This window comes from Thiomicrorhabdus cannonii, assembly GCF_013391695.1.
Lineage (GTDB): Bacteria > Pseudomonadota > Gammaproteobacteria > Thiomicrospirales > Thiomicrospiraceae > Thiomicrorhabdus > Thiomicrorhabdus cannonii.
In genome coordinates this window covers 1-57,671 of the sequence record NZ_JACBGH010000005.1, presented here as the reverse complement: position 1 = coordinate 57,671, position 57,671 = coordinate 1, and the positions used below count along the sequence as shown (strand labels likewise).

The 57,671-nt window shown below is 53.0% G+C and carries 49 protein-coding genes and 3 tRNA genes (1 of these 52 running past the window's edge); 17 read left to right on the top strand and 35 right to left on the bottom strand.

Going from position 1 to position 57,671, the window contains the following annotated elements; genetic code table 11:
* Positions 1-50, top strand: partial view of a peptidylprolyl isomerase gene (slyD, locus tag HZ297_RS07140; protein WP_218644571.1) — the end only. It extends 430 nt beyond the left edge of the window; 50 of the gene's 480 nt are visible here — the last part of the coding sequence; its start codon lies beyond the left edge, outside the window; its stop codon occupies positions 48-50.
* Positions 51-129: 79 nt separating this feature from the next.
* Here slyD and HZ297_RS07135 read toward each other — a convergent pair whose 3' ends face one another.
* From HZ297_RS07135 to HZ297_RS07120, 4 genes are all read right to left on the bottom strand, one after another.
* Positions 130-894 (bottom strand): Aq_1264-related membrane protein, encoded by a 765-nt coding sequence (locus HZ297_RS07135; RefSeq protein WP_178862315.1) that lies wholly within the window; start codon positions 892-894, stop codon positions 130-132.
* An 85-nt stretch (positions 895-979) separates the two neighbouring features.
* Complete coding sequence (locus tag HZ297_RS07130) at positions 980-1,429, bottom strand: YcgN family cysteine cluster protein (protein WP_178862314.1); 450 nt, start codon at positions 1,427-1,429, stop codon at positions 980-982.
* A 48-nt stretch (positions 1,430-1,477) separates the two neighbouring features.
* Positions 1,478-2,152, bottom strand: a complete 675-nt coding sequence (locus HZ297_RS07125) for a TIGR01621 family pseudouridine synthase (protein WP_178862313.1) — start codon at positions 2,150-2,152, stop codon at positions 1,478-1,480.
* A 47-nt stretch (positions 2,153-2,199) separates the two neighbouring features.
* A complete protein-coding gene (locus tag HZ297_RS07120) occupies positions 2,200-3,306 on the bottom strand; it encodes a DNA alkylation repair protein (protein WP_178862312.1) in 1,107 nt (368 codons plus the stop codon).
* Positions 3,307-3,466: 160 nt separating this feature from the next.
* Here HZ297_RS07120 and HZ297_RS07115 point away from each other — a divergent pair, with 160 nt between their 5' ends.
* Both HZ297_RS07115 and HZ297_RS07110 read left to right on the top strand, forming a co-directional pair.
* Positions 3,467-3,907, top strand: a complete 441-nt coding sequence (locus HZ297_RS07115; protein ID WP_178862311.1) for a hypothetical protein — start codon at positions 3,467-3,469, stop codon at positions 3,905-3,907.
* Positions 3,908-4,027: 120 nt separating this feature from the next.
* Complete coding sequence (locus HZ297_RS07110) at positions 4,028-5,206, top strand: GNAT family N-acetyltransferase (protein WP_178862310.1); 1,179 nt, start codon at positions 4,028-4,030, stop codon at positions 5,204-5,206.
* Between the two features lie 49 nt (positions 5,207-5,255).
* Here HZ297_RS07110 and minE read toward each other — a convergent pair whose 3' ends face one another.
* The 3 genes from minE to minC all read right to left on the bottom strand — a co-directional run bounded on the left by minE (position 5,256) and on the right by minC (position 7,129).
* Positions 5,256-5,516 carry a cell division topological specificity factor MinE gene (gene minE, locus HZ297_RS07105; RefSeq protein WP_178862309.1) on the bottom strand — a complete coding sequence of 87 codons (261 nt, stop codon included), beginning with the start codon at positions 5,514-5,516 and terminating at the stop codon, positions 5,256-5,258.
* Positions 5,517-5,536: 20 nt separating this feature from the next.
* The gene (minD, locus tag HZ297_RS07100) at positions 5,537-6,349 is read right to left on the bottom strand and encodes a septum site-determining protein MinD (protein ID WP_178862308.1); all 813 of its coding nucleotides are present in this window, start codon (positions 6,347-6,349) and stop codon (positions 5,537-5,539) included.
* Positions 6,350-6,430: 81 nt separating this feature from the next.
* Positions 6,431-7,129 carry a septum site-determining protein MinC gene (minC, locus tag HZ297_RS07095; RefSeq protein ID WP_178862307.1) on the bottom strand — a complete coding sequence of 233 codons (699 nt, stop codon included), beginning with the start codon at positions 7,127-7,129 and terminating at the stop codon, positions 6,431-6,433.
* Positions 7,130-7,374: 245 nt separating this feature from the next.
* Here minC and HZ297_RS07090 point away from each other — a divergent pair, with 245 nt between their 5' ends.
* Positions 7,375-8,403 (top strand): sensor domain-containing diguanylate cyclase, encoded by a 1,029-nt coding sequence (locus tag HZ297_RS07090; RefSeq protein ID WP_178862306.1) that lies wholly within the window; start codon positions 7,375-7,377, stop codon positions 8,401-8,403.
* A gap of 118 nt (positions 8,404-8,521) precedes the next feature.
* Here the strand turns inward: HZ297_RS07090 and HZ297_RS07085 are convergent.
* From HZ297_RS07085 to uvrC, 5 genes are all read right to left on the bottom strand, one after another.
* A tRNA-Leu gene (locus HZ297_RS07085) sits at positions 8,522-8,608 on the bottom strand.
* 46 nt (positions 8,609-8,654) lie between these two features.
* Positions 8,655-8,728: transfer RNA gene (locus tag HZ297_RS07080), tRNA-Cys, on the bottom strand.
* Positions 8,729-8,734: 6 nt separating this feature from the next.
* A tRNA-Gly gene (locus HZ297_RS07075) sits at positions 8,735-8,810 on the bottom strand.
* A 127-nt stretch (positions 8,811-8,937) separates the two neighbouring features.
* On the bottom strand, positions 8,938-9,516 hold the full coding sequence (gene pgsA / locus HZ297_RS07070) for a CDP-diacylglycerol--glycerol-3-phosphate 3-phosphatidyltransferase (protein WP_246261727.1): 579 nt from the start codon (positions 9,514-9,516) through the stop codon (positions 8,938-8,940).
* 118 nt (positions 9,517-9,634) lie between these two features.
* Positions 9,635-11,587 carry an excinuclease ABC subunit UvrC gene (uvrC, locus tag HZ297_RS07065; RefSeq protein WP_246261725.1) on the bottom strand — a complete coding sequence of 651 codons (1,953 nt, stop codon included), beginning with the start codon at positions 11,585-11,587 and terminating at the stop codon, positions 9,635-9,637.
* A gap of 66 nt (positions 11,588-11,653) precedes the next feature.
* Here uvrC and sppA point away from each other — a divergent pair, with 66 nt between their 5' ends.
* Positions 11,654-12,622: a signal peptide peptidase SppA gene (gene sppA / locus HZ297_RS07060; protein WP_178862305.1), complete on the top strand. Its 969-nt coding sequence runs from the start codon at positions 11,654-11,656 to the stop codon at positions 12,620-12,622.
* A 319-nt stretch (positions 12,623-12,941) separates the two neighbouring features.
* Positions 12,942-14,516 carry a sensor domain-containing diguanylate cyclase gene (locus HZ297_RS07055; protein WP_178862304.1) on the top strand — a complete coding sequence of 525 codons (1,575 nt, stop codon included), beginning with the start codon at positions 12,942-12,944 and terminating at the stop codon, positions 14,514-14,516.
* A 173-nt stretch (positions 14,517-14,689) separates the two neighbouring features.
* On the opposite strand, the gene acnB is transcribed toward HZ297_RS07055, so the two are convergent.
* Positions 14,690-17,263: a bifunctional aconitate hydratase 2/2-methylisocitrate dehydratase gene (acnB, locus tag HZ297_RS07050; protein WP_178862303.1), complete on the bottom strand. Its 2,574-nt coding sequence runs from the start codon at positions 17,261-17,263 to the stop codon at positions 14,690-14,692.
* Positions 17,264-17,525: 262 nt separating this feature from the next.
* Between acnB and purB the strand changes: the two genes are divergently transcribed.
* Entirely contained in the window at positions 17,526-18,926 is a 1,401-nt protein-coding gene (purB, locus tag HZ297_RS07045) for an adenylosuccinate lyase (RefSeq protein WP_178862302.1), read from the top strand.
* Between the two features lie 101 nt (positions 18,927-19,027).
* Positions 19,028-20,206: a cupin domain-containing protein gene (locus HZ297_RS07040; protein ID WP_178862301.1), complete on the top strand. Its 1,179-nt coding sequence runs from the start codon at positions 19,028-19,030 to the stop codon at positions 20,204-20,206.
* Positions 20,207-20,295: 89 nt separating this feature from the next.
* Here HZ297_RS07040 and HZ297_RS07035 read toward each other — a convergent pair whose 3' ends face one another.
* The 18 genes from HZ297_RS07035 to acs form a co-directional block, all read right to left on the bottom strand.
* The gene (locus HZ297_RS07035) at positions 20,296-20,952 is read right to left on the bottom strand and encodes a DUF2238 domain-containing protein (RefSeq protein WP_178862300.1); all 657 of its coding nucleotides are present in this window, start codon (positions 20,950-20,952) and stop codon (positions 20,296-20,298) included.
* A 230-nt stretch (positions 20,953-21,182) separates the two neighbouring features.
* Positions 21,183-21,743, bottom strand: a complete 561-nt coding sequence (gene efp, locus HZ297_RS07030) for an elongation factor P (protein ID WP_178862299.1) — start codon at positions 21,741-21,743, stop codon at positions 21,183-21,185.
* Between the two features lie 35 nt (positions 21,744-21,778).
* On the bottom strand, positions 21,779-22,969 hold the full coding sequence (earP, locus tag HZ297_RS07025) for an elongation factor P maturation arginine rhamnosyltransferase EarP (RefSeq protein ID WP_178862298.1): 1,191 nt from the start codon (positions 22,967-22,969) through the stop codon (positions 21,779-21,781).
* A 66-nt stretch (positions 22,970-23,035) separates the two neighbouring features.
* Positions 23,036-25,966 carry an insulinase family protein gene (locus HZ297_RS07020; protein ID WP_218644570.1) on the bottom strand — a complete coding sequence of 977 codons (2,931 nt, stop codon included), beginning with the start codon at positions 25,964-25,966 and terminating at the stop codon, positions 23,036-23,038.
* Positions 25,967-26,077: 111 nt separating this feature from the next.
* A complete protein-coding gene (gene pnp / locus HZ297_RS07015; RefSeq protein WP_178862297.1) occupies positions 26,078-28,168 on the bottom strand; it encodes a polyribonucleotide nucleotidyltransferase in 2,091 nt (696 codons plus the stop codon).
* A gap of 291 nt (positions 28,169-28,459) precedes the next feature.
* Entirely contained in the window at positions 28,460-28,726 is a 267-nt protein-coding gene (rpsO, locus tag HZ297_RS07010; protein ID WP_178862296.1) for a 30S ribosomal protein S15, read from the bottom strand.
* A gap of 130 nt (positions 28,727-28,856) precedes the next feature.
* A complete protein-coding gene (locus tag HZ297_RS07005) occupies positions 28,857-29,348 on the bottom strand; it encodes a Crp/Fnr family transcriptional regulator (protein WP_178862295.1) in 492 nt (163 codons plus the stop codon).
* A 42-nt stretch (positions 29,349-29,390) separates the two neighbouring features.
* A complete protein-coding gene (locus tag HZ297_RS07000; protein WP_178862294.1) occupies positions 29,391-30,227 on the bottom strand; it encodes a methyltransferase domain-containing protein in 837 nt (278 codons plus the stop codon).
* Positions 30,227-31,177 (bottom strand): tRNA pseudouridine(55) synthase TruB, encoded by a 951-nt coding sequence (gene truB / locus HZ297_RS06995; RefSeq protein WP_178862293.1) that lies wholly within the window; start codon positions 31,175-31,177, stop codon positions 30,227-30,229. Before truB ends, HZ297_RS07000 begins: the two co-directional genes overlap by 1 nt.
* A 13-nt stretch (positions 31,178-31,190) precedes the next feature.
* Positions 31,191-31,556, bottom strand: coding sequence for a 30S ribosome-binding factor RbfA (gene rbfA, locus HZ297_RS06990; protein WP_178862292.1), 366 nt, complete (start codon positions 31,554-31,556; stop codon positions 31,191-31,193).
* 160 nt (positions 31,557-31,716) lie between these two features.
* Entirely contained in the window at positions 31,717-34,182 is a 2,466-nt protein-coding gene (infB, locus tag HZ297_RS06985) for a translation initiation factor IF-2 (RefSeq protein WP_178862291.1), read from the bottom strand.
* A 21-nt stretch (positions 34,183-34,203) separates the two neighbouring features.
* The gene (gene nusA / locus HZ297_RS06980) at positions 34,204-35,691 is read right to left on the bottom strand and encodes a transcription termination factor NusA (protein ID WP_178862290.1); all 1,488 of its coding nucleotides are present in this window, start codon (positions 35,689-35,691) and stop codon (positions 34,204-34,206) included.
* A 308-nt stretch (positions 35,692-35,999) separates the two neighbouring features.
* Positions 36,000-36,452 carry a ribosome maturation factor RimP gene (gene rimP / locus HZ297_RS06975; protein WP_178862289.1) on the bottom strand — a complete coding sequence of 151 codons (453 nt, stop codon included), beginning with the start codon at positions 36,450-36,452 and terminating at the stop codon, positions 36,000-36,002.
* A 246-nt stretch (positions 36,453-36,698) separates the two neighbouring features.
* Entirely contained in the window at positions 36,699-37,391 is a 693-nt protein-coding gene (locus HZ297_RS06970; RefSeq protein WP_343034776.1) for a 3'-5' exonuclease, read from the bottom strand.
* Positions 37,391-39,280: a DUF294 nucleotidyltransferase-like domain-containing protein gene (locus HZ297_RS06965; protein ID WP_178862288.1), complete on the bottom strand. Its 1,890-nt coding sequence runs from the start codon at positions 39,278-39,280 to the stop codon at positions 37,391-37,393. Before HZ297_RS06965 ends, HZ297_RS06970 begins: the two co-directional genes overlap by 1 nt.
* 151 nt (positions 39,281-39,431) lie before the next feature.
* Entirely contained in the window at positions 39,432-41,087 is a 1,656-nt protein-coding gene (locus HZ297_RS06960; RefSeq protein ID WP_218644569.1) for a cation acetate symporter, read from the bottom strand.
* On the bottom strand, positions 41,087-41,392 hold the full coding sequence (locus tag HZ297_RS06955; RefSeq protein WP_178862287.1) for a DUF485 domain-containing protein: 306 nt from the start codon (positions 41,390-41,392) through the stop codon (positions 41,087-41,089). The genes HZ297_RS06960 and HZ297_RS06955 overlap by 1 nt, the downstream gene beginning before the upstream one ends.
* Before the next feature lie 252 nt (positions 41,393-41,644).
* Entirely contained in the window at positions 41,645-43,603 is a 1,959-nt protein-coding gene (gene acs / locus HZ297_RS06950) for an acetate--CoA ligase (RefSeq protein WP_178862286.1), read from the bottom strand.
* A 243-nt stretch (positions 43,604-43,846) separates the two neighbouring features.
* Here acs and thpR point away from each other — a divergent pair, with 243 nt between their 5' ends.
* Positions 43,847-44,413, top strand: a complete 567-nt coding sequence (thpR, locus tag HZ297_RS06945; protein WP_178862285.1) for an RNA 2',3'-cyclic phosphodiesterase — start codon at positions 43,847-43,849, stop codon at positions 44,411-44,413.
* A gap of 88 nt (positions 44,414-44,501) precedes the next feature.
* On the opposite strand, the gene dnaE is transcribed toward thpR, so the two are convergent.
* Entirely contained in the window at positions 44,502-47,978 is a 3,477-nt protein-coding gene (gene dnaE, locus HZ297_RS06940) for a DNA polymerase III subunit alpha (RefSeq protein ID WP_178862284.1), read from the bottom strand.
* Between the two features lie 169 nt (positions 47,979-48,147).
* Between dnaE and aat the strand changes: the two genes are divergently transcribed.
* The 7 genes from aat (at position 48,148) to infA (ending at position 52,874) form a co-directional block, all read left to right on the top strand.
* Entirely contained in the window at positions 48,148-48,942 is a 795-nt protein-coding gene (gene aat, locus HZ297_RS06935) for a leucyl/phenylalanyl-tRNA--protein transferase (protein ID WP_178862283.1), read from the top strand.
* Between the two features lie 113 nt (positions 48,943-49,055).
* Positions 49,056-49,451, top strand: coding sequence for a succinate dehydrogenase, cytochrome b556 subunit (gene sdhC / locus HZ297_RS06930; RefSeq protein ID WP_178862282.1), 396 nt, complete (start codon positions 49,056-49,058; stop codon positions 49,449-49,451).
* On the top strand, positions 49,451-49,792 hold the full coding sequence (sdhD, locus tag HZ297_RS06925) for a succinate dehydrogenase, hydrophobic membrane anchor protein (protein ID WP_178862281.1): 342 nt from the start codon (positions 49,451-49,453) through the stop codon (positions 49,790-49,792). The genes sdhC and sdhD overlap by 1 nt, the downstream gene beginning before the upstream one ends.
* A gap of 38 nt (positions 49,793-49,830) precedes the next feature.
* On the top strand, positions 49,831-51,615 hold the full coding sequence (sdhA, locus tag HZ297_RS06920; protein ID WP_439333573.1) for a succinate dehydrogenase flavoprotein subunit: 1,785 nt from the start codon (positions 49,831-49,833) through the stop codon (positions 51,613-51,615).
* A gap of 8 nt (positions 51,616-51,623) precedes the next feature.
* Entirely contained in the window at positions 51,624-52,328 is a 705-nt protein-coding gene (locus HZ297_RS06915) for a succinate dehydrogenase iron-sulfur subunit (protein WP_178862279.1), read from the top strand.
* Positions 52,329-52,339: 11 nt separating this feature from the next.
* Positions 52,340-52,612, top strand: a complete 273-nt coding sequence (locus HZ297_RS06910) for a succinate dehydrogenase assembly factor 2 (RefSeq protein ID WP_178862278.1) — start codon at positions 52,340-52,342, stop codon at positions 52,610-52,612.
* 43 nt (positions 52,613-52,655) lie between these two features.
* Entirely contained in the window at positions 52,656-52,874 is a 219-nt protein-coding gene (infA, locus tag HZ297_RS06905; protein WP_178862277.1) for a translation initiation factor IF-1, read from the top strand.
* Positions 52,875-53,019: 145 nt separating this feature from the next.
* Here infA and clpA read toward each other — a convergent pair whose 3' ends face one another.
* The 3 genes from clpA to HZ297_RS06890 form a co-directional block, all read right to left on the bottom strand.
* Positions 53,020-55,260: an ATP-dependent Clp protease ATP-binding subunit ClpA gene (gene clpA, locus HZ297_RS06900; protein WP_178862276.1), complete on the bottom strand. Its 2,241-nt coding sequence runs from the start codon at positions 55,258-55,260 to the stop codon at positions 53,020-53,022.
* Position 55,261: 1 nt separating this feature from the next.
* On the bottom strand, positions 55,262-55,579 hold the full coding sequence (gene clpS, locus HZ297_RS06895) for an ATP-dependent Clp protease adapter ClpS (RefSeq protein ID WP_178862275.1): 318 nt from the start codon (positions 55,577-55,579) through the stop codon (positions 55,262-55,264).
* A 135-nt stretch (positions 55,580-55,714) separates the two neighbouring features.
* Complete coding sequence (locus tag HZ297_RS06890; protein WP_178862274.1) at positions 55,715-56,530, bottom strand: DnaJ domain-containing protein; 816 nt, start codon at positions 56,528-56,530, stop codon at positions 55,715-55,717.
* Positions 56,531-56,872: 342 nt separating this feature from the next.
* Between HZ297_RS06890 and HZ297_RS06885 the strand changes: the two genes are divergently transcribed.
* On the top strand, positions 56,873-57,445 hold the full coding sequence (locus HZ297_RS06885; RefSeq protein WP_178862273.1) for a PhnA domain-containing protein: 573 nt from the start codon (positions 56,873-56,875) through the stop codon (positions 57,443-57,445).
* Positions 57,446-57,671 lie beyond the last annotated feature (226 nt).

The window sequence follows — 57,671 nt, the reverse complement described above, 5'->3', positions numbered from 1 at the left end:
AAGAATTGGACCACGGCCATGCGCACGGTGACGGCGGGCATCACCACTGATTCACACGCAAAGCTGCACAATAAAAAAGGGCATCATGGATGCCTTTTTTTTCATCTAATTCTTCCGACAAATAAGGCGCTAGTCCGCCTTATCCGTCCAGGTGTTTTCATCCGAACCCTGTCCGCGCCAAGGCATGACCCACATCTGATAGAGTGAGGTGAACATCATCACAGCCGAGGCCATGCTGTACCCGAAACCGCCGACAATCACCAGATAGGCGAAGTTGGGATTGAGTTTGGTAAGCCACCAGGAGGCGATATCAACAATCAGAAACGCAAACGGCGTGAAGATCAGCAGGGCCTTCACCCATTTAGGGAAGCCCACCGCCATCGAGAAAATCAGGCCGATGAAAAAGAAAATGAAGGCAATGCCGAAAAGATGGATATGCGAGACGCGCGTCAGCGAACCCACCTCCGCACCGTGATCCACCTCGGCAATCGGCTGCATGACTTCGAGCTTTGCCACATTCGGCAGACCGGGCATATGGGCGTGGCACATCGCGCACTTGGCTTCCACAATCGGCTTGATGGTTGGCTCCCACTCGGCTGCCGGGGCACCGTCACGCGCCCATTTGATCAAAATCAGCTTCTCCTGGGGGGTCGCCTTATCGCTCATGGAGCCGTTGAGTTTGCTTTCCAGCTTGGAACCGGTACGGTTACCGTAGTAGCTGTAGACAATATCATTCACCGACAAGCCGAATTTGCCGTCGGCCATGCCGTGCGTCAGCATAATCTGCCCGCCGGCCATCAGCAACCCCAAGCCGGCCACCAGCAAATAGCCGGTGAATAACGCTCTCACCGACAAAGACAAACTTGGCAAATTCAGCCATGTAACCGTTTTCATCTCTATTCCTTACTATCCGTAATTTGACGCAAGCACTATGGTAATCAAAAGCAAAGCGGTTACCAATTTAATTCCATAAAATTATTTAAGGATTATCGATAAGGAAATCTTCATAATCCAAACGACCGTTGTCCACCACCACCCGTATGGCATGTATCCCCTGCTTGGCCTGTTTGACCGAATCGACCTGGCCGCTGACCAGCGGATGCCAGTCGGGCAGCGGTTGACGGCGATAAATCAAACGGTAGGCGCAACTATCCGGCAGCCAATCGAATTCGGCGACACGCTCTTTGGTCAACTGCACACAGCTCGGAACATTGGTGGAGCGGTTGGCGTAGTCGCTGCAGCGCCCCGTGGCAATATCCGAATAAGCGCAGATGACCCGCGTGTAGACGATTTCGTCGGTCTCCTCGTCCTGCAGCTTATTCAGACAGCATAGTCCGCAGCCGTCGCATAAAGATTCCCACTCCTGCTGCGTCATTTCCTCAAGGGTTTTCGCTTCCCAAAACGGCAACTGTGCAGATACATCACTCATAACATTCTCATTCAAATCAGCTTACAACCCGTTAAAAAAATTAAAAAATTAAAAACATTCCCACGGCCTGCTCCAGGCCTGTAATTGCGTCTGGCATAAGGGCGACAAAAACCGCGCACCGCTTAACGGCAACTGCACAAAAACCTGCTCCTCACCCTGCCAGACAAAACGCAGCGCATAGGCGTGCAGATATCCCCTGTCTTCGTGGCGCGCTTCTTCCAGCGGGGCGTAACGCTTATCCCCGCAAATGGGCGATCCCAGACTTTTCAGCGCCACACGCAACTGATGCGTCCGTCCCGTCAAAGGCTTCAGCAAAAACAACCGCCAGCCCGGCTCCACGGCAGCGCTGATAAAACGTGTAATCGCCGGATTATCCATGCTCTGACTCAGTTTCCAACTGCCGCGCCGCGCCGGCTGCATATCCCCTTTGATCCAGCCCTGCTTTTTCTTAGGCTTGTGGTTGGCGAGCGCCACATAGTATTTTTCAATCTGCTGCGACTCAAACAAGCGCTGAAACTCCCGTGCGGCTTCCTTATGGGTGGCCAACAGCAGCAGTCCCGAGGTCATCTTGTCGAGGCGATGCACCGGAAATAGCGTTTTATCGGGCCACTGCGCCTGCAATTGCACCACCAGACCGGCTTCCTCTTCGGAATGCATGCCGATGCCCGGCGGCTTATGCACCACGATAAAATCCGGATGTTCAAAGATAACGGGAATCTGCATAGCACAACAAACGCAAAATTGACTAAACGGTTATTATCGCACGCCTGTCAAGTCGGTGGCGAGTTGTCGGCAAGCAGCTCGAACTCGGCCGCCGCCAGCACCTTGCCGTTGACAATCAATTCGATGCTATGCGCCCCCGGATAGTGCCGCCGGGTGATCAGGTTCTTAAAGACATGCCGGCAGTCAAAACGCTTTTGCGTATCGGCATAGCGGCCTTCGGCGATCTTAAATACCTTGCGCCTTGAGCGCGGCCGGCTCGCGGGAGAGGACGCGAAATCGATCGCATATTCCAGGCGCAGCAGCCCGAGCGGTCGGTCTTTACTCTGTAATACAAACGAGAAGTTAAGCTGACCTGTCGGCGTGACCGTCGAATCGCACCGCCAGTCATGCACCCAATCAAACGGCACGGCGGGATAGCCTATCAAAGACAGGGCGCGTGGCTCGCCCTGTTTGAGCAATGTGCGCAAAGCGTGCTTGGCAATCCATTGCGTCGCCGCCGGCACGCGCTCATCCGTCTGCAGCCAGCGACTCAAGGTATCGAGCACCCATTCGGCCTGGCCTTTGGAAAAATCATTCAGTAAATTGGCAACGCTTTTGCGCACATAACCACTGCTGTCGGCTTTTAAATGTTCGATGATCGGTTCAACCAATTTCGGCTGCGCCTCGACCCACGGCAAATTCGCCGCCCAGGGCAAACGCGGTCGCACGCCCTCACTGGCCAAGCGCCGCTGGTGTTCGTCGTCGCTGAGCGCCCAGCGCTGCATCTGCTCAAGGGTTTGTTGCGGATAATACTGCAAGAAAGCTCTAATCGCATATTCGGAGGTTGATCCCCGGGTAAAAAAACCGAGTGCCGCAAATGAGCGCGCCGGATCGTGCAGCCCATAGCGCGCCACATAGTCGGGAAAGATCAGATGAAACAACCCGCCGAACTCCTGCGAAACCGGCTTTAGTTGCTGCAGCCCGTCGCCATAAGGCATAGCAAGATGGCGCTGCATCATCTCGCTTATATGCGCGACGCGTTGCAGCAGACTTCTTTCGTGCCATTGGCTATCGAACACACTTTGCGTGAAGTCCGTTACCGGAAAATCCACCACCTGGCGTTGCAGGGCCTGTGCCAGCATTCCGACGCTCTGCGGGTTAAATTGTTCTTTCAATATTTTTATCATTTACTTTATAAACAATAGGTTAAATGCGTTTTTACAATATTCTTACAACTTGGCACGCAGCTTGATAACACCCAGTATAAACCGTGAACTTTTGTCTTGTAACGTCAAAAAGTTGACACTCAAAAACCCCGCAGCCAAGGAGCACCGCATGGCTTACACCAACACTCAGCAGAACCTGCAAACCTGTTTGGAGTTTATCGACCAGCGCCTTGAAAAAGGCCCGGAACAGACCTTTCGTATCGCAGAGATGATTATCGAAGACATCAAACAGCTTACCAAAGCGTATCCGGATGCGCTGCGTCACGGCGATCTGGCGCAGCATCTGGAACGGGTACGCAAGACCCAGATGAACTGGGTCAATCAGCTGCATGACTTGATCCAGCAGCAGGAAAATCTGGACCTCAATCGCGAAGTGATGAGCTCGATGTACCACTTTGTTAATACGCTCAACCAAAACACCTTGAAAAGCGTCCATTTTGAGTTGCCGAGCGCGCTGCAATCCCAAGCGGCACATGAACCTCTGGAACCGCAGGAACGCGACCTGCTGCTGGGCCAGGGTTCGCTTTTTGAAGCCGATAACCTGCATTGATTTGCCCGACACCCGGCCTGTTCACTTTTAAAAGCACTTGAATCGGACTTGGATTTACCCTATAAATTCAAGTCCACGCAAGGATTTCAGCGCTTAAAGCGCTTAACTTAGGGTTTTACCGTGTCGGATGCCTCTTTTGAATACCGTTTTCACCAACGATTGGCCGAACTGCCTGCCGATGCATGGAATCGCCTGATCGCTGACGGCAATCCGTTTGTAAACCACCACTTTCTCAACGCGATGGAGCAGCACGGTTGCGTGGGCGAACGCTACGGCTGGCTGCCCTGTCATCTCAGCGTGCATCAACACCAACGTCTGGTCGCCGCCGTTCCCTTATACATCAAAACCAACTCCTACGGCGAATTCGTCTTCGACCACAGCTGGGCGCAAGCCTGGCAACAGGTTGGTTTGCCCTATTTTCCCAAATTGGTCACGGCGGTGCCTTACAGTCCTGTGACCGGGCCGCGTTTTTTATTGGCCCCCGAGTTATCCGAGCCACAAAAATCAACCTTAACCGCTTTCTGCATCGAAAAAATCCAGCAGTTCGTGCAGCAACATAACCTGAGCGGCTGGCACATTTTGTTTGCCGAAAAAACTCAACAGGCCGGGTTGGCGACGCGTAGCGACATGCTATTGCGCCACGACTGCCATTTTCACTGGTTTAACCGGCATTACAGCGACTTTAACGATTTTCTACAGGCGCTCACCCCCAAAAAACGCAAGAACATCCGCCAGGAACGTGCGCATCTTGCCAAAATCGGCATAAGATTAAGACAACTGGACGGCCACAGCGCCAGCGACGAGGACTGGGAAAATTTCGCCTATTTTTACCATAAAACCTTCAGCGAAAAGATGAGTCTGGCCACTTTTAATGCCGCCTTTTTCAAGGCGGTGGCGCAAGCCCTGCCCGACCAGGTTTTGCTGGTATTGGCCGACACTGCCGCCGGAGAATGCGTGGGCGGCGCTTTAATGTACCGCAGCGACCAGGTTCTCTACGGCCGCCATTGGGGCTGCAAGGAGGAGATCAAATTCCTGCACTTTGAGGCCTGTTACTACCAGGGCATCGAGTATGCCATTCAACATGGACTGGAACAGTTTGAGCCGGGCGCCGGCGGCGAACACAAGATTGCCCGCGGCTTTGTACCGGTGATCACCCAATCGGCACATTGGCTGCGATTCAACCCTTTCCCGGAAGGCATCGAACACTTCTTAAGCGAAGAAGAACACATGATTAGGCGCTATTACGCGGAATGCCTGACGCACTCCCCTTATGCAAATGGAGCGGCCGACAGCCAATAAAAAACCCGGATAAACCGGGTCTTAAATGCACATACAACGCATCGCGGTGTTAACGGTTGTGTTCCGGCAACACCAGATTCAGTTCCAGCACTTCAAAGCCGTTGGCTTCGTCCACTGAAATCTGCAGTTTTTCGTCGTCGATGTCGACATACTTGGCAATCACCGCCAAAATCTCTTCGCGCATTTTCGGCAGATAATCCGGCGCATTGCGCTCGGAACGCTCATGCGCCAATAGAATCTGTAAACGGTCTTTGGCCAGATTTGCGGATTTTTTCTTACGCTGTCCCAGCAGGTAATCGAGTAGCGCCATGGTTTCCTCCTATTACTTGCTTATTTTCCAAAGAGCTTTTTGAACAGCCCTTTCTTTTCAGCGGTCAAGAAACGATGTTCAATCTCTTCACCCAAGAAACGCTCGACAATATCCTTATAAGCCTGCGAAGCGGCCGATTTGTCTTCCATAATCACCGGCATCCCCGAGTTGGAGGCATTCAGGACGTCTTCCGACTCCGGTACCGCGCCGAGCAGCTTCACACTCAACAGATCAATCACGTCATCCACCGACAGCATTTCGCCCGCCTCAACCCGGCTTGGGTTGTAACGCGTCAATACCAGGTGTTCTACAATCGGCGCTTCGCCTTTTTCGGCACGGCGCGATTTGGCCTGCAAGATGCCCAGGATACGGTCGGAGTCACGCACCGAAGAAACTTCGGGGTTGGTCACAATCAAGGCTTCATCGGCAAAATACAGAGCAAGCTGCGCGCCCTTTTCGATCCCGGCCGGCGAGTCGCAGATAATGTAGTCAAACCCGGCTTCTTTAAGCTGCTCGATAACACGCTCAACGCCTTCCTGGGTCAACGCATCCTTATCACGCGTTTGCGACGCCGCCAGGATATAAAGGTTGGGAATGCGCTTGTCTTTGATCAACGCCTGCTGCAAAGAGGCTTCGCCCTGCACCACGTTGACGAAATCGTAGACCACGCGGCGCTCACACCCCATAATCAAATCCAGATTACGCAGACCCACGTCAAAATCGATGACCGCCACCTTGTAGCCTTTAAGGGCCAAACCGGTAGAAAAACTGGCACTGGTTGTGGTTTTACCCACCCCTCCTTTACCGGAGGTAACAACAACAACGCGAGACACTCTGACTCCTTTCTATTTTCTGCTTTGAAACGGCGGGCATCTTTCAGCGTGCCCGCCTTTCCATCTTATAAATTCGACGTATTAGCTTAACATTTTGAATTGCAGTTGGTCATTCAATAATGCGATTTCGACAAAACCATTTTTGTGTGCGGGGGCGATGTCTTCCGCCAACTGATACAGCCCGGCAATACACACCAGTTCGGGGTCGATTTTCTGGGCGAAAATCCGCGCACCGGTTTCACCCTGCGAACCGGCAAATACCTTGCCGCGGATGGTGCCGTAGACATGCACATTACCGTCCGCGATAATTTCCGCACCCGGATTGACCGAGCCCAGCACAATCAAATCGCGGTCTTTGGCATAAATCTGCTGGCCGGAACGCACTGCATGATTCACCACCAACGCCGTCTTCAACCCGGCCTGTTCAGTTTGCGCGGCGGCGGGTTTGGATTCCTCCTGCGGGCGCTTCTTGGCCTTTACTTCTTCGTTGAAAATCGCCAGGCCGGCATATTTGGCCTGTTCCTTGATGGCCTCGTCCTGCGTGCGGATGCCGATCGGTACCATTCCCTTCTGATGCAAAAACTCCACCAGCAACGCCAGCAGCATCGGTTCTAGCTTTTCAACCTGAGGTTCCAGAACGACGGGGATTCCCACAAAAAAATCCGGTGCTTGCGAGACTTTTTTATTGAGCGCCTCTTTGAGCGCGTCCATATCATTGCTGTAAATTTTAAGAACGGTGAGCGAGAGGATAGACCCTTTCAGGTCAATAACTTTATTCATGATGTGATGACTATGTTGTTATATGGACAAAACAGAGCGGAAGACACGCCGCAGGCGCAGTGCACCCCCAACTGAAGGGTGGAGTTTACTGGAGCCTTCAAGGCCTGTCAATGCACGTGATTGCGTGCTTTGCAGTATCAGGATACAAGGAGGCGTTCTGCAAAAAATTTAGACTAAAGCGTAAACAATCATTAGTATAGGAAGATAAGTGCATAGTTTTGCAACTCACCGGTAAAGGGATCGTCATGTCGAATCATTATTCACACACAACCCTTGAACAGGCTGAAAAGACCCTCTACTTCATACTCGATATCATCAATGAAGGCATCTGGGACTGGAATGCCAAAAACGGCAAAGTCATCCGCAGCGCCGGGTGGTTCCGTATGCTCGGCTATCCCATCGGCGAACTGCCCGAAGACGTCATCACCTGGGAAAACATCATCCATCCCGAAGACTATCAACGGGTCATGGCGCACTTTGAAGACTACCTTGAAGGACGCTGCGACGTCTACCGCATCCAGTACCGCTGTAAAAAATCCGACGGCGATTATCTATGGGTTGAAGACAGCGGCAAAATCGTCGAACGCTCAACCACCGGCAAGGTGATGCGCATGATCGGTGCCCACAGCAATATTCATGACCTCAAAACCGCGCTCATCGAACTGGAAGAGAAAAACCAGCTGCTCAGCAGTGACAATGCCAAACTCAAGGCTCTAACCAAAAACCATACCAGCAAACTGCAGCATCTCAATCAGCAGCTTGAACAAAAAGTCCAAACAGCCGAATACAACGCTAACCACGATATGCTGACCGGCCTGTTCAACCGCCGCCGCTTTGAAGAACAACTCGAAATTGAAATCCAGCGAACCCAACGCTATCAGCAGCCCCTCAGCCTGATGCTGCTTGACATTGATTACTTCAAGCTGATCAACGACCGTCTTGGCCACAAAACCGGCGATTTGGCCCTGCAAAAGCTCGCGCAACTGCTGAACGCACATACCCGCAGCAATGATTTTCCCGCACGCTGGGGAGGCGAAGAATTCATTATCATTCTGCCCAATACCGACCTGTCTGCAGCGCTACGCGATGCCGAAAGACTGCGCCGGGAAATCGCCGATGCGGAATTACTTCCAAACCTCAAACTGACCTGTAGTTTCGGTGTGACCACTTACCAAGCCGGAGACTCACTGGACAACCTCTTCAACCGCGTTGACCGCGCACTCTACCTGGCTAAGGAAAACAGCCGCAATAACGTACAAACCGTCAATGATTAGCAGCGGATTGAAAAATTCGGCCACCAAAAAAGCGATAACGCCAAACGCAACGGTTTGAAGTCTATAGAGATTTAATTAAGAGAAGTCTATCGGGGAAATCAAGTGTAAAGACGAGAAATGGTGCCCAGGGCCGGGGTCGAACCGGCACGGTGTTTCCACCGAGGGATTTTAAGTCCCTTGCGTCTACCTATTTCGCCACCTGGGCATGACATAAGCACCAAGGTGCCAGATACAGAGCAATCGAAGGAAAATGGAGGCGGAACCCGGAATCGAACCGAGGTAGATGGATTTGCAATCCACTGCATAGCCACTTTGCTATTCCGCCATATTTTGGAGCGGGAAACGAGACTCGAACTCGCGACCCCAACCTTGGCAAGGTTGTGCTCTACCAACTGAGCTATTCCCGCTTGATGTTGGCGTATTATAGGGGTTTATTGCTTAACGTCAAGGGATTTGTGTCAAGAAACTGTAATTTTCTGGAGGCGTTTTTGCGTCCGATCCGGCCTGCCGAAAAGCCAACAGGCCGGGTTGTTTCTAACTCTTTGATTCTGTTGAACGCAGGATTTCAGGCAAGGCGGCACGCATATATTGCACCCAGGTAATCAGCGTCAGGACGGCCGCAAAATAGAGCATCGGAAAACCCAGCTCGCCCCAGTTGACGCCCCATAACTCGCCGCCGTAAAGCAGCCAGGTCAAAGCCGCCAACTGCGAGGCGGTTTTGATTTTACCCAATTTTGAAACAGCCACGACTTCACGGGCGTTGTTTTCCGCCATCCATTCGCGCAGCGCGGAAATGCCGATTTCACGCATCAGAATGATGATGGCCGAGAGAATCACCAATAAGTTGTCATGGTACTCTGCCGCTACCACCACCAGCGCCGCGCCCACAATCAACTTGTCGGCCACCGGATCCAGAAACGCGCCCAGCTTGCTGTCAGAGCCGAGTTTTCTGGCCAGAAACCCGTCAAACCAGTCGGTAATCGCCGCGATCATAAACGCCAGACCGGCCCAAAAACGCGCGTCTTCAATCGGTGCGTAATAACAGATCAGAAAAACCGGAATCAAAACGACGCGCGACCACGTCATCATCATGGGAAGGGATTGCAGATTCATGGAAAGAAAAACGTCCTTAAACACTAGTAGTGGGCATTGTACGTTAAAGGCGGGTTAACGCATACCGTTGTCAATAAAAATTAAATCGTTTGTTGCGCGCGGACAAATTCAGCGCGATTCACAGTGCGCCATGAAAAAAGTCATAGATGCGCTGCGCCTTATCCAGACTGATCCCCTTGACCTTGCGCAACTCCTGCACCGAGGCGTTTTTGACCTCCGCCAGACCGCCGAAATGCAGCAGCAGGGCCTTGCGCGTTTTAGGACCGATCCCCTCGATGTCCTCCAGCGCGGAGTGGGTCTGTAATTTGGTGCGTTTGGCGCGGTGCGAGGTGATGGCGAAACGGTGCGCTTCGTCGCGGATGTGGTTAATCAGATGCAGCGCCACATCATCCGCCTCCAAATCGATACCCTCCTCATTATAAGGAGTGTAGAGTATTTCCAGCCCCGCTTTGCGCCCTTCGCCCTTGGCCACCGAAACCAGCGGAATCATCTCGAGCTCCAGCCCTTTCAACACATCAATCGCCTGATTGAGCTGGCCTTTACCGCCGTCCACCACAATCAGGTCGGGCAGCACCGCGCCCTCTTTGGCCAAACGGCTATAGCGCCGCTGCAACGCCTGGTGCATGGCTGCATAATCATCGCCGCCCTGAATGCCTTCGATATTGAATTTGCGGTAATCGCGGCTACTCGGCACGCCGTCTTTAAACACCACACAACTGGCCACCGTCTGCGCGCCTTGGGTGTGGCTGATGTCAAAACACTCCATGTAATTCGGCGCTTTAGGCAACGCCAGCGCTTCCTGCAAGGCCCGCACCCGTTCAAACTGCGACGCTTTCTGGCTCAAATGCTGTTTCAAACCGCTGGTTGCATTGGTTTGAGCCAACTGCATCAGGCCTTTGGCGGTCTGCTGCGCGGGCAACTGTAACTTGACTTTTTGACCGCGTTTCTCGCTCAGCCACGCCTCTAGCACTTTCTGCTCCGTCAATTTCTCCGGCACCAATAGCTGTGCCGGCACCGGATGCGCCTCGTAATGCTGACTGATAAAGGCGCTCAAAACCGCATCACGGTCAACTCCGGTTTCCGCAAATTCCAGCTGTTTGGGGTAAAAATGTTCGCTGCCCCACAGATTGCCGCCGCGATACATCATTAAACAGACGCAAACCTGCCCCGCCGCTTCACTCAACGCAATCACATCCATATCGCGGTTGCCCGGCTGATTAATCAGATGCTGGCTCTGGACGGCACGCAGCGCGGAAATCTTGTCGCGCAAGCGGGCGGCCTGCTCAAACGCCAAGGCCTCGGCGGCCTGCTCCATCTGCTTGCCCAATTCCTCAATCACATCAAAGCTTTTTCCCTGCAAAAACATCAGGGTATGACGCACATCCTGCGCATATTCCTGTTGCGTGACCAGCCCTTCCACACAAGGGCCGGAACAGCGTTTGATCTGGTATTGCAGACACGGCCGCGAACGATGGTTGAAGACACTTTCGGCGCACTGGCGCACCGGAAAAATCTTTTGCAGTGCCTGCAAGGTTTGATGCACCGCGGCCGCATTCGGGAACGGGCCAAAGTATTCCCCTACCCGGCGTTTGGCGCCACGATGATAGCTTAATGAAGGAAAAGCCTTGCCAGTCGAAACATAGATATACGGATACGACTTGTCATCGCGAAACAGAATGTTGTATTTGGGTTTATGACGTTTGATCAGCGTGTTCTCAAGAATCAAGGCCTCGCTTTCGGTATCGGTCACCGTTACCTCGATGGCGGCCACCTGCTTGACCATACGTGCGGTTTTGATTTCGTCGTGCGACTTCTTGAAATAACTGGATACGCGGCGCTTGAGATTTTTAGCCTTGCCCACATAGATAATCTTGCCCGCCGCATTGAGCATACGATAGACGCCGGGCCGCTCTGTCAACTGCTTGAGAAAAGCCTCGATATTAAAATCTTCATAGACTTTGTCATCTGCATCACAGTTGGCTTCTTCCGTGTTTTCGTCGTCGGAAAAACTCAACAGGCCGGGTTCGGCCGCATCGTCTACCAGCATTTTTTTGTCGGATGGTTGGGTCATAAGATTTATCAGGGTAAAATGGCGCAAAGCTATACAATCAACGACCTGTATTATAAAGGATAAAACATGGAAACTGGCCCTCAAAACGACACCTCTCAGCAAGATCCGCAAGGTTTCAAACGTCTTGCCTCTGCCGTGGAATCACTGGTCAAACAGGAACGCTGGACGCGCCGGGTCGCCAACTTCCTCAAACTGGCGGTGGCCGCCTACATCCTGTTTTTCATTTTTATCGCCATTGAAAACATGAACAATCTCGAAGACCTGGAGTCTTTGGCCGACGGCAAGGAACATGCCGCCATTATCAAACTCGACGGCCCGATTATGCCCGGAACACTGACCAGTGCCGAAATGATCAACCCGCTGCTGGAAAAAGCGTTCTCCAATCCCTCCAGCAAAGCGGTCATTATTCAGGCCAATTCACCCGGCGGCAGCCCGGTACAGTCGGCCCTCATCAATGACGAAATCACCCGCCTGAAAACCCTTTACCAAAAACCGGTTTATGTCGTGGTTGAAGACCTGTGCGCGTCGGGCTGCTACTACATCGCCGTGGCGGCTGACGCCATCTACGCCAATAAGGGTTCCATTGTCGGCTCTATCGGCGTGCGCATGGACAGCTTCGGCTTTACCGGCCTGATGGAAAAAATGGGTATCGAAAACCGTTCGATGCACGCCGGCGAACACAAAACCTTTATCAATCCGTTTGCCGAAAAAGACGAAGAGGGCCGCAAATTCTTCCAAGAACGCATTTTGGAACGCACCCATCAGCAGTTCATCCAGGCGGTACGTGACGGCCGCGGCGAGCGTCTTAAAGAAAACAAACAGACCTTTACCGGCTTGGTTTGGCTCGGCGATGAAGCCGTGCAAAACGGCCTGATCGACGGTTTGGGGGACATGGGTTCGGTACAACGCGATATTGTCGGCGTTGACCATAGCCGTCTTTATGAATCGGAAAAAACCCTGTTTGAGCAGCTGATGGGCGATCTGGGCGCGGAAACCGCCACCCGCCTGGGCAGCTATCTGTACACGCTAAAATAACCAACCACACCAAAACGGCCGGAGCTTACCCCCTCTTAAGCCCTATGCTTAGCCGTCGCAAGCGCGCCACACCGTTCTTTGGAGCTGGCGCACTTGCAACATCGCAGGCCGAGCGCCGTTATTCCTTTCCATACCTTGATTAAAACGCGCATAAACCGACCTTTACGCAACTTATCGGCTATAATACCCAGTATTTTAACCATGATTTTCAGCGGCTTACGCCATTTTACGGCGCCTTACTCACGCTTTAATGACTGAACATCACGGCAACACCCGGCTTAACAACGACATTCAGGTAACAAGGTTCGCTAACACGCCAATGCCTATTGCACACTTTCAGAACACATCGCCGCTCAAGCAGTTTCTAGCACGGCATTTTGCCAAGCTGGTCGCCATCGGGGCGTTTGTGGTTCTCAGCCTAATCAGCCTGACCATCATTTACCAAAACTATCAGGCGCAAAAACAACGCCTCATCAACTACTCCGCCTCCCTGAGTCAAAACAGCTTCAACTCCAGCAAAGAGGCGCTGTCACTGACGGCACGCAGCATCTTCATCAGCGCCATTTTCAAGGACGAGATTTTTAAACTCATGGCCGAGGCCTATCATGGCGACCAAGCCACACGTGACGCTGTACGCCGCGAACTCTACCTCAAGCTCTATCCAACCTACCAGATGCTGCGCAATGAAAATCTGCGCCAACTGCACTTTCACCTGCCCAATGCGGTGAGTTTTCTACGTTTTCACCGCCCGGATAAATTCGGCGACGATCTCTCCGGCGTACGTCCGACCATTATGGCGGTCAATCAAACCCGCGAACCGGTCACCGGCTTTGAAGAAGGCCGCATCTACAACGGCTTTAGACACGTCTATCCCATTCGCTACAAAAACGAATTCGTCGGCACCGTTGAAATCTCCTTCTCGGTCGACTCCATCTTCGAACTCGTGCTCCACAACCATGTCGAATACAGCGCCATATTGCTCAAGCGCAAGGCTATCGAACAAAAAGTCTTTGCCGATGAACTCTCCAATTACGAGGCTTCAACCATCGATGACGACCTGCTGCGCGACAAAAAAATCAAGGGATTTCACGCCGGCACCGCCACGCTGGACGAAAACACGCTACAGCAGATTAATGCCGCCATTCGCCCGCAATTTCAGCGCAACTGCGAACGCTGCAGCTTTGTCACCCAGATAGGCGCCAAACACTACCTCACCCACCTATACAGCCTGCAGGACTTTACCGGTCAAAAAATCGGCTATATCGTCAACTACCATGAAGAGCCGGCCTTGGGTACGCTCAATAAAAGTTATCTCGAAGTGCTGGCCGTCAACGAAGTGCTGTTACTGCTTATCAGCGGGCTGATTTTCTTCTATGCCCGCAGCCTCATGTCGCAGCAGCAAACCCTAAAACGTCTGGCCAATATCGACTCGCTCACCGGCGTACTCAACCGCCACGCTTTTAAAAAGGCCCTGCATGAAAACATGGCCAAAAATCGTGCGCACAACAACCCCTTGAGCGTCATCTTCTTCGACATCGACCACTTCAAATCAATCAATGACAACCACGGTCATTTAATGGGTGATGAAGTGCTCAAATACCTCACCCTGCTGATCCGTGACGGCATCACCCATAACGACATCTTTGCGCGTTGGGGCGGTGAAGAGTTTGTGATTCTGCTACCCAACACCTCTTTCACCGTGGCGCAAACCATTGCCGAACGCCTGCGCAAACGCATCGAACTGCAACAGCATTTTAGCTTCACCATCACCTCCAGCTTCGGCGTCACCAGCCTACGCGATGATGACTCCACTGAAAGCCTGCTGCAACGTGCCGACCAGCTGCTATACGATTCAAAACGCCTTGGCCGCAACTGTATCACCGCGCATACCTAAAAAAGCCATCGCCGCAAAGCGATAAAAGTCATGATAAAAAATCATAAAGGTGTCGTAACGGCTACAAAAAAGCCCGCTTGAGTCCATAAACTCAAGCGGGCTTTGTGCTTTTTAGTGTCTGTAAAAACTGAACAGGCCGGGTACCCGGCCTGTTCAGTTTAATTGGCCGCTAATCAGGCAACGGCCACACCGATATCCGACAACTTCTTGGGCGACACCACTTCGTAATCCGCCATCTCGTCGAATTGCAGGTAACGGTAAACATCACCGGTCATCGTATCCAGCTTGGCCACCGCTTGCATGTATTCAGCCACGGTCGGAATCTTGCCGACCGCAGCACACACCGCCGCCAGTTCGGCAGAACCCAGATACACGTTAGCGCCGTTACCCAAACGGTTCGGGAAGTTACGCGTTGAGGTCGAGAACACCGTGGCGCCGTCCGCCACACGCGCCTGGTTACCCATGCACAATGAACAGCCTGGCATCTCGGTACGCGCACCGACCTTACCGAAGATACTGTAATAGCCCTCTTCGATCAACTGACGCTCGTCCATTTTAGTTGGCGGCGCAATCCACAGACGGGTCGGCACATTGCTCATGCCTTCCATGACCTTGCCGGCGGCGCGGTAGTGACCGATGTTGGTCATACATGAGCCGATAAAGACCTCATCGATCTTGTCGCCGGCGACCTCCGACAACAGTTTGACGTCATCCGGATCGTTCGGGCAGGCCACAATCGGCTCTTTGATGTCCGCCAGATCGATTTCAATCACTTCAGCATACTGGGCGTCCGCATCCGCTTCGAGCAGTTGTGGATTATCGATCCACTTCTGCATCTCGTCTCGGCGGCGCAACAGTGTACGTGCATCCTGATAACCGTTCTCCACCATCCAGTCGATCAACGCCATGTTCGACTTCAGGTATTCGATAATCGGCTCTTTGCCCAATTTGACCACACAACCGTTGGCGGAACGTTCCGCAGACGCATCCGACAATTCAAACGCTTGCTCAACTTTCAAATGCTCCAGACCTTCGATTTCCAACACGCGGCCGTTAAAAACGTTTTTCTTGCCTTTCTTCTCGACCGTCAACAGCCCTTTCTGAATCGCCGCGTAAGGAATCGCATTCACCAGATCACGCAGTGTGATGCCCGGTTGCATTTTGCCTTTAAAGCGCACCAATACCGACTCCGGCATATTCAACGGCATCACGCCCAAGGTCGCCGCAAACGCCACCAGACCCGAACCCGCAGGGAAGGAAATACCAATCGGGAAACGCGTGTGCGAGTCACCGCCGGTCCCCACCGTGTCCGGCAACAACAGGCGGTTCAACCAGGAGTGGATAACCCCGTCACCCGGACGCAACGCCACACCGCCACGGCTCGTCATAAACTCCGGCAGCGAGTGTTGCAGTTTAATATCAACTGGTTTTGGATAAGCCGCCGTATGGCAGAAAGACTGCATCACCAGATCGGCAGAGAAGCCCAGACAGGCCAGTTCCTTCATCTCATCGCGCGTCATCGCGCCGGTGGTGTCCTGAGAACCGACCGTCGTCATGTGCGGTTCGCAATACATGCCAGGGCGCACGCCTTCAATGCCACACGCCTTGCCGACCATCTTCTGCGCCAAGGTATAACCGTGATCCGCCTGCGACTTGTCCTGCGGACGGATAAAGACATCGGACGGTTCCATCCCCAGGGATTTACGCGCCTTGTCGGTCAAACCGCGGCCGATAATCAACGGCACACGCCCGCCGGCGCGCACTTCGTCCGGCATGGTGTCCGGCGCCAATTCAAACGTAGAAATGGTTTCGCCCGCGGCATTGGTAATCTTACCGGCGTAGGGGTGAATGGTAATCACGTCCCCCATATTCATCGCAGACACATCACATTCGATCGGCAAAGAACCGGAGTCTTCTGCCGTGTTAAAGAAGATTGGCGCGATCTTGCCGCCCAGTACCACACCGCCCTGGCGCTTGTTCGGCACAAACGGAATGTCATCCCCGAAGAACCACATGACCGAGTTCATCGCCGATTTACGCGAAGAACCGGTACCGACCACGTCGCCCACATAAGCAACCGGATGGCCCTTGGCTTTCAACTGTTCAATCGTGCCTTGCACATCATCCATACGTGCTGCCAGCATCTCCTTGGCGTGCAATGGAATATCCGGACGCGACCAGGCCGCTGTGGCTGGAGACAGATCGTCGGTGTTGGTTTCGCCATCTACTTTAAAAACTGTAACGGTAATGCTTTCAGGCATAGCCGGCTTGTTCAGGAACCACTCGGCGTTTGCCCACGATTGCATGACCTTTTGCGCATAAGCATTGGTTTTGGCTTTGTCTGCCACATCATGGTAGTTATCGTAAACCAGCAGGGTTTTTGACAGCGCTTCAACCGCCGCTTCGGCGACGGCCGCATTGCTGCTGTCGAGCAGGTCGATCAACGGCTGGACGTTGTAACCACCCAGCATGGTGCCCAACAGGAAAGTCGCCTGTTCCGGTGCAATCAACGCCACCTCGATGCTCTCTTTGGCCACATCCGCCAAAAAACTCGCTTTAACGTAAGAAGCCTCGTCGACCCCAGGCGGTACGCGGTTGCTCAACAAATCCAAAACAAACGCCTCTTCGCCCGCCGGTGGGTTTTTGATCAGTTCAACCAATTGCGCGGTCTGTTCTGCATTGAGTGGTAAAGGTGGAATCCCTTCAGCAGCACGCTCGGCAACGTGGTTACGATAGGCTTCTAACATAGATGAAGTCTCCTAAAAGCTAAGAATAAGAAATGAATTGCGCTATAATACCACACCATTATTTACAGACAAATTTACAACAGCGAGTTTTGCACGAGTGGGGCGCGCAGCAAAAATGAGGGAAAATTTGACTGATTAAGGCTGGAAACGCGGCCAATAGCCAGCTATTGGCAAGTTTTTGAACGAAAATCAGGTGAATTTTAACCATTTTTACTCGTGCAGCCACCTCGTGCGAAGCTCTCAAAACATAGGGTTAGCGAAAATGTTACTGTCAGAATTGACCGCAATTTCTCCGGTAGATGGGCGTTACGGCGCGCGTTTAGGCAACTTGAAAGCGATCTTCAGCGAGTTCGGTTTGATCAAAAACCGTGTTAAGGTCGAAGTCTTCTGGTTACGCATGTTGGCCAACCATCCCGGTATCGAAGAAGTTCCGGCGCTAAGCAGTGACGCGCAAGCCCATATGATGAAACTGGTGGACGAGTTCACACTGGAAATGGCACAACGCGTCAAGGAAATCGAAAGAACCACCAACCACGACGTTAAAGCGGTTGAATACCTGATTAAAGAACACTTCGCCTCTAACGCCGAATTGAGCGCAGTTTCCGAGTTTGTGCACTTTGCCTGTACCTCGGAAGACATCAACAACTTGGCTTACGCGCTCATGTTGAAAGACGCCCGCGCCGATATCATCGTGCCGGAAATGCAAGCTGTCACTGACCGCATCGCGCAAATGGCAACCGATATGGCCGACATCCCGATGATGTCACGCACTCACGGTCAGCCAGCCTCTCCGACCACGGCCGGTAAAGAGTTCGCCAACGTCGCCTACCGTTTGCAACGTCAGATCAAACAGCTGATGAACGTACAACTTCTAGGCAAAATCAACGGTGCCACCGGTAACTTCAACGCCCACTTGGCAGCGTACCCTCAAGTTAACTGGTATGAACTGTCTGAACAGTTCGTACAAAGCTTGGGTCTGGCATGGAACCCATACACTATCCAGATCGAACCGCATGACTATATCGCCGAATACTTCCATGCAATGCAGCGTTTCAACACTATCCTGATCGACTTCGACCGTGACGTATGGGGCTACATCGCACTAGGCTTCTTCAAACAGAAAACCGTGGCCGGCGAAATCGGCTCTTCGGCCATGCCGCACAAGGTTAACCCGATCGACTTCGAAAACTCCGAAGGCAACTTGGGCATTGCCAACGCCATTTTCGATCATTTGGGTCAAAAACTGCCTATCTCTCGCTGGCAGCGTGACCTGACGGATTCGACCGTACTGCGTAACTTGGGTGTTGGTGTGGCGCACACTATGATCTCCCTGCAAGCGACCATGAAAGGTTTGAGTAAACTGGAAGTGAATGCGCAAGCGATGGCCGACGACCTGAACAACAACTGGGAAGTCTTGGCGGAAGCCATTCAAACCGTCATGCGCCGCTATGCGTTTGAAAAACCTTATGAGCGCCTGAAAGACCTGACCCGTGGTCAGCGCGTCAATAAAGAGATCATGCAAAACTTTATCGACGGCCTGGAAGGACTTCCTGCTGACGCCAAAGAATATCTGCGCAACCTGACACCTGCCAGCTATATTGGTAACGCGGCACAACAGGCCGCCAATATCGAATTGGCATTGACTATGCTCAAAGGCAGATAATCAAACCGCCAATTAAACCCTTTTAAAAACCCACCAGGCCTGGTGGGTTTTTTATTGAAACAAACAAAACAGATCGACCGACACTTTTGTGAGTACACATTATGATCCAGCTACAACACATTGATTTACAGACTTTTCTAAAAGATTACTGGCAGAAAAAACCGCTGATTATCCGCAACGCCCTACCCGGTTTTCAATCGCCTGTTGCACCGGATGAACTAGCCGGTCTGTCACTGGAAGACGAAGTCGAAAGCCGTATCGTTATCCAACACGGCGAGCAGGATTACGAACTCAAAAAAGGACCTTTCGACGAAGATACTTATGCCAGTCTTCCAGAACAGAACTGGACGCTATTGGTTCAAGGCATGGATCGTCTGATTCCCGAAGTCACCGCCGTATTGGACCAATTCGACTTTCTGCCGCGCTGGCGCATAGACGACATTATGGTCAGCTACGCTACCACCGGCGGCAATGTCGGTCCGCACTTCGATCACTATGACGTTTTCCTGCTACAAGCTGCCGGCAAACGCCGTTGGATGCTAACATCGCAAGATTGTGTTGAATCCAACTATATCGAAGGCGTTGATCTACGCTTGATGAAAACCTTCAAAGTCGAGCAGGACGAAGTGTTTGAAGCAGGCGATATTCTGTACCTACCGCCAAAATGGGGACATCACGGCGTGGCCCTCGACGACGAGTGCATGACCTACTCCATCGGCTACCGCACCTATCGCGGTCAAGAACTGTGGGACAGCTTTGGCGATCACCTCTCCGAAATGGCCGCCTTCCGCCAACTCTACCAAGACCCGACCTGGCCTGTTGAATTAAATCCGGGCGAAGTCACCGACGCCGCGATCGAACAAGCGCAAGCCTTGCTAAGCAGCATTATGCAGGACAAAGCACTGCTAAAAACTTGGTTTGGACGTTTTGCCACCCAGTTGGATCAAGGTGCTGCGCAGCAACTGCCGGAACCTTTAAGCGAAGAAGAAACTGCCGAATTCAGCGAATTTGTGGACGCCCTGTCCGCTTGCGAAGGCATGGAAAAAGACCCCGTCTGCCGCTTCGCCTATGCGGATAACGTCGCTTCCTCCTGCACTCCAGAAGGTGAAACCGCACTCTATATCAACGGCGCCATCTGGGACAAACAAGGCGCTTCCGACAACTTCGTCCATGCTCTGTGCAACCAACCCTGGCTGGCAGCCGAGCAACTGCAAGAAGAAGCCAACCACGCCCTGCTGTATGATTTGTGGAAACTGCAGTATCTGGTGTTTATTGAATAAAGCATGCTTTATTAAGCAAAACCTTCACAAATAAAAAACTGACCAGGCCGGGTCAGTTTTTTATCTCTTGGGCTTATGCATTGCGCACGCTACACTTTATCGCTTTGATTGCCGTGCTTACGCCAGCCATGCCGAATACTCAGCTCTTTCATCCAACGCATCAGCACCACGACCAACATGGCTAGAACGGCACCTAACCCCGCCAAAAACATATCTTTTTGACCATCCCACACATCGCCCTGCGCGCCCAGAAAAGCCAGCCCGGCGGACGGATCCACATTCGTCGCAGTCAGCCATTCCAGAATTTCATACGAGGCCGAACACGCCATCACCATCACCGCAGGAAACGCATCCCCCCAATAACTGCGAGCATCCGCCACACGATAAAATGCTTCGCGGATAGGATAGGCAAGCAAAAGCCCGAAGCCAAAGTGCACCAAGCGGTCATACATATTGCGATCTGATCCGAACCACGCCTGCAAGGTAAAACCGAACGGCACCTCCGAATAGGTGTAATGCGAACCGATCACGTGCATACACAGGAACAGCGTAATCAAGGTATAGGAAAGATCCGACAGGCGGAAGGCGCGGCTGATGAGCAAAATAATCGGTACAAAGAGAAAGATCAGGTAATTCTCCAGCAGCCAGTCATCCGGGTAGACAGGATCAATAGCAGCCCAAATCCATACGAGGACAAAGGTGAGCATCAAAAACAGGCGGTATCGCGGCACCTTCAATAACGGCATATGCTTAATTCCTCTTTTTATTTTGGATTGCTCTGGAATACTTTATATCAACCACACAATTTAAGACAAACAGGCCGTAAACATGAACGCCGAGCATTGCCGGCACCGGATAGGTTTGTTTACACCCAAATTAGCCCATAAAAAAACCCCGCTATGAGAACTCATAACGGGGTTTGAGCAGCAATCACAATTATCGTTGGCGCTCGCGTATCAACGCCAGCATTCAACGATTAAGCACGCTTACGGAATTCACCGGTACGCGTATCGATTTCGATTTTTTCGCCGATTTCGATGTAGCTGGCAACGCTCAACTCAGCGCCGTTGGTCAAACGTGCTGTTTTCATCACTTTACCAGACGTATCGCCGCGCACAGCCGGTTCGGTATAAGCCACTTCACGCACGATGATAGTCGGCATCTCAACAGAGATTGGACGACCGTTGTAGAAAGTCACTTCACACACGTCCTGCATGCCGTCTTCGATATAGTTGGCTGAATCACCCAAATCGTCTTTTTCGATTTCGTATTGGTTGTACTCTTCATCCATAAAGACAAACAATGGATCGGCGAAATAGCTGTAAGTACACTCTTTCTTTTCAAGAATGATGTCATCTAGCTTGTCGTCGGCTTTGTAAACGGTTTCTGTACCTTGACCGGTCAGCACGTTTTTCAGCTTCATTTTAACCACGGCGGCGTTACGGCCTGATTTGTTAAATTCCGCTTTGAGGATGACCATAGGCGCGTCACCCATCATAAATACGTTACCTGGTTTAAGTTCTTGTGCTGTTTTCATTGAATAAATCCTGAGAAATTAAATTGTCTGGCGAATTATAGTGTTTTTTTAACAAAACGAACTAAATTTGTGCTTAATTCGCCTAAATTTTTTAAATGCTGGCGCCAGGCGTCTGCATGCCACTCCAATGCAACGCGATCGGACATGACCTTGTGCCACACATCCGTCTGCAACTTTCCGCTATTCCATTGAATCATCAGCGCTTTTAAGGATTCCGGCGGCTGGTAAACTTCCAGAAAGGCTTCGAGTTTATCCCAATGCGCCGCATCCTCGGTCGGATAAATATGCCACACAAACGGCTTGCCCGCCCATTGGGCGCGAACGAAAGACTCCTCGCCGCGTACAAAATTCACATCGCATAACCACAACAGCTCGTCATAGGCGCTTTGCGGCAGAAACGGCATGACCACTAGGGTCACATTCTCTTGCTGCCAGGATTCGCCAGCTTGTAAATTCAGACTGCTTTGCCGATTGAATTCCGCCAGCAATTTGCCTTCCGGCAGATAGGCCAATACCGGCCTGTTGAGTTGTTGCCATTGTTCAATCAAACTCGGTAAAGCGGGGTTTTCATAGGCAAACAGCGACACCTTCAGCGTGTTGCTGTCCGCCCACGGTAGCCGCCATTGGCGACACCAGGCCTGCTGAATTTCAATATTTTGAAAAGCCTGACGACGGTCTTCATAATCGGACTCCAACATCAAACCGCCGGTGCCTTCGACCAATCCCGGAAAAAAGAAATGACGCGTCAAGCCATTGGATTGCAACGAGCCCAAACCGTGACATCCCACCACCCAGGACTCGGCCGAAAGATATTCCAGATTAATCCAGAAGGTCGGTTTGACGGCATCGGCAGCCTGCTTGACTTGCAGCTTGGCGCGCTGCAGTTGTGTCTGCATCATCTGCAGATAGGCTTGTGGCAAATCGCAGCCAAAGGCTTCAATCACCACCTGCGGCAACGGTTCAAAATCCACGGAGGTCAAATCGTCGCACCACACAAGTACCTCTAAACGTCCGGCTTCCAAAGACTGTTTGGCAGAGGCCAAATCCAATTCGGGCACCAGTGTTTGCAGGGCGGCCAGATCATCAATCCATAAACGCACATGCAGGCCTTGTTTTTGCACCAGCAGCCTGGCCAAACGCCAGGTCACCCCGGCATCGCCGAAATTATCGACCACGCGGCAGAAGATATCCCAAGACCCGGCCTGTTCAGTTTTTTTTGAAGTCATTTTTATCCATTCTCTCACCTACAAAAACGCCCCTTGCGGGGCGTTAAGAATGCCTCAAACTTGGAATTAAAGCGTTTTGACCTCAAAACCATGCTCTTTGACAATGTCACTCATACCGCTGTGCGTCAATACCGCAACCGAGGCTTTGGCCGGATCCAGATAGCGCTCTGCCACCTCTCGCAGCTCCTGCAAACTGGTTGAAACCACGCCTTGACGATACGCCATGCGAACATCATGCGTACGCCCGTAAAGCTGCTGATAGAACGCCTTTTTGGCCTCGCCGGCGGGTGAGCCTGGTTTATCCATGGCGCTGATGACATTCAAAATCGCCTCGTCCACCTTGGCCTGCGTAGCGTCATTGCTCATCAGCCACTCCTTGGCCTTGGCAAAATCGGCATAGGTTTCCAGCAAACGCGGGTCGCGGTAGGAGTAGAACATAAACGCCGCCGATTCGGCATTGAAACTCGCGCCGCCGCCGTAAGCACCGCCTTTCTCGCGGATGGCCGAATGCAAAAAGCCGTTACGCAGGCATGCGCCCAATACCGCGAGCTTCGGCGCATCGGCATGATCGGCACTTACCGCCGGGAAAGCCTGCGCGCAGAAGTTGACCTGCGTGCTGGTGACCCAGGCCTGCTTGACCGTCGATTGCGACGCCTCCAGATGGAAACGGCCAGCCGCCTCCCCGGCTTGCTGCATTTTGCCCCAACGGGATGCCATGCCGCCCAGTGCGGCATCGAAACCGGCTTCATCAACCACCAACAGCGCCTGCTTGGCGCCGTTTTGCAGTTTCTGGCGAATGCCCGTCAACTGGTCGGCAAACTCTTCCAAGGCGGTGGGTTCTTTGAGCTTGTCATAAAACTGCTTGATGAACTGAATGCCGGCAAAGCCGCTGCGCTCGAATTTCCATTTGGCAATCGGCGTAAACTGCTGTGCCGCCGCCATCATCGCCAGACCGTGACCGTTGCCGGTAATGCCATGATCGACACTCGCACGGATTTGCCCGACCAGATCTTTCAGACGCGCCATCTCGTCAAAACGCGCGCTGTAAAGCGTATCTTCAATCAACTGCGCCATCTCACCCTGATGACGGTTCAACGCCTTGGATGACACTATGAAATGGCTATGGAAATCCTGCGTGTCGCCGATTTTGCTATGCAGCGACGAACGCGCCGACAAGCTGCCGCACACCGCCGCCTGATGCGCCTGGGTGGCGACATAATCGCGCCCGCCGGAACCCACTTCGGTCAAACAGCTGTTAAACAGCGGCAGAATGGCTTTTTCGTGGTCAGTCAAATCCGGCAGGTCAATCAACACTTGTTCATACACCAGGCCGTTGGTGCCGCACTGGTAAGTGCTCACGCTCAAATCGCCGACTGTCGCACGGCTGCCGGCCACGGTTTTAATGTCTGCCGGGATATCCGCCTTGGTCACCTCCGGCAGAATCGTCGGATCGTCGATCTGTTCCTGACGGACTTCCAACGCCAACGCCTGGTCGACAATCGCCTGTTTTTGCGCCTCGCTCAAACTCGCCTGAATCGCTTCCAGTTTGGCTTTTTCGGCCTCCGCTTCACGCGCCGCCAATTCCGTATCCGGCTTCAAAGTCAAACGCACACGATGCGGATTATCCAGCAACCAGGTTTTCACCAGGCCGGGTATGAATTGCGGGTCTTTAATCGCTTCGGCCAATTCCAGCAAGGCCGCATCAATATCCAGCAAGGCGATCGGATCACCGTCATGCAAGGCGCCCGGCAAAGCATGCAATATCAGCTGCAAACCGTAAGGGTAGCTGTCGCCGCCGACTTCACGCTGCGACAGTTCCAACTGATGCAGCATCGCCTCCACCTGCGCCTGATCGACGCCCTCTTTGGCAATGCGCTGCAATTCATCCAGAATCAGCGCTTCAATCGCTTCGCTGTGTTCGGCTTCCGAACCCTGCACGCCGACCGCGAAGACCATCTCTTTGTTGGACTCTTCTAGCCCGCATAACGGCGAAGGCGCTTCGGCCAACTCGGTCTCTTCCAATACTTTGCGAAGCGGCGAGGCGCTGTTGTCCAACAACACCGCTGCCAGTAGCTGGCCTTTCAACACCTCCATCGGGTCCTGATTCAGCCCCAGCAACCAACCCAACACAATATGGGTTTTCTTGCTGGTATCTTCTTCGTCCAACGCATAGACGTCTTCCGCAATCTGTGGTGCATCAAAACGCTGTTCCAAGCCCACATGCACTTGCGGCACCGGCGAGGTGAAACGCTTCAAACCGAGTTCTTCGAACTGGGTTTGATGCTCCAGCGCGGAAATATCGCCATAGGTCATAAACACCGCATTCGACGGATGGTAATGCGCTTTGTGAAACGCCACCAGCTCTTCATAGCTCAATTCGGGAATCGCGGTCGGCTCGCCGCCACTGTTGTAGTGGTAGGTATTAGTCGGGTAGATGGCCGACGTCAGGCTTTGCCACAAACGCGATACCGGCGAGCTCATCGCCCCTTTCATCTCGTTGAACACCACACCTTTATAGGTCAAAGGCGACTGCGGATTATCCATCTCTTCGAACTCGAAGCGATGCCCTTCCTGGGCAAAATCCAACGGATCTAAAATCGGAAAAAACACTGCGTCCATATAGACTTGCAACAGGTTTTGAAAGTCCTTTCTATTTTCTGTTGCAAACGGATAGGCCGTCCAATCGCTGGAGGTGAAGGCGTTCATAAAGGTGTTCAAGGAACGGCGGATCATCATGAAGAACGGATCGCGCACCGGATAGCGCTCGCTGCCGCACAGCACGGTATGCTCCAGAATATGCGCCACACCGGTCGAATCCATCGGCACGGTGCGCAACGCCACCAGAAACACGTTCTGGGCATCGTCCGCCGCCATATGGTAGTGCACCGCCCCGGTCAGTTTGTGCTGGTAGTGCTCAACCGTCAGATTCAGACTTTCAATAAAATGGGTGCCAAGATAGTCAAATGCAGGATGGGCCTTTGCAATCGGTTGTGTCATATGATTTCCAAACCCTTTAATTTTTGTAATGTCGATAATTTTATATGCAAAAAAGCCGCCCAGGATCACTCCGTAGCGGCTTCATCAAGCGGAAGTTAATGCCTAACAGACTTAAGCATCCGCATCCTTGATGGACAGTTTAACGCGACCTTGCTTGTCGATTTCGGTCAGTTTCACGCGAACTTGCTGACCTTCTTTCAGATAGTCAGCCACGTTCTCGACACGCTCCTGCGCGATTTGCGATACGTGTACCAGCCCTTCACGGCCCGGCATATACGCCACAAACGCGCCGAAATCGACGATCTTCTTGACCACGGCATCGTAAGTTTTGCCGATTTCCGGCTCGGCGACGATGTCATTGATCATCGCTTTGGCCACATTGGCTGCGTCTTCATCCACAGCCGCAATCTTCACATTGCCGTCGTCGTCGATTTCAATTGTACAACCGCTCTGCTCGGTGATGCTACGGATGGTCGCGCCGCCTTTACCGATGATTTCACGCACCTTCTCAGGCTTCACTTTTACCATAAAGAAACGTGGTGCCGTGCTCGCGATATCCGCATTGGAGTGATCGATCGCCTTGGCCATTTCACCCAGAATATGCACGCGCCCTTCTTTTGCCTGTTGCAACGCAATGCGCATGATCTCTTCGGTGATGCCGTTGATCTTGATGTCCATCTGCAGTGCCGTCACACCTTGTTCGGTACCGGCCACTTTAAAGTCCATGTCGCCCAGGTGGTCTTCGTCACCCAGAATGTCGGACAATACCGCAAAGCCGCTGTCTTCCTTGATCAAGCCCATGGCGATACCGGCAATGGGTGCTGCAATCGGCACACCGGCGTGCATCAACGACATCGAGGTGCCGCACACCGACGCCATCGAGCTGGAACCGTTCGACTCGGTGATTTCAGACACCACGCGAATGGTGTACGGGAATTCGTCCGCTGTTGGCAACAAGGCCGCTACACCGCGACGCGCCAGCATGCCGTGACCGATTTCACGACGTCCTGGTGAACCGATACGCCCGCACTCACCTACCGAAAACGGCGGGAAGTTGTAGTGCAGCATAAAACGGTCATTGTAAGAGCCGGTCAATTCGTCAACGATTTTGGCGTCTTTTTCAGTTCCCAGAGTCGTGACCACCAAGGCCTGCGTTTCACCGCGCGTAAACAAGGCCGAACCGTGCACTTTCGGCAACACGCCGACTTTACAGGTGATCGGACGCACCGTTTTGGTATCGCGGCCGTCGATACGCGGCTCACCGGCAATGATTCGGCCACGTACGATATCTTTTTGCAGTTTGCCGAACATGCCGTCGATGTCGCCTGCGTCAAAACCGTTCGGATTGATTTCGCTGACTACCAGATGCTCCATTGCTTTGGCTTTGGCGGCGTCCAGCGCGGCATAACGCGCCATCTTGTCGGCGATAGAGTAAGCGGCTTCGACATCGCTGCGAATCAGACCGAATACCGCTTCTTTCAAGGCGGTATTTTCAGGCGCCGGCTGCCATTCCATCACCGGCTTGCTGACCTGCTGGGCAAACTCTTCAATCGCTTTAATCGCCACCTGCATCTGTTCGTGACCGAACATCACCGCACCCAGCATGATCTCTTCCGTCAGCTCGGAGGCTTCGGATTCCACCATCAATACCGCTTCGGCCGTACCGGCGACACTCAACTCCAGATCAGACTCTTCAAGCTGTTCTTTGCTGGGGTTCAACACAAACGCATCATTGATGTAACCGACAATCGCGGCACCGATCGGGCCATTGAACGGCACGCCGGAAATCGCCAAAGCAGCCGAGGTACCCAGCATGGAAGGCACTTCGGTGCCGACTTCCGGATCCAATGCAACCACAGTCGCAATCACTTGCACTTCGTTCAGGAACCCTTTCGGGAACAACGGGCGAATCGGACGGTCAATCAGACGCGAGGTCAGGGTTTCGCCTTCTGAAGGACGGCCTTCGCGCTTCAGGAAACCGCCGGGAATACGGCCTGCAGCATAGGCTTTTTCCTGATAGTTGACGGTCAACGGGAAGAAATCCTGACCTTCTTTAACCGTTTTGGAAGCCACTACCGTGACCAACACGCGGGTATCGCCCATACCGATCATGACGGCACCGTCCGCCTGACGGGCGATTTCACCCGTTTCTAGCGTAACCTGGTGCTTACCATACTGAAATGACTTGGTGATCTTAGCCATGTAATAACCTTTTTACCTTTTACAGGAGGCACCAACCGGAAACCTGAATCACTAAGCATTCGTGCCAGAGAACACAATCTATAACACAAACGTTTAGGGATTCAGGCTGTGGGTTTACAGTTGACTGCCAATAACTACTCAAAATGCCGTTTTAACAAGTTCTGACGGCGCTAAACCTTGCCATTCTAACCCGTTTGCATTGCGAGACAGAACAATTTTTATCGCCACAGCACCAAAAAACGCCAAAAAAAAACCCCGCCGGAGCAGGGTTTTTCTGACGAACGTCTTGGATTACTTACGCAGACCCAGACGTTGGATCAAATCTAGGTATCTTTGACCATCTTTGTGGTGCAAATAGTCTAGCAACTTACGACGACGGCTTACCAAACGCAGTAGACCAACGCGAGAGTGGTTGTCTTGTTTGTGCTCTTTGAAGTGCTCAGTCAGGTGCTTGATACGGTGAGTCAACAAAGCCACTTGAACTTCAGGTGAACCCGTGTCGCCCTCTTTAGTAGCGTATTCAGCAACGATTTGCGCTTTTACTTCAGCGTTAAACATAACATTTCTCCATTAGATCGGTTTTAACAAAAAATTCGACCTCCGCAACCGATGACAGAAGTTGAACCGCGTATTTTACGGATTTATGCAGACACTGCAAGCCTTATCAATCACTTAACGTGGATTCGGCTCAGCGTTTACCGAAACCGTGCACGTAGTTTTCGAGCGCGTTAATATCCTCACCCATATGGCGCACCAGATGATCCAGGCTGACAATCGCGTTTTCCAAAATATTTACCGCAATATAAGGTTCTTCGACTTTAATGCGGTCGTACATGGCACGAGTCAGAATCAACAACTTAACACCCTTTTTGCAGGCGGCCATGCGCAATGCGCGTGGCTTACGGTCGAAGAACGACATTTCGCCGATCAGGTTGCCGGGACCTTGCTTGCCCACTTCAGCCTCTTCCGAACCGGAGCCGCTGGTGAACTTGACCTTGCCTTCGATAATAAAGGCCAGAAATTCGCCGACTTCACCCATATCGGAAATAATGGTATTGCTGTCGAAATTTTTAAGTTGCAGATAGGCGCTTAACTTTTCAACATCCGCCAACGTGAGCGACTCACAGATCAGGTTGTCTTGAAAGTAGTTAAACAGTTCTTTAGTGGTCATGCCAATCATAATCGCTCCATCAATTTCCTTAACGCTGCGGGCAACTTTGGTTTATTCGGCGGGCTTCTGTGCAATAAAAGAAGCCACGGGACGCCCGTCAGCCAGTGTGTCTATTTTATCAACAATCACGCTGAAATCCGCAAAAACTTCCGCCAACTCTGCGGCTTTCAGCAGGTGTTCGGGATTTTTGGGCGATCCGAACGCGTCCGCCCCTTCGGCAAAGGTATGCACCATGACGAAGCCGCCCGGCGCCACCAACTCTCGAAGCGCAGCGAACAATTCGCGGTTCAAAAATCGCACCATCATCACCAGATCAAACGTCCCTTGCGGCAGACAGCCGGCTTTTTTGAGGTCGCAACACTTGAACTTGACCGATGCACCATTGCGTTGCGCCAGCTGCTTGGCGCGTTTCAGCACACGCGCCTGATCGTCAATGCCAATAACCTGCCAGCCCGCCTTGGCCAGAAACACCGCATCGCGGCCGCCGCCGCAGCCCAAATCCAGCGCCTGCGGGCGTTGCGCAAACGCATCAACGGGATGCTTAGCCACAAACTCCTGCAATAGAGGATTGGGCGACCAAAGGCGTTTCGAGTCGTTTCCGGAAGTCAACAGGCCGGGTAGCTTGGCGCCCCAGGCTTGCAGATCTTCTTGCTGGTTCACAATCAAAGAACCGCTGACTTTATAGCCCTTGGCATCCAGCAAGACCGAACTCAGCTCAATCGCCTCAAACGCGCCCACCAGAAAGAATGTAGCTGGCGCAGCGGGCAATTCATTCAAGGCTTCGCCCAACTCATCCCACGGCATCCAGGTGGAATCGACGATATGCGCCGCTTTGTAATCCTCCCAGGTGCGCAAATCCAAAATACCGTCGGCTTTTGACAACAACATCAAGCTTGCTCCGCCACTGCGCTATCCACCTCTGGTTCATCCAGATTAAAAACACGCTTGGGTTTTAGAATCCGAACATCATCTAACCATTCACCCACCGCAAAAAAGGTGCCGTGTTCATCGTAAAAACGCACCAAATCGGTGTGCGGTTGCGGACGATCCACCTTTTGCCCCATTTTCACCGCGGCGGTTTCATCGGCAGTCAGATCAATGCGCTGCAAGTGCTGCAAGGCAATATCCAACGGCAACAGGCACGCCTTGCCTTGCGCCTCGATCTCTTCGATGGACAGCATGGCATCGCCCTTCAGGCTGCCGGTCTGCGTGCGATGCAGCGCCGTCAGATGGCCGACCGTTCCCAATGCCTTGGCGATATCCTCCCCCAAGGTGCGTACATAAGTACCCTTGGAGCAAAGCACATCAAACACGATCTGCTGCGGTTCAAACGAAATCAAATTGAGCGCACTAATGGTGATTTTTCTTGCCGGACGTTCAATCTCGATGCCTTGGCGTGCGTAATGGTAAAGCGGTTTACCCTGATGTTTAAGGGCCGAATACATCGGCGGCACCTGCTCGCTTTCGCCCATAAATTGCGTTAAGACCTGCTCGATTTTTTCGGTCGTCAGCGCCGGCACCGCTTGCGTTTCCACCACCTCACCCTCGGTATCGCCGGTATCGGTGGCTTCGCCGAGTTTCAAGGTCGCGGTATAGCGTTTGTCGGCCTCCAGCAGCAAGCCGGAGACTTTGGTCGCTTCACCCAGGCAGATCGGCAAAAGCCCGCTCGCAAACGGATCCAGCGCGCCGGTATGCCCGCCCTTTTTGGCGTTGAAGAGGCGCACCACCTGCTGCAAAATGCCGTTGGAGGAGACGCCCACCGGCTTGTTCAGCAAAATGATGCCGTGAACGTTTTCGCGCGGCGGACGGCGGAATTGAGGTTTGGTTTGCTTGGCCATTACGTCTTGACCATTACTTTTTGTTCAGCGCGCGGTTGATCAGGTCTTCGATATAGGCGACGTGCTCCGGCACCGAATCGTAATGGAAGCGCAAATCCGGCACAATGCGCAAGCGCAAACGGCTGCCCAGTTCGGTACGCAGAAAGCCTTTGGCCTTATCTAGCGCTTGCAGCACGTTCTGCACTTCCGGATCGTCCTGATTGTGTCCCATCAACGCAAAGTGGATGGTGGCGATACTCAAATCCTTGCTGATCTTGCACTCGGTCAAGCTCATTTTCTGGAAACGCGGGTCTTTGGCCTCACGCAATAACAGATCGGCCAAGGTCTTTTTAATCTCTTGTGCCACCCTGGTCGGGCGACTGACACCTTGTTGACTCATAATCTTTTGAATTCCTTCATTTATTTTGCGCAAAATGACTCGCGCAAAAAGTGAAAATGCCCCAAACGGAGCATTTTGACATTCTTGATCTCAACAGCCCGGGCTTAACACCCGGCCTGTTGAGTTTTTTGAACGATTTTTTGGCGAAGCAAACCGCATCTTAATCCAGACTGCGTTTGACTTCGACGCGCTCGTAACACTCGATCTGGTCGCCCACACGCACGTCATTGTAGTCTTTAACGCCGATACCGCATTCGATACCGCTCTTAACTTCATTAACGTCGTCCTTGAAGCGGCGCAACGATTCCAATACACCTTCGTAAATCACCACGTTGTTGCGCAGTACACGAATCGGATTGTTACGTTTCACCACACCTTCAGAGATGATACAGCCCGCAATCAAGCCGATCTTAGGCGCTTTGAAGACTTCACGCACCTCAGCCACACCCACGATATCTTCGCGGAACTCCGGTGCCAACTTACCTTCGATCGCCTGCTTCACATCGTCCACGATTTCATAGATGATGCTGTAGTATTTCAGCGCAATACCTTCATTGTCGATGATACGCTTGGCCGAGCCGTCAGCACGCACGTTGAAGCCGACAATCAACGCATCCGAGGCGATCGCCAGGTTGGCGTCGGTTTCGGAAATACCGCCCACACCGCTGGAGATGACCTGCACCTTAACTTCGTCGGTGGACAGTTTCACCAGCGCATCGGTAATCGCTTCGATCGAACCTTGTACGTCGGCTTTCAGGATGATGTTGATGTTCTGCACATCGCCTTCCGCCATCTTGTTGAACATATTGTCCAGCTTGGCTTTCTGCTGACGTGCAATCTTCAATTCCTTGAACTTGCCTTGACGGAAGGTCGCCACTTCACGCGCCTTACGCTCGCTATCGACGGTAATCATCTCGTCGCCCGCCGCCGGAACACCGGACAGACCCAGAATCTCAACCGGAATCGACGGACCGGCTTCATCCACCAGCTCGCCGGAATCGCTCACCAACGCACGCACACGGCCGTATTCCATACCGCACAGCGCGATGTCGCCTTTTTTCAGCGTACCAGACTGAACCAGCACGGTCGCAACCGGGCCGCGGCCCTTATCCAGACGCGATTCGATGACCACACCTTTGGCATGCCCTTCTACCGGCGCTTCCAGCTCCAGCATTTCCGCTTCAAGAGAGATCGCATCCAGCAGGTTATCGATCCCCAGACCGGTCTTGGCCGAAACCGGCACAAACTGGACGTTACCGCCCCACGCTTCCGGAATGACTTCTTCATTGGTCATTTCCTGCATGACGCGATCCATGTTGGCGGTTTCTTTATCCATCTTGTTGACGGCCACCACCATGCCCACACCAGACGCCTTGGCGTGCTGAATGGCTTCTTTGGTCTGCGGCATCACGCCGTCGTCGGCGGCGACTACGATAACGACCACGTCAGTGACCTTGGCACCACGCGCACGCATGGCCGTAAAGGCCGCGTGACCCGGGGTATCGATAAAGGTAACGCCACCCTTGTCGGTATCCACATGGTAAGCACCGATGTGCTGGGTAATGCCACCGGCTTCGCCGTGTGCCACTTTGGCTTTACGGATGTAATCCAGCAGCGAGGTCTTACCGTGGTCAACGTGACCCATGATGGTGACCACCGGTGAACGGTGCACCGTCTTGCCCTGGTAAACCGAGCCGATAACTTCGTCTTCAACCGTGACTTCGTTGTAAGCGACCGGCTTATGCCCCATCTCTTCAACGATCAGCATGGCAGTTTCCTGATCCAATACCTGGTTGATCGTCGCCATGGTGCCAAGGTTAAGCATCATATATTTGATGACTTCACCGGCCTTGACCGACATTTGATCCGCCAGTTCGGCCAGGGTGATACTTTCAGGAATTTTCACTTCCTTGATCACCGGAGCCGTCGGCTTCTGGAAACCATGTTCATTCTGCGCAGGTTTTTTCTCTGTAGCCTGCATGCTCTTACGTTTTTTCAAACGACGCAGATTGTCTTCGCTCAAGGTAGTGGCTTTTTTCTCTTTGAGGTTGCCTTTTTTGCCTTTTGGCCCCTCTTCCCCGTCTTCCGCCACTTTCTCGACATGACGGGTTTTCTTGCCCTTCTTCGCTTTGGAGTGATCTTCTTTAGCGGCCGGCGGCGGCATTACCGCTACCTCATCCTGCGCCGCTCCGGCGGTTGCGACGGCTTCTTTTGGTGCCGCTTCAGCCGCAGCAACCGTTTCGACCACAGGCGTTTCTGCTGTCTCTGCAGTGGTTTCCATAGGCTCTTCAACCTCGGTTACCACTTCTTCAGCCTGTTCCGCTTCCGATTTCTTCACGTAAGTGCGCTTTTTACGAACCTCAACATTCACCGTACGCTTGCTTGAGCCCGAACCGGTAGAAAGGTTAAGCGTCTGTTTACGGCGCAGCGTGACCTTTTGCGGCACATCTTCGGCGGTTTCGCCATGCAGGCTTTTCAAGTAAGCCAACAGTGTGCGTTTTTCTTCTTCGTTGATGGTGGAATCGGCTTTTTTGCCTTTGATTCCAGAAGCCTGCAGTTGTGAAAGCAATTTTTCTACAGAAAGGTTGAGTGTTTCCGAAAACTGTTTTATTGATACTTCTGCCATTGAAACTCTCCCTTTAAATTCTTATTCAAACCATGGTGCACGCGCTTTCAAAATCAACTCGCCTGCAGCAGCTTCATCCAATCCGACGTATTCCAATAGTTCATCTACACCCAACTCAGCCAAGTCTTCCTGCGTGATTACGCCTTTGGAAGCCAATTGTTTGGCTATTTCAGGGGTCATGCCTTCCAGTGCCAGCAGGTCTTCCGCCGGCTCAGCCAAGGCCGCTTTCTCTTCGTCGGCGATCGCTTGCGTCAACAGCGCATCTTTGGCGCGCTGTTTCAACTCCGCCACGATGTCTTCGTCAAACCCTTCGATATCCAGCATTTCCGCCGCCGGAACGTAAGCCACTTCTTCCAGTGTGGTAAAGCCTTCGGCCACCAGCACTCCTGCCAACTCTTCGTCGACATCCAGTGCGTTCACAAAGGTGTCGATCTGATCGCGTGATTCGGTTTCATGTTTGTCCGCCATCGCCGACTGGCTCATAACGTTCAATTCCCAGCCGGTCAGTTCGGACGCCAAACGCACGTTCTGACCGTTCTTGCCGATCGCCTGCGAAAGCTGCTCGTCCGCCACCGCCAAATCCATGGTATGACGGTCTTCGTCCACCATGATCGAGCTGATTTCGGCCGGCGCCATCGCGTTGATAACAAACTGCGCATCGTTGGCATCCCACAAGACGATGTCAATACGCTCACCGTTCAATTCGTTAGTCACCGCCTGCACACGGCCGCCGCGCATACCGACGCACGCACCGATCGGATCCAGACGCGGATCATTGGCGCGTACCGCCACCTTGGCACGGAAACCGACGTCGCGCGCCGCGCTCATAATGTCGATCAGGTCATCGCTGATTTCTGGCACTTCGATCTTGAACAGTTCCATCAGCATCGCTTTGCAGGCACGCGACATAAACAGCTGTGGGCCACGTGGACGGTAAGTCACTTCCTGCAAATAGGCGCGAACACGGTCACCGATGCGGAATGTTTCGCGATTGATCAACTCGCTGCGCGGAATAATGGCATCGACGTTGTCGCCCATATCCAGAATGACGTCGCCGCGGTCGATACGCTTGACCTGGCCTGTCAGAATCTCACCCACGCGTTTGCTGTATTCGTCAACGATCTTCTTGCGCTCGGCTTCGCGTACTTTCTGAATAATGACCTGTTTGGCGGTTTGCGCACCGATACGGCCGAAATCGATCGAGTCGATCTCTTCTTCGATGTATTGACCGATTTCGATATGCGGATCGACATCCACCGCATCCATCTCACGGATATACCAACCCACGTGATCTTCGATCATCACATCGTCAGGAATGACTTCCCAGCGACGGAAGGTTTTGTAATCACCCGTGTGGCGGTCGATTTCGACGCGCGCATCCAATTCATCGTCATGGCTGCGACGTGTAGCAGTCGCCAACGCAGTTTCGATTGCGTCAAAAATAATCTCTTTCTCTACACCTTTTTCATTTGCCATGATTTCAACAACGGCTAAAACTTCTTTGCTCATTATTCACTCGCTCTAAATAAATTTGGATGTCAGTTATGGAATCTCTGATTAAATCATGCATGTGCTCGCGTTGCTGGCGCGCAAGCGGCAGATGCAAGGCGCGGTGAGCAGACCATGGCCAGCCATGGTCAAACAGCGCAACACGGCAGATGCCGCTTCCGAGCCACAACCCGAAGGGACGGGGCAATTTTGGCGCATCCCTTTGTTGTGGCTCACTCGCATAGCAAGGTTATGCCACGTTCGCCACGTCGCGTGCTGCGCTCCAAATCGCCGCCGTCGCGACCCTGCATGAATTAATCAGAGATTCCTTAAATCTCAACGACCAAGTTGGCTTTTTCAATCAAATCGTATGGAATCTCGAAAGACTCGCCGTCGACCTCGACCACGATGCCTTCGTCATTGGCCTGCGTCATGGTGCCGTTAATACGTTTTCTGCCCAGCACCGCAACCGCCGTACGCACGCGTACGTCTTTACCGATATAACGCTGGAAATGCGACGGCTTGTTCAACACACGATCCAGTCCGGGGGAGGAAACTTCCAGATGGTAAGCCCCTTGAATCGGGTCTTCCACGTCCAATACCGATCCGATCTGATAACTGATGTCGGCACAATCATCGACCGTAATGCCGCCTTCCTTGTCGGCATAGACGCGCAGGGTAGAATGACGGCCGGCCGGTACATACTCCACCGCCCACAACTCAAACCCCATGCTTTCAATGGTCGGCCCTAGCAAATCTTCTAACTTTTTCTCTAATAGCACGCTGTGATCCGCTTAACTTGAACTCTAAATTGATATTATCTTGCGTAAAAACAATCTTTAAATAACAAAAAACCCCGTAAAAACGGGGTTTTTTAAAATTTAAGGCCCCCAAAACCCACTTTGCAGTGAAGATTTAAACGCCTTAAGCAAAACTTTTAAAAAATCTGCGCAAACTCTAACCAAAACAACCTGTTTTGTCAAGGTTAATCTGCGTTATTTTCAAACTGAACAGGCCGGGTACGGCCTTCAAGAAGATTTTACAAGCGATTGTAATTTAAGAAAAATCAATGCTGTCATCAAGGCATCGCTAAACGCATCATGCTGCCCGATATTGGGAATTTGCAGACGCTGCAGAATCGTTTCAAATTTCAGATCGATATTCGGCATCGCCAAACCATGCTCCAACTCGCTCAAACGCTGGCGATAATACAATTCGGAAACCTCTATGCGTCGATTAGGCAATTCCACCCCCAGCCACGGCTTCACCACCTGATTGACCATCGCCACATCAAACTCGAGATAATAACCCACCAACGGATGGGCGCCGATAAACTCCAAAAAACGCCCGATCGCTTCGCGCTCCGGCAAAACCTCCACATTGCCCTCTTCGTCACCTAGCGCTGCTGAGTGCAAATCGGCATTGCGAATGCGATGCACCACGATACTTTCCGCACTGATCGCCGCGTCTTGCGGTATCAACAGATTCAGCGCCTCGCTTGTCAGCACTTGATTGCCGCGTATCTTGATGGCACTGAGGCTGACAATGCGATCCTCCTTGGGATTCAACCCGGTGGTTTCGCAATCGAAACAGATGTAGGTATCAGTCTCCGCCTCTCCGGTAAACAGAAACGCATAGCGCGGATCGCGCAGGCGTTTAAACTGACGCTTCTTGCGCCAAGCGCTTAAAACACCGGCCAAATCGTCCAGCCACCGCGCCACTACATCACCTCATGCAATTTAAAATGGCGTTGCAGCAATTTCTTGAAACGCTCCACCACCGACAATGCCTGCTTCAGCAAATCCTGCTGCAAATGCGACAAGCGCTGCACATCCAGCGAATTATCCAACGCTGCATACTCGACTCCCTGAGACTTGGCGTACAACATGGATTCCAATCTTAACGCATTGAAATAGTTCAAGGCTTCGCCCAGCTCGATGCCAAACGCCTCGGTCAAGACGCCCTTGTCCATCAACGCCTTGATGCGCCAATGGGTATTGGTCTGCACCAGCTCCGCCTCCATCGCCAAACACCGCACTCCGTGCACGATCGGGAAAATGGCCCCCTTTTTCAAATCCAAACGGGCATGACCGTCTTGATTATCGGTCTTCAACCCGCCGAAAAAGCCGATCGGGGTGTCAAACTGCAAAGCCGACTTGGCAAAATGGCGCAAAAACATCGGATTGTCGTGCAAACGTGAAAACAGCAGCTGGCGCAGACGCTCCAGATAGCCAGACTGCCCAAAGGCCACCTGCGCATCGTAAAAAATCGCCAAATGCATAAACCCCTCTTCGGTCGGCCGGTCAAACCAGGTTTTAAGCTGGTTTTTAAAACCCTCAACCGACTGGCACCACACTGGATTGGACACCATAATCTTGCCGGGACAAGGCGGAAAGCCAATCTCCACCAAGGCGTCGGTAAAGCGTTGCATACTGGCTTGCAGCGCAGCCACCTCGGCGTCGTCCACACTGTCAAAAATCAGCGCATTATCCTGATCGGTACGCAACACCTGTTCGGAGCGGCCTTCGCTGCCCATCACCAGCAAAGCCACCCGATCCTGCAAGTCTTCCGGCAACAACATCGCGCATAATTTTTCGAGCAGTTTGCGATGCAGTTCGTTGACCAGCTTGGCAATATAATGGGTTTTAATGCCTTTGCGGTGCAGATTCACCACCAGTTCGTCAATCTGTTGGGCCACGACTTTGAAATCGGCAATGGAGCCGGCCTGTTCAATTTTCAACAGCGCCAAGCCAGACTGGTTGGCAAACAGGCCCATCAGGTCTTTCTGGGTCAAAAACCCGCGCAAACCGTTATCGGAACGTACCACCAGACGGTCGATCCGATGACGGGTGATTTTCAAGAGCGCATTAAAGAGGTAATCGAACTCATGCACGCTGACCAATGGCCAGTTCGCCAGCTTCCACACCGCTGTCTGCGGATCGAATTCGGTTGATGCCAGGGCACGCAAAAGATCGGTGGAGGTGACGATTCCCAATCGCTCTTCGCACTCTTCCGGCAAACGTACCACACAGGCATCGCTTTGCGCCGCCACCATCTGCTGCGCGGCGGCCTGCAGCGTGCATTGCCCATCCACTTCCACCAGAGCGCGTATCGGTGCGGAACAGACCGTATCCATCATCACTTCGGTGGACGCCGTCATTTGCGCGCTGGCATGCATGGCATTCAAACGCTCAACCAGACTCGCCTCAAAAAACTGCTTAAGCACCGCATAACGCTGCAACGCCTCGGCAAACGCTGATGCCGGCAGCCGGTAGAGAATCGCCTCCTCCTGCACACTGAAGTGTTGCGCGCCGAGCTTGCGGTTTAAAACCGCCTGCTCTCCCAGAAAGCTGCGGACTGCATAGTGCGCGCGCCACGTCTTGTTTTGCGTGTGCTCAAGGTCTGCAGGCAACTCGTCGGCCAACTCCGCGATATGCCCCTTGATAACAAAATAGACAAATGCATTTTCCCCTGAATCCACCGAAAACCGTGCATTCACCGGAAAATACACTACATCCAACTGCTGCGCCAATGATCGTAACGCCTTGTCGTCCAGCTCATTGAAAGGTGCAATCTGTTGCAAAAACTGCTGTTGCTGTTCTATTGCCATAGCGGTCTCTTTATTGAAATAGCTTCATTAGCGATAAAAAAAGGGCTTAAAAGCCCTTTCTTTTCATTTGCTGAACAGACCGCAACCCGGCCTGTTCAGTTTTTTTGGCGCCAAACTTTCGCTAAAACGTCAGTTTGGAAACCATTGCCACTTAGTGGCTAGAGGCACCTTCCGCACCGATACCCGTTTGTGAACGGATAAACTGTGCTTCAAAGCCTTCTTTGTCTTCTTTAGCACGGGCAGATTTGTCGGTGATCGAGAAGAACCAGATACCCACGAATGCAATGATAACCGTGAACAACGCCGGGAACTTATAAGGAACGATCGCTTCGCCCATTTGCAGGATTTGCGTCCAAACAACCGGACCAAGCACAACCATCACCACCGCAGAGATCAGACCCAACCAGCCGCCGATGACCGCACCGCGTGTGGTCATACCACTCCAGAACATGGACATGATCAATACCGGGAAGTTAGCCGATGCCGCAATCGTGAACGCCAAAGCCACCACGAACGCGATGTTCTGGTCTTTAAAGCCGATACCGAACAGGATCGCCAAACCGCCGATCACCAAAGTTGCCATTTTAGCGATTTTGGTTTCTTGCTGTTCAGTCGCATTCGGGTTGATGACGTTAGCATAGATGTCGTGTGACAACGCAGACGCACCCGCCAAAGTCAGACCAGAAACAACCGCCAAAATCGTTGCAAACGCCACGGCAGAGATAAAGCCCAGGAAGAAGTCACCACCCACAACATGAGACAAGTGGATCGCCGCCATGTTGTTACCGCCGATCAACTTCGCACCGTCCATATACTCGGCAGACACAACCAACGCGATCGCACCGAAACCGATAATGAACGCCAGGATGTAGAAGTAACCGATGAAACCGGTTGCGTAGAATACCGATTTACGTGCTTCTTTGGCATCCGGTACCGTGAAGAATCGCATCAGGATGTGTGGCAGACCGGCTGTACCGAACATCAAGGCAATACCCAGAGAAATCGCGTTGATCGGGTCGGATACGAAACCGCCTGAATACAGGATATCCATGTTGTTGCCGCGGTTTTCAACCGCTGTTTTGAACAGAGTTTCGAACGAGAAGCCCATCTGGTACATAACCGCAATCGCAATGAACGTCGAACCGGAAAGCAACAGCACCGCTTTGATGATCTGCACCCAAGTCGTCGCCAACATCCCGCCGAAAGACACGTAAGCGATAATCAGCACACCCACCAATACCACGGCATAGTTGAAGTCCAGACCGAACAACAATTCAATCAGCTTACCGGCACCGACCATCTGTGCGATCAGGTACAGGATAACCACTGCAATACCGCCAAACGCCGCCAACACACGGATCGGCGTTTGCTTGAAGCGGTAAGCCGCCACGTCGGCAAAGGTGTATTTACCCAGGTTACGCAGACGTTCAGACATCAGGAACAGGATAATCGGCCAGCCTACCAAGAAGCCGATGGCAAAAATCAAACCATCGTAACCTTTCAGGTACACCATCCCGGTAATCCCCAGGAAAGACGCCGCAGACATATAGTCACCGGCAATCGCCAAACCGTTCTGGAAACCGGTAATCCCGCCGCCGGCCGCATAGAAGTCTTTAGCAGACTTGGTGCGCTGTGCCGCCCAGTAGGTGATATACAGCGTCAAACCAACAAACATTACAAACATGGCGATTGCCGACCAGTTGGTGACCTTCTCCGCCGGTGCCGCTACATCCACGCCCGCCGCATAGACCATCGGCGCTACCGCCATGGCTGCCAGGCCAAATAAGGCTTTCATCATCGTACCCATTATTCAACCTCTTTCTTGATTTGAGCCGTCAGCTCGTCAAAATCCGCATTGGCTTTTCTGACGTAGTAACCCGTCAACAAAAACGCAAAAATAATAATCCCCACACCCAACGGGAAGCCGATAGAAATGTAGTTACCCGCCACGATGGTTGTAAAGAAAGCCGGGTCGAACGCCAGCAGCAGAATATAGCCGTAATAGACAATCAACATCGCAATCGAAAGCTTCCAAGCCAGGCTTGTACGCTCTTTCACGAGCTGATGATACTGCGGAAGACTTTTAATCTTCTCAATCTTAGTCTGATCCAATGTGATTCTCCTCTCAAAGGTCATATTTTTAGTAGTCTTTGCCCTGGAATCGGCAAACGTCCCTATTATGTCGGCTCCCCATACAAACTTACAATAAGAATTCTTTATCCGACTTGAAATCTTGCTTCTATTCTAAACATAAATACTTATTACCCTTTGTATGGAAGTTCACTGTAGCGCTCCGCCAGCCATAAAAAAACCCGAATCGACAAGAGCCGATCCGGGTTTTCTCTTCAAGCCGACTTAAGCGGCTTATTTATTCTGAAACTGTTCCAGAATGGTCGGATCCTCCAAAGTCGAGGTATCCTGCGTAATCTCCTCGCCCTTGGCGATGGTGCGCAGCAGGCGGCGCATGATCTTGCCTGAACGCGTTTTCGGCAGGTTAGTGCCGAAACGGATATCATCCGGCTTGGCGATCGGCCCGATCTCTTCGGACACCCAGTTACGCAGCTCCTGCACCAGCGCATTACGCTCGTCACCCTGCGGAATATCGACGTTCAACACCACAAACGCCGCAACCGCCTCGCCTTTGACGTCGTGCGGACGGCCAACCACCGCGGCTTCCGCGACTTTAGGATGCGATACCAGCGCCGATTCGATCTCCATTGTCCCCAAACGGTGGCCGGAAACGTTCAAGACATCGTCAACACGCCCCAGAATCCAGAAATAGCCGTCTGCATCCTTATGCGCGCTGTCGCCCACCACGTAATAGTGTTGGTTTTTATCGCCTTTTAACGGGAAATAAGTATCTTTGTAGCGCTGATCGTCACCCCAGATGGTGCGGATCATCGACGGCCACGGCTTTTTAATCACCAGCAGACCGCCGTCGTTGTTTTGCAACTCGTGGCCTTCCTCATCCAGAATGGCGGCATCAATGCCCGGCAAAGGCTGCGTGCAGGAACCCGGTTTCAAAGGAGTGACCGGGAAAGGTGCGATCATGTGCGCACCGGTTTCGGTCTGCCACCAGGTATCGATAATCGGGCAGCGGCTCTGGCCGATGACTTCGTAATACCACATCCACGCTTCCGGGTTGATCGGCTCGCCCACCGTCCCCAAAATGCGCAGTTTTGAAAGATCATACTGGCTAGGCAGATCGGCACCGAACTTCATCAGGGCGCGAATCGCCGTCGGCGCGGTATAGAAAACCGTCACGCCGTGATCCTGACACACCTTCCAGAAACGCCCGGCATCCGGATAGGTCGGCACGCCTTCAAACATCACCATAGTCGCGCCTACCGACAGCGGGCCGTAAGCCACATAGGAGTGGCCGGTAATCCAGCCTACGTCGGCCGTACACCAGAAAACGTCTTTGTCGTTCAGGTCGAACATCCATTCATTGGTCAGATGCGCGTTCAGCAGATAACCGCCCGAGCTGTGCTGCACGCCTTTCGGCTTACCGGTCGAACCCGACGTATACAACAGAAACAGCGGGTGCTCCGCATTGACCGGCACCGCATCGTGGTAGTTGCTCATGCCCGCCTCAGCGTCCATCCAGTCGATATCGCGACCTTCTTTCATCGGCACCACATCATCGGTACGCTGGTAGACGATCACTTTTTTAACGTGCTCGCAACCGTGATCCAGCGCCTTGTCCACCGCCGATTTCAACGGAATCGACTTGCCGCCGCGCTTTGAAGCATTGGTGGTAATCACCAGCTTGGCGCCGGCATCCATAATACGGTCGCGCAAGGCTTCGGCCGAGAAACCGCCGAACACCACCGAGTGAATCGCACCGATACGCGCACACGCCTGCATCGCAATCACCGCCTGCGGAATCATCGGCATATAGATAATAACGCGGTCGCCCTTCTGGACACCTTGGGCAGTCAGCGTGTTCGCAAAACGGCAAACCTGGTCGTGCAACTCTTTATAGGTGTAGTGCTCGACATCGCCCTGGTCGCCTTCAAAAATAATCGCCAGCTTGTCGCTCTTGGTTGCCAGATGGCGGTCGATACAGTTGTAGGAAACGTTCAACTCGCCGTCGTCAAACCATTTGTAATGCGGGGCATTCGAATCATCCAGACCGACCGTGAAAGGCGTGTTCCACACCAGTTTTTCTTTTGCTAACTTAGACCAGAAACCCACATAATCCGCGGCAGCTTCTTCTCGCATGGATTTCAGTTTGGCTTCATTAATCGCAACAGATTGCTTGATCGCATCACTGGCTTCAAAAACGCGATTTTCCGATAGGATCGATTCGATATTTGACATGGATTCACTCTCTCTTGTTAGCATTCGGGAGAATAGTAAAACCTCATTCTCCGCTTTTAAACCGGCAAAAATAAGGGCTACACAACCCGGCCGTTAATGTGACAGCAGTTTACCCTGCCAAACCGCAAAGTTAAAGCAAAAACCACGATTTTCTTGCGTTGAATCACTTCCATTCCCGCCATTGGTCAAACGCAACATTCACGCTAAAATGGCGTCATCCACACCAGCAACAAAGACCAATACATGCGTGCCTTTCTAGCCATCCCCATTGACCCGCACACCACCCGACAGTTAAGCGCGTTGGTTGCCCAGCTCAAACAGACCGACTGGGGCGAACGCATTGTCTGGTTTCCGCCGGAAAACTATCATCTCACCCTGCATTTTCTGGGCGGCAAGGTCGAAGCCGAACGCATCCGCGCGGTGGCGGATTCCATGAAAAACTGGTTTGCCGAAGGCATGAGTTATTTCGAGGCCGAAATCAGGAAAATCGAAGCCTTCCCCACGACCGCGAAGGCGCACACCCTGATCGCCAAGGTCGAAACCACCATTATGCTGCAATATCTCGTGCGCGAAATTGAAGAACAGGTCAAACCGCTCGGCTTCACCGCCTCGCAACAAGCCTTCCGCCCGCATATCAGTCTGGGGCGGATTCCGCTCGTTCTCAATCCGATCAGCGTACCTTCCGCCTTCAAACATCTCGACGATATCCGGCTCAATGTCGACCGCATCACTCTCTACCAAAGCGAACTGACGGATAACTCCCCCATCTACACGCCGCTGGCAGAGTGTCTGCTGGAAACCTACGACTAAAAACGCCGCATAAAAACTCAACAGGCCGGGTAAAAAGTTCTTCTGACCCGGCCTGTTGAGAATTTTTGGCGATTTTTAAACGAAACCGCTAAATCACCACTTGCGGCTTCCAGCCTTGGGCTTGCAGGACTTCAATCAGTTCGTCCTCGGGGAAATAGAATTGCCCTTCGCCGGTCTTGAGCTGCACATGCGCCACGTCATTCTGGTAGTCCACCACCACCGGCAAACCTTGCGCACGACGGTAAGCGCCGAGCAACACTTTCAGATCATACAGACGCTGCTGGTCAAGCTCTTCTGCATTGGCAAACAGCTTGAGCGCGCGGGCTTTTTCAATGCGCGCTTCGGCCAATGTCACGACTTGTTCGGCATCCAGCTTGATGCCGCCATTAAAGGTGTCTTCACTGACTTCGCCGTGCACCATGACCACCATGTCTTCCTTGATCTGTTCGCGAATCGCCTCGTAAACCGCCGGACGCATGACGACCTCCAGGCGCGCTGTCTTGTCGTCAATCGCCATAAAGCCCATGCGATCCCCGCGCTTGGTGATTTTGGCGCGCAGCCCCACTACCAGACCGGCGACCCATTTTTTGCTCCACTTCTCGGGTCGCAAACTCGCCAAAGTGGTGCCGACGAGCTGGTCCAGCTCTTTACGGTAAATATCGATCGGATGACCGGTCATATACAGACCGAGCGTCTCTTTTTCGCCTTTGAGGCGCTGTTTTTGCGGCATTTCGGCCACATCCAGCAACTGCGACGAACCGGTTTCTTCCACCGACAGCATGTCGCCGAACAGATCGGTCTGCCCCAAATCTTCGTTCTTTTGCTGCTGTTCGGCCTGCTTCATGGCCATCGGCACGCTTTCGAGCATGGCGTTGCGGTTGGTGTGCAGACAATCCAGCGCGCCGCTGCGAATCAACGCTTCGAGCACACGGCGGTTGATTTTTTTGCCCACGCGCAGGGTAAAGTCAAACAGATCTCTAAATGGGCCGTTGGCGCGGCGATCTTCAATCACCCCTTCCAACGCGGCCGCACCCACGCCTTTGATGGCCCCCAAGCCGTATTTGATGGTGCGCTTGCCGGCCGGTTTGAAATGGATTTCACCGGCGTTGATATTCGGCGCCAGCACCTCCAGCCCCATGGCGTAACATTCGTTGACCATGTGCACCACCTTGTCGGTGTTGTCCATGTCGGAGGAAATCTGCGCCGCCATAAATTCCGACGGATAATGGGTTTTGAGCCACGCCGACTGATAGGAAACCAAGGCGTAGGCGGCCGAGTGCGACTTGTTGAAACCGTACCCCGCGAACTTCTCCACCAGGTCGAAGATTTTCATCGCCAAATTGCCGTCAATGCCGTTATTGATGGCGCCCTGCTCGAACTTGCCGCGCTCTTTGGCCATCTCTTCGGGTTTCTTTTTACCCATCGCACGGCGCAGCATGTCGGCACCACCCAGGGTATAACCAGACAGCACCTGCGCGATCTGCATGACCTGTTCCTGATAGAGAATAACCCCGTAGGTCGGTTCCAGAATCGGTTGCAGCGATTCGTGCTGATACTGCGCGTCCGGATAGGAAACTTTTTCACGACCGTGCTTACGCGCGATAAAGTTGTCCACCATGCCCGACTCCAGCGGACCGGGGCGGAACAGCGCCACCAACGCGATAATATCTTCGAAACAGTCGGGGCGCAGACGCACGATCAGACTCTGCATACCGCTCGATTCCAGCTGGAATACGCCGGTGGTCTTACCGGTTTTGATAAGCTCAAAGGTGGCCTGATCGTCCAACGGAATGCGGGCGATATCGACAAAGCCCTCTTCATTCGGTTTTTTATTGCCGTTAATCGACTGCAGCGCCCAGTCGATAATGGTGAGCGTTCGCAGTCCCAGGAAGTCGAATTTGACCAGGCCGGCATATTCCACGTCGTTTTTGTCGAGCTGCGTCACCACGCTGGAACCGTCGGCTTCGGACAATACCGGACAGAAGTGATCCAACGGTTTCGGGCCGATGACCACGCCCCCGGCGTGCTTGCCGGTATTACGCACCGTGCCTTCGAGTTTCAGCGCCAATTCGAGCAACTGGCGCGCATCCTCGTCGTTGTCGCGTTTGGCCTGCAGATCCTCTTCTTTTTCGATGGCATCTTTCAATTTGATGCCCAACTCGTTCGGAATCAGTTTGGCGATGCCGTCCACCACGCCGTAGCCCAGACCCAATACACGGCCGACGTCGCGCACCACCGCCTTGGCCGCCATAGTACCAAAGGTCACAATCTGCGACACATGATCGCGGCCGTAATGGCGCGACACATAGTCGATGACCTCGTCGCGGCGGTCCATACAGAAGTCGACGTCAAAGTCGGGCATGGAGACACGTTCGGGGTTCAGGAAACGTTCGAACAGCAGGTCGTATTCAATCGGGTCGAGATCGGTGATTTTCAACGCGTAGGCCACCAGCGAGCCCGCCCCCGAACCACGCCCGGGGCCTACCGGAATCTGGTGATTCTTGGCCCACTGGATAAAGTCGGCAACGATCAGGAAGTAACCGGGGAACCCCATCTGCAAAATGATGTCGAGCTCGAACTGAATACGCTCGTAATAGAACTGGCGTTTTTCTGCAAAGGCGGCGGCATCCAAGTGGCCGAACAAAAACTGCAAACGCTCATCCAAGCCCTTGTGGCTTTCCTTGACGAAGAACTCGTCGATGGTCATGCCCTCCGGCACCGGGAAATCCGGCAGGAAGTAGGTGCCGAGTGTCAGGCTCAACGAACAGCGTTTGGCAATCTCGACCGTGTTCTCGATGGCCTCGGGAATGTCATCGAACAGCGCAATCATCTCCTCGCTGGAGCGGAAATACTGCTCTTCGGAATAACGCTTGGGGCGGTTCGGGTCATCCAGCACATAACCGTCGTGAATACAGACGCGCACCTCATGCGCCTCAAAATCCTCCGGCACGGCAAAACGCACGTCATTGGTGGCCACCACCGGAATCTCGTAACGCTGCGCGACTTCGACCGCGCCGGCAATATAGGCTTCCTCATTAGGCCGGCCTGTTCGGATGAGCTCCAGGTAATAACGGTCTTTGAAATGCGTCATCCACCACTGGGCGCGTTTGGCGACCAGATTGGGCTTCTGCGCCAGAATCGCCATGCCCACATCGCCTTCACGTCCGGCGGATAAAACAATCAAGCCCTCGTTGAACTCCACCAGCCACTCGCGCTTGATCATCGCGCACAGGGTGTTCTCATGCAGCTTCTGGTTTTTTAGATAACTCATTGAAATCAGATGAGAAAGGTTCAGATAACCCTGTTCATTCTGGCACAGCAACACCAGTTTCGACACCAAGCCATCCGCATCCTCCAGCCACACCTCGGAACCGATAATCGGCTTGATGCCGGCGCCCATCGCCGCGCCGTAGAACTTGACCAGTGCAAACAGATTGCTGCGGTCGGTCAACGCCAGTGCGGGCTGCTGATTTTTACCCGCCAAACCCACCAGCGGCTTGATGCCAAGCGTACCGTCAACCACGGAGTATTCGGAATGAACATGAAGATGAACAAATGCGGTCATACTGCTAAAAAACCATCCTGAAATCAAACTGCACGGTGCCAGCTATCCATAATGACCGGCATCCAAACGAATTGAGATATTCTAACGGCTTACGCCTTGCCTGCGTTGAAAAGATGCCATAAACTTTATGCCACTTTTAACCGCCCCACAAACAAGTTCCTGCAACACTATGAAAAAAATGCCTTTTTGGCTTGATCCCAAACCCGTTCTTTTCCCGCCCAGCGATCTGGCGCTTGACGAACCTGACGGCTTGCTCGCGATTGGCGGCGATCTGACACAGGAATGGCTGTTGCAGGCATACTCCAAAGGCATTTTTCCGTGGTTCAATCCGGATGAACCGATTTTGTGGTGGACCCCCAACCCGCGCTGCGTGCTGTTTATTGACGAGCTTAAAATCCGCCGCAGTCTGCGCAAAACCATCAAGCAGATTGCCGCCGATGCGGATTATCAGGTGACGCTCGACCAGGCCTTTACCGAAGTCATGCAAAACTGCTCGCAAATCGAGCGCAAGGATCAGGACGGCACCTGGATCAGCGACCCGATGATCAAAGCCTACACGCAGCTGCATCAGGCCGGCCATGCCCACTCCGTCGAAGTCTGGCATCAAGGTGAACTCGTCGGCGGCCTTTACGGCACGGCCATCGGCAAAATGTTCTATGGCGAATCCATGTTCTCCCATCAGGCGGATGCCTCCAAAATCGGGCTGGTGGCCATCGCCATGCAGCTCAAGGCGTGGGGCTTCAAACTGATCGACACTCAGGTCGAAACCGCCCACCTCAAAAGCATGGGCGCAACACTGATCTCGCGCCAACTGTTCGAGGGGTTGTTGCAAAACCAAATTCAGCAGCCGCTTCCTCCGGGAAAATGGCAGTTTGATATCGACTGGGTTGAAGCCGCCATTGCGCACAGCTATTACCAGCAAGCCCTGCGCAATACCTCAAAGCGCCCCATCCCCGGCAAATAATCCCCGGCAAATGGCCGCGCTGCGTGACTTTAATTCGTCTGTGCCCCTTTACCTGTCCGGCCATTTCAGTAAAAATGAGAAACATCCACCGCTGAATTTCCAATGAGGGGCTGATGTATCAATTTCCCGGCAACCGACCCGTTTACCTGAGTTTGCGGCGCTTTCATTTTCCGCTGAATGCCTGGCTCTCTGCACTGCATCGCATTACCGGTTTGCTGCTGGTGATCTGCCTGATCGGCTATCTGATGCTGCTGAACCTGCTGACCTTTCACCCTCTGGTAACGCTGGAGGCGATCCGCGATCACTGGATTCTGCAATGTCTGCACACTACCTTTTGGATCAGCCTCAGCTATCACTGGCTGGCCGGACTGCGCCACCTGTTGGCGGAACACTTCACCCAAGCGGCACACTATGCTGCCATCAACAGTAAAACCGTTAGCCGCATCATGCTTGTTGTGTGGAGTGCTTTGAGCCTGTTGAGTTGCTATGCCGTTTGGGGAGGTGTCTGATGCAGCTGCACCGCCTTTCCGGCAACCGCGCTTTCAGATGGCAACGCATCAGCGCCTTTTACCTGCTGTTGTACACGCCGCTTCTGGCCTTGTGGATTACGCTGACGCCGCACGCCACCACCGCCGACAACTTAATCGCCTCTTTAACAACGACGTGGTGGGTGATACCGAATCTGCTCGCGCTTTTATTGGTCATTACCCACGCCTGGGTCGGCCTGCGTGATATCACTCTGGATTACACGCCGCGCCAACGCACCCCGCTCTGGCTCGAGGCCCTGCGCTGGTTACTGATTGCCGTCATGCTCAATCTGGCGCTCTTGCTCTACTGGATACTGCTATGATGGATACTGCTATGAAACACGCCTCTCCATTGACCGACCTGAAACTGGACACCCATACGTTCGATGCCCTGATACTGGGCGGCGGCGGTGCGGGCTTGCGCAGTGCACTGGCTTTAACCCTGGCCGGCCATCAGGTCGCCGTGGTGTCCAAGGTCTTTCCCACCCGCTCGCATACCGTAGCGGCGCAGGGCGGCATCAATGCCGCACTCGGTAATATCACCGAAGACAACTGGGAATGGCACATGTACGACACCATCAAGGGCAGCGATTTCCTCGGAGATCAGGACGCCATCGAGTTCATGTGCCGCGAAGCCGCCGACATTGTGCGCGAACTCGAACATTTCGGCGTGCCCTTCTCCCGTCTGGAAAACGGCAAAATCTACCAGCGCGCCTTTGGCGGACAGAACCTCAATTTTGGTCAGGAGCAGGCGCATCGCACCTGCGCGGCCGCCGACCGTACCGGGCACGCCATTCTGCATTCGCTCTACCAGCAGAACCTGCACGCCGGCACGCGTTTTTTTGACGAATACTATGCGTTGGATCTGCTAAAAGACACGCACGGCAACATCGGCGGTTTGATGGTCATGAATATCCATGACGGCCGTTATCACGTTTTGCAAAGCCGTCATATTTTGATTGCCACCGGCGGCGCCGGACAGGTTTTCCGCAACAACACCAATGCCAGCATCAATACCGGCGACGGTCTGGGCATGGTGTTGCGTGCCGGCCTGCCGCTGCAAGATATGGAATTCTGGCAATTCCACCCTACCGGCGTGGCCGGCAAAGGCATGTTGATCTCCGAAGCGGTACGCGGTGAAGGCGGCGTGCTTAAAAACAGCCTTGGCGAAGATTTTATGCAACGCTACGCGCCGCACGCCAAAGACCTCGCCTCGCGCGATGTGGTAGCGCGCGCCATCGCCATCGAAGTCAAGGAAGGTCGCGGTTGCGGCCCCAACAAAGATTATGTGCTGCTCGACCTGACCCATCTGGATGACGCCACCATCAAACAGCGCCTGCCCGGCATACGCGACATCAGCCTGACGTTTCTGGGCGTTGACCCCGCGGTTGAACCCATGCCGGTCTTTCCGACCTGCCACTATATGATGGGCGGTATCCCGACCGATATTCACGGCCGCGTCGTGACCCCCGACGAAAATGGCGAGCAGCAGATTGTCAAAGGGCTCTACGCGGTGGGCGAATGCGCCTGTGTCTCGGTGCACGGCGCGAATCGTTTGGGGGGCAATTCGCTGCTGGATATTGTGGTTTTCGGGCGCGAAGCGGCTAAAACCATCAGCCACGAACTGCACCAAAATCGCCGCGAAAAAACTCAACAGGCCGGGTCACCGGAAACCGCACTCTGCCTGGATGCGGTCAGACAGCGCATTGCGCGCTGGCAAAATCCCGCCCCTTCCACGGATACACTTGCTGCCATCCGCAAGGCGCTGCAACACACCATGGAGATGGGCTGCGGCGTGTTCCGCAATCAGGCAAGCATGCAGCACGCTTTGCAGCAACTGTTGCTGTTGCAGCAGCGCCTTGAGCAAGTCACATTAAGTGACCACAGTCAGGTTTTCAATCTGCAGAGATTGGCGGCTTACGAGCTCGAGAACCTGCTGGCCGTCGCCTTTGCCACGGTGCACAGCGCGCTCAACCGCACAGAAAGCCGCGGCGCCCACAGCCGTGTCGATTACCCGCAGCGCGATGATTCGGCCTGGCTCAGACATACCCTGTATTTCAGCGCCGGACATCGCTTGGATTACAAACCCGTCAACCTCCACCCCAAACATCACGCCGCTTTTGCGCCCACAGCACGAACCTACTGAGTCTCGGAGTGACCATGGAATTTATTATCAGCCGCTACAATCCGGAAACCGACACGGCACCGCATGACCGCCACTACCGTCTGCATCAACAGGAGCTGGACGGCGGCACCATGCTGCTGGATGCGCTGCTGAAACTGCGCGAACAAGACCCCACTCTGGCATTCCGCTCCTCCTGCCAGGAAGGCGTGTGCGGTTCGGACGGCATGAACGTCAACGGCCAAAACTGCTTGAGCTGCATCACCCCTTTGGCTTCGCTCAAATCGCCGATTGTCATCAAGCCGCTACCCGGCCTGCCCATTATCAAAGACCTGATTGTCGACATGACGCTTTTCTATAAACACTATGCCGAGGCGCAGCCTTTTTTACAGGCCAAGCCGCCCAGTGAAGCACACGAACATCTGCAAACGCCGGCGGAACGGGCGCAGCTCGACGGCCTGTATGAGTGCGTGCTCTGCGCCTGCTGCACCACCAGCTGCCCCTCGTTCTGGTGGAATCCGGACCAATTCCTCGGCCCCGCCGCATTGATGGCCGCACAGCGCTTTGTGATCGACTCGCGCGACATTCAAACCCGCGAACGTCTGCAGTCGCTGGACGACCCGATGAAAACCTTCCGCTGCCGTCATATTCAAAACTGTACTGCGGCCTGTCCCAAAGGCTTGAACCCCAGCCGGGCGATACAGGCCTTGAAAGCCAGCATCGCTAAAGAACATTAAGGCAGGTCGCCATGCAAGCAACGATCTGGTTGAAACAAACGCTGTTTCTGTGCAAGCGCGGCAATCTGGAATGCGAGCTCCTGCTCTCGGCCTATGCCCCGCGCGCTGCGACCGAGGATGAGACCGCCCGTTCGCTGTTCAGACAATTGCTGGCAGAACCGGAAGACCGTTTATTTGCCTGGTTGCTGGCCAGCCGCCATAGCGAAGCCAACCCGGTGATTCCGTCGCACTACCGCGCGTTAATTTCGGCGATACGCAACAATTATTTGATACATAACCAATAAATTGGTATAATCCGCGCAAATTTTTAAGGATTATCCTAAACCTATGGCAAAACAAGACGTAATTGAATTTGATGGTGTGGTCGTTGAAACCCTGCCCAACACCATGTTCAAAGTAGAGTTGGAAAATGGTCACACCATTTTGGCGCACATTTCCGGACGTATGCGTAAAAACTACATCCGCATTTTGGCGGGTGACCCGGTTAAAGTGGAATTGACACCATACGACCTGACAAAAGGCCGTATCACCTACCGTGGTAAATAATCCACTCGGTTTATTTATTATTGCCGTAAGTTAAAAAAAACCGCCTTCTGGCGGTTTTTTTATGAACGATTTTTGAGATGGTTTTTAGGGATGATTTTTAGGGATGATATCCGCATAAAAAAGCCCTCAATCGAGGGCTTCTTTATCAGACCAGATTAAAAACCAACGCATCCTCGCGGCAATCGATTTCGATATGACCGCCATGCTGCAACTCGCCGAACAACAGCTTGTCGGCTAACGGCTGCTTGACCTTATTCTGAATCAGACGCGCCATCGGACGCGCGCCCATCAACGGATCGTAACCGTGTTTGGCCAGCCATTCACGCGCCGCATCGGTCACCGTCAACGCCACCTTTTTCTCCAGCAGAGTCTGCTCCAGCGCATAGATAAACTTATTCACCACCGAGACCATCGAGGCCTCCGACAAACGGTTAAACTGGATAATGCCGTCCAGACGGTTGCGGAACTCCGGCGTAAACACCTTTTTCAGTTCCGCTTCAAAATCCAGCGTATGATCCTGCAAGGTAAAGCCCATACTGGCACGCGCCATCTGTTCGGCCCCCACATTGGAGGTCATAATCAGCACGACATTTCTGAAATCCGCTTTACGGCCGTTATTGTCGGTCAAGGTGCCGTGATCCATCACCTGCAACAGCAAATTGAATACGTCCGGGTGGGCTTTTTCGATTTCATCGAGCAGCAGCACCGCGTGCGGTTGCTTGTTGACGGCCTCTGTCAACAAGCCGCCCTGATCAAACCCGACATAGCCCGGCGGTGCGCCGATCAGACGCGACACCGTATGACGCTCCATGTATTCGGACATATCGAAACGGATCATCTCCACGCCAAGGTGCTTCGCCAACTGCTGCGTCAGCTCGGTTTTACCAACACCGGTCGGCCCGGCGAACAAGAAGCTCGCACTCGGCTTGTTCGGATCGCTCAAGCCGGAACGCGCCAGCTTGATTGCCGAGACCAGCTGTTCGACGGCATGATCCTGCCCGAACACTACACGTTTCAAACTGCCCGCCAAATCCTGTAGCGTATCCCGCTCTTTCTGGGTGATCTGCGACACCGGAATACGGGCAATACTCGCCACCACCGCTTGAATCTCCGCCGTACCGATCTGCTTTTTGCGTTTGCTGGCCGGCAAAAGCGCCTGTTTGGCGCCGGCCTCGTCAATCACATCAATCGCCTTGTCGGGCAGATGACGGTCGGTGATATAACGCGCCGACAACGCCACCGCCTCTTTTAATGCCGGCAGCGTGTATTTGACATGATGATGTTCTTCATACTTATCTTTCAGGCCTTTGAGAATCTCATAGGCGTCCTGAATGCTCGGCTCTTTAACATCGACTTTTTGAAAACGGCGCGCCAAGGCGCGGTCTTTTTCAAAAATGCCGCGATGCTCTTCATAAGTGGTCGCGCCCATGCAACGCAATTTGCCGGAAGCCAAGGCCGGCTTCATCAGGTTGGAGGCATCCATCGCCCCGCCCTGCACCGCCCCGGCGCCGATAATGGTATGAATCTCGTCGATAAACAGAATGGCATGTTCGTGCTGTTCCAGCTCGTTCAGCAACGCTTTGAAACGCTTTTCGAAATCTCCCCGGTAACGCGTACCGGCAAGCAGAGCGCCCATATCCAAACTGAACACCACGGCATTTTCCAACTGCTCCGGCACATCATGATGCACGATGCGGTAAGCCAAACCTTCGGCCACGGCGGTTTTGCCCACGCCCGGTTCACCGACCAGTAAGGGATTGTTCTTGCGACGGCGGCTCAGAATCTCCAAGACACGCTGCAACTCCCAATCGCGCCCGATAATCGGGTCGATCTTGCCCTCTTTGACCGCCAAATTGAGATTATGCGCATAGGATTCCAGCGCGCTTTTCTTCTCCGAGCCTTCGCCTTTTTCACTCTCTTCATTGGCACCGCTTTGCGCGCCGGGCAGAAAGTCGCTGCTGTCGCTCGCCGTAACGCCATGCGAGATATAACTCAGCACATCGACGCGATCCACGCCGTTACTCTCAAGCAGATAAACGGCCTGCGAATCCTGCTCTGAAAACAATGACGCCAATACATGCAGACCGGTCACTTCCGGATAGCCATTGGATTGCACCAGATAAATGGCACGCTCAATCACGCGCTGAAAACTCATGGTCGGCTGTAACTCGTCAGGACGGCGACTGACCATTTCGGTTTCCAGAAACTTCTCCAGCCCCTCTTCGATTTTTTCGACGCTGGCGCCGCAGGCACGCAGCACATCCTGCACATCGGGCAACGCCAGCAGCTCCAACAGCAAGTGCTCCAAGGTCACAAACTCGTGTTCATATTCGTGAGCCACGCTGAAGGCGTTGCTCAACGTCATTTGCAATTCTTTACTTAACACCTTAGACCACCTCTAGCTGACACATCAGCGGGTATTTATGTTCGCGCGAATAACGGTTAACCTGATAGACCTTCATTTCCGCCACTTCGCGACTGTAAACGCCGCACACGCCTTTTCCCTGATGGTGGACAGCCAGCATGACCGTATTGGCTTTGGCTTCGTCCATGCCGAAGAAATGCATGAGCACCTCCACTACAAAATCCATAGGTGTGTAATCATCATTCAACAGCACCACCTGATAGCGCTTGGGTGGTTTCACTTTGGGTTTAGCGGTATCCAGCAATAGGTTACCGTCATCAAAATCCTGACTGTGCGGCATAGTTCAATCTTTTTTAATTCACTTAATAAACGATACTTTGATATGGGCTATTGTAGCCTTTTCAAGATAGGACGGGAAAACAATACACGCAACGGAGAAACGCCAATAGACGCTTTACTGGCCGCCAGGCTGGCATCACGCTGCGATCAGGCGCGCGTAAAGGTGCCCGGCCTGCGCCTGTTCATCCGGTGGCAGTCCCATATTTTCAATACGGATAAAATCGTCCGGCGAATAATTGGCCGGCACCTCCACCATACAGGAACCGCTTGGCGCTTCCAGGCGGATCTGTTTGCCCGCGACCAGCAGCGGTCTGGCGACCTGAAAAACGCCGTACAGATCGGCACCTTTCAGCTGCCATTTAAGACTTTCCTGCTTGATATTGAAACGCACCAGAAAATCGCCGGGCTTGCCGCCGAACAGGCCGCTATAGCCCTTGCCCGCAAGACGGAAGGTTTTGCCCATCAGCGCTTCGCGGGTGAATTTCATGCGTACTTTCAAACCGGGGATATAGAACGAACCCAAACGCAGCAGTCGGATCGCATAACGCAGCGTCAGCGGATAGGTAATCACACGGTCCTTGCCGTCGATCGGCTTTTGATGTCGGTAAGTATTGGAGTAGAAGGAGGAGTTGTGTTCGGAAGCAGTCTCTTTAGCTGCCGGCGCCTCGGCGTTATCATGAGAACGCTTGGTGTGTGCCTTGTAGGCATAGGGTGTTTGCGAAGTTTGGAAATCACGCCAATACGCATCGCGGTATTTGCTGAGAATTTCATAAGCTTCAGCAATCTCCTGGAACTTGCGCTGCGCATCATGGATTTTGGAAACATCAGGATGGTAACGCCGTGCCAGTCTGCGATAGGCCTGCTTGACCGTCTGTGAACACGCTTGCTGGTGCACACCCAATACGGCAAAATAATCGACACTCGGGTCGTACGGACAGTTACAAAAGGCCATTCAAACTATATCATGATCCATTGGATGCGTTAATCGAAGCGGATAAATTGGCCATCGTTGGCAATCGGCCGATCTGCAATAGAGTAACAAAATACCCAAAATAAACGCAAATCGATTACGTTTATTCTAACGGCAAGGCTTTCAAAAAAAAAGCACGGTGCCGCACACTTTAAGCATTTTTACGGCCTTGCCTGCAACAGGACAAAATACGCTAACAAGACGGAATTCGCCGCAATTCAACACAGTAGGATGGTTTTTACCCAAATTCTCCCTATGCACGCTGCATATCGGTGATAATACCCGCTCAAATTAAATGTAATTTGACGTTTTAGAGGTAAGAAAATGAGTATTGAACAAACATTGATGGAACGTAGCGGTTCCAAATGCGAACTATGCGGTGCCACCGAGCACTTAAGCGTGCTGGAAGTAGCGCCTAGCGATGGCAGTGCCGAACAATCCATCCTAGTATGCGAAACCTGCAAAACCCAAATCGAACATCCTGAGCAGACCGATTCCAATCACTGGCGCTGCCTTAACGACAGCATGTGGTCAGCGGTGCCGGCTGTTCAAGTGATGGCGTATCGTATGCTGCACCGTCTGCGTGGCGAAGGCTGGCCACAGGAACTGTTGGACATGATGTATATGGAAGATGACACTCGCGCCTGGGCAGAATCGGGGCTGCCTGCCGAGAGTCAGGATGACTCGCCTAAGACCGTTGACAGCAATGGCACAGAACTACTGGCCGGCGACAGCGTGACTTTGATTAAGGATCTGGATGTGAAAGGCGCTGGCTTTACGGCGAAACGGGGAACGCTGGTCAAAAACATCCGTCTGACCGATAATCCATTGCACATTGAAGGCAAGGTTAACGGTACGGATATCGTACTGGTCGCAGCCTACCTCAAGAAGGCATAAGCCGACAATTCCGTCTGGATATCACTACCCGGCCTGTTGAGATTTTCAACGCCTCTTTTGAACCCTTTCAAAAGTAGTGACAATAAAAAAACCGCTTTTATGAAGTGACCCCCAAATGTTGGACACCAACTTTGGGGGTTTTTCATGTCCAAATACAGTCGCAATACAAAAGTCACCATAGCAAAGCGCTATCTTCAGGGCGAAAATTCTACCGCTCTCTCAACAC

Bases quoted from the DNA above. Each gene is read 5' to 3' on its own strand.
- rpsO (WP_178862296.1), bottom strand. From the start codon at position 28,726: ATGTTTAACGCTGAAGTAAAAGCGCAAATCGTTGCTGAATACGCTACT.
- HZ297_RS07035 (WP_178862300.1), bottom strand. From the start codon at position 20,952: ATGCCGTTATTGAAGGTGCCGCGATACCGCCTGTTTTTGATGCTCACC.
- acnB (WP_178862303.1), bottom strand. From the start codon at position 17,263: ATGTTAGAAGCCTATCGTAACCACGTTGCCGAGCGTGCTGCTGAAGGG.
- HZ297_RS07040 (WP_178862301.1), top strand. From the start codon at position 19,028: ATGATCCAGCTACAACACATTGATTTACAGACTTTTCTAAAAGATTAC.
- efp (WP_178862299.1), bottom strand. From the start codon at position 21,743: ATGAAAACAGCACAAGAACTTAAACCAGGTAACGTATTTATGATGGGT.
- aat (WP_178862283.1), top strand. From the start codon at position 48,148: ATGAAAAAAATGCCTTTTTGGCTTGATCCCAAACCCGTTCTTTTCCCG.
- truB (WP_178862293.1), bottom strand. From the start codon at position 31,177: ATGGCCAAGCAAACCAAACCTCAATTCCGCCGTCCGCCGCGCGAAAAC.
- HZ297_RS06965 (WP_178862288.1), bottom strand. From the start codon at position 39,280: ATGGCAATAGAACAGCAACAGCAGTTTTTGCAACAGATTGCACCTTTC.
- HZ297_RS07130 (WP_178862314.1), bottom strand. From the start codon at position 1,429: ATGAGTGATGTATCTGCACAGTTGCCGTTTTGGGAAGCGAAAACCCTT.
- nusA (WP_178862290.1), bottom strand. From the start codon at position 35,691: ATGAGCAAAGAAGTTTTAGCCGTTGTTGAAATCATGGCAAATGAAAAA.
- HZ297_RS07005 (WP_178862295.1), bottom strand. From the start codon at position 29,348: ATGATTGGCATGACCACTAAAGAACTGTTTAACTACTTTCAAGACAAC.
- HZ297_RS07135 (WP_178862315.1), bottom strand. From the start codon at position 894: ATGAAAACGGTTACATGGCTGAATTTGCCAAGTTTGTCTTTGTCGGTG.
- HZ297_RS06910 (WP_178862278.1), top strand. From the start codon at position 52,340: ATGCAAGCAACGATCTGGTTGAAACAAACGCTGTTTCTGTGCAAGCGC.
- minE (WP_178862309.1), bottom strand. From the start codon at position 5,516: ATGGCGCTACTCGATTACCTGCTGGGACAGCGTAAGAAAAAATCCGCA.
- pnp (WP_178862297.1), bottom strand. From the start codon at position 28,168: ATGGCTAAGATCACCAAGTCATTTCAGTATGGTAAGCACCAGGTTACG.
- purB (WP_178862302.1), top strand. From the start codon at position 17,526: ATGTTACTGTCAGAATTGACCGCAATTTCTCCGGTAGATGGGCGTTAC.
- acs (WP_178862286.1), bottom strand. From the start codon at position 43,603: ATGTCAAATATCGAATCGATCCTATCGGAAAATCGCGTTTTTGAAGCC.
- dnaE (WP_178862284.1), bottom strand. From the start codon at position 47,978: ATGACCGCATTTGTTCATCTTCATGTTCATTCCGAATACTCCGTGGTT.
- infB (WP_178862291.1), bottom strand. From the start codon at position 34,182: ATGGCAGAAGTATCAATAAAACAGTTTTCGGAAACACTCAACCTTTCT.
- rbfA (WP_178862292.1), bottom strand. From the start codon at position 31,556: ATGAGTCAACAAGGTGTCAGTCGCCCGACCAGGGTGGCACAAGAGATT.
- infA (WP_178862277.1), top strand. From the start codon at position 52,656: ATGGCAAAACAAGACGTAATTGAATTTGATGGTGTGGTCGTTGAAACC.
- HZ297_RS06890 (WP_178862274.1), bottom strand. From the start codon at position 56,530: ATGGCCTTTTGTAACTGTCCGTACGACCCGAGTGTCGATTATTTTGCC.
- HZ297_RS07115 (WP_178862311.1), top strand. From the start codon at position 3,467: ATGGCTTACACCAACACTCAGCAGAACCTGCAAACCTGTTTGGAGTTT.
- HZ297_RS07125 (WP_178862313.1), bottom strand. From the start codon at position 2,152: ATGCAGATTCCCGTTATCTTTGAACATCCGGATTTTATCGTGGTGCAT.
- HZ297_RS06960 (WP_218644569.1), bottom strand. From the start codon at position 41,087: ATGGGTACGATGATGAAAGCCTTATTTGGCCTGGCAGCCATGGCGGTA.
- HZ297_RS07020 (WP_218644570.1), bottom strand. From the start codon at position 25,966: ATGACACAACCGATTGCAAAGGCCCATCCTGCATTTGACTATCTTGGC.
- sdhD (WP_178862281.1), top strand. From the start codon at position 49,451: ATGCAGCTGCACCGCCTTTCCGGCAACCGCGCTTTCAGATGGCAACGC.
- HZ297_RS07090 (WP_178862306.1), top strand. From the start codon at position 7,375: ATGTCGAATCATTATTCACACACAACCCTTGAACAGGCTGAAAAGACC.
- sdhC (WP_178862282.1), top strand. From the start codon at position 49,056: ATGTATCAATTTCCCGGCAACCGACCCGTTTACCTGAGTTTGCGGCGC.
- HZ297_RS06885 (WP_178862273.1), top strand. From the start codon at position 56,873: ATGAGTATTGAACAAACATTGATGGAACGTAGCGGTTCCAAATGCGAA.
- HZ297_RS07055 (WP_178862304.1), top strand. From the start codon at position 12,942: ATGCCTATTGCACACTTTCAGAACACATCGCCGCTCAAGCAGTTTCTA.
- minC (WP_178862307.1), bottom strand. From the start codon at position 7,129: ATGAATAAAGTTATTGACCTGAAAGGGTCTATCCTCTCGCTCACCGTT.
- thpR (WP_178862285.1), top strand. From the start codon at position 43,847: ATGCGTGCCTTTCTAGCCATCCCCATTGACCCGCACACCACCCGACAG.
- HZ297_RS07000 (WP_178862294.1), bottom strand. From the start codon at position 30,227: ATGTTGTTGTCAAAAGCCGACGGTATTTTGGATTTGCGCACCTGGGAG.
- uvrC (WP_246261725.1), bottom strand. From the start codon at position 11,587: ATGACCCAACCATCCGACAAAAAAATGCTGGTAGACGATGCGGCCGAA.
- clpS (WP_178862275.1), bottom strand. From the start codon at position 55,579: ATGCCGCACAGTCAGGATTTTGATGACGGTAACCTATTGCTGGATACC.
- earP (WP_178862298.1), bottom strand. From the start codon at position 22,969: ATGACTTCAAAAAAAACTGAACAGGCCGGGTCTTGGGATATCTTCTGC.
- sppA (WP_178862305.1), top strand. From the start codon at position 11,654: ATGGAAACTGGCCCTCAAAACGACACCTCTCAGCAAGATCCGCAAGGT.
- pgsA (WP_246261727.1), bottom strand. From the start codon at position 9,516: ATGAATCTGCAATCCCTTCCCATGATGATGACGTGGTCGCGCGTCGTT.